The following is a 56,465-nucleotide window of genomic DNA, read 5'->3' on the forward strand; positions in this document are numbered from 1 at the left end:
CATCCTTCCAGCGAGAACAAAATTCTCACACGGTAGGAGTCAACTAAACCGTCAGCAGTCCCAAGTGACACCCTGGGGTAGTCACTGAGTGACACCCTGAGGTGGTCAGAAAGTGACACCCTGACCGCGCCTCTCGGTCAGGTCCACGACCGGGTTGAGCCGCCGCTTCATGGTGAGTGGTCGGCTGCTGTCGAGGAGCAGTTCGAACTCTGCCCGCTGACCGCTGCGCCCCGACCGCACGCGCCGTATAGCACCTTTGCCGAGGAGTTCACGGATGGTGCGGTTGACGACCTGGAAGGCACGATCGGAGCCGTTCTCGGGTGCGAGGAACCCGAGCGCGATGGCGGACATTTCCCGCCCGCCGAAGTACCGCCGAGGCGATGTGCCGGCGGGGTTGTCGTGGTCGTCCCAGCATTCCAGTGCCATGTGCAGCAGCAGCCGTGCGGCATTCGACCCGAGCTCGAGTTGTGCGGCGACGAGCACGGCATTCTTCGCCGCGTACAACCCCACCGTCTCAGTAGGCACGCGACCGAGTACCGGTCCGGATCTGAGCGGAGGACTCGATCCACTCCAGCGCTTCAGACATCTTGTAGAGCACCGTCTTCGGTGTCGGTTTGTAGAACCTCGGGCCAAGTCCCCGGTAGCGGAGTTGCGCGAGGCCGGGGACGCTGACGCCGCAGAGTTGGCTGAGGGTGGCGGGGTTGATGTATTCGTCGTCCATGATGGTTTGTCCTTTCGGAGGTTGTGATCAACTTGTGTTGTTGGATTCACAATACGATCACCGATTTGGTTTGACAAGCATAGAATTGCTAGGCTGTCGAAATGGCAGACTTTAGGACTGAGTTGGGTATCGGCAAACGCATCGCCGCCGCCCGGAAACAACGCGGCATGACCACCGCACGCGACCTCGCCGACGCCATCCCGGTCGAGACGCTCAGTGAAGCGGTGATCCAGAACATCGAAGCCGGCCGCAAAGTCGAACTCTCCGTCAGCCAACTCCTCAACATCGCACACGCCCTCCGCGTCCCACCCCTATTCCTGCTCGCGCCGGCCGGCCTGCCGCTGCACGGACCCGACGTGCCAAACCTCGGCCCGGACCTTCAGGGCATGTCGACGATCGAGTTCGACGCATGGCTCACCGGAGCTACAGACGGCGCATACCGGTGGAAAACCAAAGACGAACGATCCGAACGGGCAGAACTCCAGGCCATGCGAGAACTGCACCAGCAACTCCAAGAACGAAGACGCCTACACGCCATCTTGGAAATCGAAAAAGAAGACAACCTCACAGAGGACCAAATGAACCAACAAACCTGGGAGTCCACACCCGAACGCATCGCGAACGTGCAACGCCGCATCGACCAACTCGAGTCCTACCTCACCTCCGCGGGATGGGACCTCGACGGATGGGCAGCATAGAGGACGGTTCAGATCGCGCTTCGAGCGGCTAAGCGGTTAGGAAGGAGCAAGACTTGGGAACCATCGAGTCCTACGAATCAGCGTCGGGGAAGAAATACCGCGTTCGATTTCGAAAGCCTGATCACACACAAACGCGAAAGAACGGTTTCATCACGAAGAGGGAAGCCGAGCGCTTTCTGCGCGAGGTCGAAACTGCGAAAGACACGGGCACCTACATTGATGCAGGTGAGGCACGGGCGTCCATCGGCGAACTCGGAGCAACGTGGATGACGCACCAGACTCATCTCAAACCGTCGTCGTTTCGCGCCGTCGAGGTGGCTTGGAGACTGCACGTGGAGCCCTCGTGGGGTCCGATTTCCGTCGGCGATATACGTCACAGTGAAGTACAAGCATGGGTATCCAAGCTGAGCGGCGATCGAAGTGCAACAACAGTTCTGCGCGCATACGGGATCCTCGCCGCCATTCTCGATGTTGCCGTCAAGGACCGCCGAGTCATGTCGAATCCGGCTCGCGGTGTGAACCTGCCACGCAAGACTCCGAAGCCTCGTGTGTATTTATCGCACGGCCAGGTTCAGCTTGTGGCCGATCAGGCCGGCGACCAGGGCGATCTGGTGCTCTTTCTCGCATACACCGGCCTCAGGTGGGGCGAAGCGACGGCGCTGCGAGTCCGGAGTCTCGACGCACTGCGCCGTCGCGTGAGCGTCACAGAGAATGCCGTTCAGGTCGGTGGTCCAATCGTCATCGGAACACCGAAGAACCATTCGAGCCGAAGCGTTCCATATCCGCCATTCCTTTCGGAGGCGCTAGCCGCTCGATGCGTTGGCAAGTCGAAAGATGAACTCCTCTTCTCTGGCCCAAGCGGCCACATTCGTCTTCCCGACTCGAGAAGAGGATGGTTCGCGTCCGCCGTGAGAGCCGCGCAGAAGGTCGATCCCGATCTTCAGCGGGTCACCGTGCACGATCTTCGTCACACGGCGGCGAGTCTCGCGATCAGCTCAGGAGCAAACGTCAAAGCCGTGCAGCGGATGCTCGGACACGCCTCGGCTGCCATGACGCTTGACACCTACGCAGACCTCTTCGACGATGACCTTGATGCGGTTGCTTTGGCTCTCGGTGAGGCCAAGGCAAAATCAAGTGTGTCCAAAATGTGTCCAAACGAGGTCCAGAGCATAAGAAAAACCCCCTGACTTCCTTGTAAATAAAGGGAAGCAGGCGGTTTGAGAGTGGCGGTACCGGTGGGATTTGAACCCACGGTGCTCTTTCAAGCACACAACTTTTCGAGAGTTGCACCTTCGGCCGCTCGGACACGGTACCGGGGGATACTTTACGGCACGGCCGCACGGCGCGCCAATCGGCGGGTCGGCAACACCCAGCTGACGCTGGAACGACCGACGGAGCGCGGCCGAGCAAGCCCCTCCGAGCATCCGGAGTCGTGACTACATTGGAACCGTGACCTACATTGCTGCAGAAGACCGTTATGAAAAGCTCCCCTACCGTCGCTCGGGCCGAAGCGGGCTGAAACTGCCCGCCGTCTCGCTGGGGCTGTGGCAGAACTTCGGCGACACCACGACCACCGACACGCAGCGGGCGATTCTGCGCCGGGCGTTCGACCTGGGCGTGACGCACATCGATCTCGCCAACAACTACGGCCCGCCGTACGGCAGCGCTGAGACGAACTTCGGCCGCATCTTCGCCGAAGACTTCAGGCCCTACCGTGACGAGATGATCATCTCGTCGAAGGCCGGCTGGGACATGTGGCCGGGCCCCTACGGCGACCTCGGTTCGCGCAAATACCTGCTCGCGAGCCTCGACCAGTCGCTGGACCGGCTCGGGCTCGACTACGTCGACATCTTCTACTCGCACCGGCCCGACCCCGAGACACCACTCGAAGAGACGATGGGCGCGCTGCACACGGCCGTCACCAGCGGTCGCGCGCTCTACGCGGGCATCTCGAGCTATTCGCCCGAGCGCACTGTCGAGGCTGCGCGCATTCTGGGCGAGATGGGTACGCCGCTGCTCATCCACCAGCCGTCGTACTCGATGTTCAATCGCTGGATCGAGGGCGGTCTGCTCGACACCCTCGGCGAGCTCGGGGTGGGCTGCATCGCCTTCTCGCCGCTCGCCCAGGGCCTGCTGACCGACCGGTACCTCGACGGCATCCCCGCCGACTCGCGGGCGGCTCAGAACGGGTCGATGCAGAAAGGCTTCATCAACGACGAGACCATCGCGCGGGTGAAGAGCCTCAACGAGATCGCTGCCGGCCGCGGCCAGTCGCTGGCGCAGCTCGCCCTGTCGTGGGCGCTTCGGGATGACCGGGTCACCTCAGTGCTCATCGGCGCGTCGAGCGTGCAGCAGCTCGAAGACAACCTCGCGGCGACGCACAATCTCTCGTTCGACGACGGCGAGCTCGGCGTGATCGACGAGTACGCGACCGAGGCGGGCATCAACCTCTGGGCGGAGCAGAGCGCGATCTGACGCGCCGCCCGTCGGCGCCCTGGCGGCGCGCGGTGTCGCGCGGCCCTTCGGCGCCGTGGCGGCGCGCGGTGTCGCGGGGCTCGCCGCGGGCGGGCAGACGGGTCGGTGCGCCGCGCACTGGCGGTTCGCCGCGGGCGGGTCGGCGCGCCGCGGGCGGACGGGCGGTTTGCCTCGCGCCACTGGTCGGCGTGCTGGCGAGCGCTAGGCTCGAAGGGCAATGCTTTCGATCTCGGTGGTGATACCGGCGCGGAACGACGCCGACATGCTCGAAGCATGCCTCGCTGCGCTCGCTCGGCAGACCCGCCGCCCCGACGAGATCGTCGTCGTCGACAACGGCAGCTCTGACACCACGGCAGAGGTGGCTCGCCGGGCCGGGGCGAGCGTGGTCTTCGAGCCGGTCGCGGGCATCCCGCACGCCACGGTGGCCGGCTTCGACTACGTCTCAGGTGCCAGCCCGCCGGCCGACATCATGGCGCGCATCGACGCCGACTCGCTGCCGAGGGCCGACTGGGTGGCGCAGATCGAGCGGGCTTTCACAGAAGACCCCGGGCTCACCGGCGTCACGGGGCCGGGCGAATACTACGGCGGCACGGCCCTAGTGCGCTGGGCCGGCGAGACCTTCTACCTGGGCGGCTACTTCGTGGCGGTGCGGGCGCTGATGGGGCACGTTCCGCTGTTCGGGTCGAACTTCGCCCTGCGGTCGAGCGCGTGGCGCGGCATCCGGGCGGGGCTGCACCTCGACAATCCGCGCATGCACGACGACTTCGACATCTCGATGAGGCTGACTCCGGCGATGCGGGTACGGTTCGTGGAGGCGATGCGGATGCCCATCTCGGCGCGCCCGTTCGACACGCTCAGCGGCTTCAGCCGGCGGCTCGACTGGGCGTTCGCGACGCTCGCCGTGAACTGGGCAGAGGAGCGGCCGTGGCACCGGGTGGCCGCGCGTGGCGGGGCCGCGTGGCGGATGTCGTCGGTGGAGCGGCCCGCGCGCCGCGTCGTGGCGGCCAGCCGGGTTGCGTCGGGGCGGCGCGTCGCGGTGCGCAGCCGGGTCGCGTCAGGGCGGCGCGCCGTGGCGGGCAGCCGGGTCGCGTCAGGGCGCCGCGTCGTGGCGGGCAGCCGGGTCTCCTCAGAGCGCCGGGCGGGCGCGCTCGAAGAGGTCGAGCAGGTCGAAGCTGAGCTCGAAGGGGGCGTCTTCGCAGGGGCTGTGTCCGGTGCGGTAGACGTGCAGGCGGCCTCCGAGCGCCTCGGCGTTGGCCGCGTGAAGCGCCGTTGGCCACAGGTCGTGCTCTCCGACCGCCACGTCGATGGGCATGCCCGACGCCTGAAGATCGGCACGAACATCCGGAACCCGTTTCATCAACCCCATGATGTCGGCGTGCGAAGACCGCCGCGTGTAGGTGAAACGCGACCGCACGAAGGCCAGCCGTCCGGGGCGCACGTGCAGGACGTTGGTGGTGACCCCCCAGCGCATCAGGGCGGCGGCCACTCGGTCGGGAGCGTGGCCGCTGAACGGCCCGAGGCGCTTGATACCCCGGAATGACTGGCCCGGCGTCGGAGGCGAGCCGAGCAGGGTGAGGCTGGCGACGAGGTCTGGATGGTCGGCCGCCACGAGCTCGGCGACGATTCCGGCGAACGAGTAGCCGAGCAGGTGCACGGGCGCCTCGCCCGAGCGGATGAACGCCAACAAATCGCCGGTGAACAGGTCGTAGTCGTAGTGCCGCCTCGGCGGTGACAGGTTCTCGGGGCCGGCGCGGTGTGATTCGTACTGCCCCGCCAGGTCGTAGCTCTGCACGTGAAAGCCGTGGGCGACCAGTTCGCCGAACACGTAGAAGAAGTCCTCCTTCGATCCGGTCACTCCGGCGAGCAGAACGACCCGCGGATGCCCGGCCTCTCCCGCCTCCCAGACCGCCAGCGGCCCGCTCGGCGCCTCGAACGTCGAAGCCGTGACGCCCGCCGGTGGGGTCGCCCAGTCTGTGTCGCCCAGTGCCTCGTCACGGCGCTGCTGCTGCTCTCGAGGCGTGGTCATAGCGCCAAAATACCGCATCGGTAGGGTGGAGCAATGGTCTTCGACGAGCTGACACGCCCCGACACCGACGTGGGCCGTTATGGCGGCACTCTCGACGCGGCGGTCGTGCTGCTGCACGCCCACCCCGACGACGAGACGCTGTCGACCGGCGGCCTGATGGCGCGACTCGCGGCCGACGGGGTGCGGGTGGTACTCATCACCGGTACCCGCGGCGAGCGCGGCGAGGTCGTGCCGGGGCCGCTGAAACGCCTCGAGGGCTCGCCTGGACTCGCCGAGACGCGGGTCGCCGAACTCGACGCCGCGATGGTGGAGCTGGGGGTGGGCGATCACCGGTTTCTGGGTGCTGCCGGCGCGCGGGCCGCCGGGCTGCCGCCGCGGAGGTATTCCGATTCGGGAATGCAGTGGGAGTCCGACGGGGTGGCGATCGCCGCCGAGGATGCCCCGGCCGACGCCCTCTCGAGGGCCCAGCTCGACGAGATCATCGCCGATGTGCTGTCGGTGACAGACGAGGTGCATCCGCAGGTGCTGGTGAGTTATGACGCGAACGGTGGGTACGGGCATCCCGACCACGTGCGCATGCACGACGCGGCTGTGGCCGTCGCCGCACGCATCGGCGTACCTGTCTATACGATCGTGCCGCGGGCCGTCGACGCGGAGATCGGCGACCACGTCGTGCCGCTCGGTGAGTTCAGGCCGGCGAAGCGGCGAGCGCTGGCGGCGCACCGCACGCAGCTGACCGTCGACGGTGACGAGATCGTACTCTCTGGCGGCCAGCGCAGCGCCCTGAACGACAGTGAGGTGTTCAGGCGCTGGGTGCCGTAACGCTCTGGGTCGGCCCTGACCCTGCGTGTTAGGCTCGCCTTAGTAGACCATGTTTAAACGCGCGTGGTCTGTTTTCGAAAGGGCATGTTCACCCACATGAGCTACATCAGATCTGCTGCGTTCGCAGACACGGGTTATGTCGTACTCGATTCGTACGACCAGGCCGCCGATCCGAAAGAGTGGCTCGACCTCGAGTACGTCGACTGGAAGTCGTCGGGCGACACCCGGTTCGCGCCGCTCGCCAGCGCGTTCGGCGAGATGGAGTGCAACGGGTTCTGGAACCACACTCCCCCGCGCACCGACAAAGACGGCGTGTGGGTGCAGGAGAACGTCGAGAAGGCGCCGATTCTGAAGGCCCGCGCCGAAGAGCCGGGCGCGAACATCGGCCGCTGCCGGGTCATCGAGCTGCAGCCCAACGACTACACCAGCGCGATCTACAACCTGCACCAGGACGACAACAACCGGCTGAACCCCGACGGCACCGGGTGGATCGTGCGCGGTTTCTTCAACCTGTCAGACGACCCCGAGTCGATGCTCATCCTGCGCGAAGACCGCTTCGACCCCGAGACCGAGGTGCGCATTCCGCTGCCGGCCGGCTCGCAGATCATCGTCGACACGCAGCGCTTCTGGCACGCCGTGTGGCAGGCCGGACCCGAGCCGCGCTACTGCCTGATCACCTCCTGGACCTCGGGGCCCGAGCTCGACGCCTACATTGAGAAGTACCACGGGGCGCCGCAGAAGGTGAACGCCCCTCTCGACCCCGCGGTCATCGAAGAGACCCAGAACGAGGTCAAGCGCCGGCTGGCCGAGCGCGCGGCCACGCTCGCCGCCCAGGGCAAGCGCCTGGGCGCGCCGAAGGATCCTGAGGCGTAGGTCGGAGGATCCTGAGGCGTAGATCGCCGAGTTTCTCGGTTTCTCCTCTCCCGTGAGAGCGCTTGCAGCGCTAGTGTCGTGGGCAGGGGCGGCGCTCGGTTCGCCCTCTGGAACGCAGGTTTTCGAACCATCGCCCGTCATGAGGAGAACCGATGCCAGACCTGACCGATCACGAACTCGCCGACATCTCCGCCGCCAACGAATCCGGGCTCACGCCCGTCGTCTTCGTGCACGGCCTCTGGCTGCTCTCGAGCAGCTGGGATCGGTGGCGCGCCCTGTTCCAGGAGGCCGGCTACGCCACCATCGCGCCCGCATGGCCCGACGATCCCGAAGACGTGCAGGCGGCGCGGGCGGAACCCGATGTCTTCGCCAAGAAGATGATCAAGGGGGTGACCGACCACTACCTCGCGGCGATCGACCGGCTCACCGTCAAACCGGCCGTGGTCGGGCACTCCTTCGGAGGGTTGATCGCCCAGCGACTGGCCGGCTCGGGGGTCTCGCGCGCCACCGTCGCGATCGACCCGGCCCCGTTCCGCGGAGTTCTGCCGCTTCCCCTGTCGTCGCTCAAGTCGTCGTCTGCGGTTCTCGGCAATCCGGCCAACTACGGCAAGGCGGTCACGCTGACCTTCGAGCAGTTCACCTACGGCTGGGCCAACGCGCTGCCCGAAGACGAGGCGAGGGAGCTCTACGATACGTACCACGTCGCCGCTCCCGCCGTGCCTCTCTTCGAGGCCGCGTCGGCGAACGTCAACCCGTGGACCCAGGCCAAGGTCGACACGAAGAACCCCGACCGTGGGCCGCTGCTGATCGTTGCCGGAACAGCCGACAACACCGTTCCCCTGGCCATCACGCATGCCATGTACAAGCTGCAGGCGAAGAAGAATCCGGGGCTCACCGAGATCGCCGAAATCGAGGGTCGGGGGCACTCACTGGTGATCGACCACGGCTGGAAAGACGTGGCCGACGTCTCGCTCGCGTTCATTCAGAAGAACGGATGAGCGGTTGTCTGCAGAACGGGTGATCGGTTCTGCAGAACGGATGAGCGGTTGTCTGCAGAACGGATGATCGGCCTCCCGACGCCCGGATGATCGGTTTCTCCACAGGCACGAACCGCGGTTCTCTCTCCCCCATGCCGGGGCGTCAGAGCGGCCGTGTCGGTGGGGCGGCCTATCGTTGGCACATGCCGACTAAGCCGATCAGCAACTTCAAGTGCACCGAGTGCGGGTGGACCACGCCGCGCTGGGCCGGCCGGTGCGGCGAATGCCAGTCGTGGGGAACAGTGGTGTCGGCCCTCGAGTCGGCCGCCATGGCCGGGCAGGTGAAGGCAATCAAGGTCGACGAGGGCAGCATCGCGCGGCCCATCACCGAGATCGACACCGACGCCACCACCCACTGGGCCACCGGAATCGGCGAGTTCGACCGGGTGCTCGGCGGTGGGCTGGTGCCCGGTGCGACCATCCTGCTCTCGGGCGAGCCCGGCGTGGGCAAGTCGACGCTGCTGCTCGAGCTGGCGGCCCGGGCGGCCTCCGAGCACCTGCGGGTGCTGTACGTCAGCGCCGAAGAGTCGGTGGGCCAGATCAAGATGCGGGCCGAACGTACGCAGTCACTGTCGCCGACACTCATGCTCGCTGCCGAGACCGATCTGGCGACCATCCTGGGCCAGATCGACGCGGTGATGCCGCACCTCGTCATCGTCGACTCGGTGCAGACCGTGTCGAACTCTGCCATCGACAGCGGCGCCGGCAGCCCCGCTCAGGTGCGGGCGGTCGCGTCGGCGCTGATCAGAGTGGCGAAAGAGCGGTCGTTGCCGATTCTGCTCGTCGGCCACGTCACGAAAGACGGCTCGATCGCCGGCCCGCGGGTGCTGGAACACCTGGTCGATGTGGTGTGCCAGTTCGAAGGCGACCGGCAGACCGCCCTGCGCTTCGTGCGCACTCTCAAGAACCGGTTCGGGCCCACCGACGAGGTCGGGTGTTTCGAGATGACGGGGCAGGGCATCCGCGAGGTCAGCGATCCCAGCGGGCTCTTTCTGAGCAACGCCGTCGAGCAGGCCACGGGCACCTGCGTCACGATCGCGCTCGAGGGCCGCCGGGCCCTGCCGGTCGAGGTGCAGGCGCTGGTCATCGCGTCGAACGCCCCCAACCCTCGCCGCGTCACGAACGGGGTCGACGCCTCGCGCGTCTCGATGCTGCTCGCGGTGCTCGAGCGACGCCTCAAGATGCGCCTGAGCGACAAAGACGTGTACGTGTCGACCGTTGGCGGCGTGAAACTCACCGAACCCGCGGCCGACCTCGCCATCGCCCTGGCCATCGCGTCGGCCTCGAGCGACAGCCCGATGCCCCAGAGCTTCGTCGCCTTCGGCGAGATCAGCCTCGCGGGTGAGGTGCGGCAGGTGACCTCCGCCGCCCTGCGCTCGACCGAGGCGCGCCGGCTCGGCTTCGCCACCGTGCTCGGCCCGGGCGAGCACCAGATCAGACCCGCGTTCCACCGCGCCTTCGGCACAGGCGGCGCGGCCGCCGCCGCGGGTGCGGCACCTGCCGCTGGCGCGGGTGCGGCACCTGCTGCTGGCGCGGCTACGCCACCTGCTGCTGGCGCGGCTACGGCGAACAGCCCCGAGACCCCCACCGCCTAGGAGCAACCGGGAGCGCCCACCCACGAGCACCCAACAGCGTCAGAGGGTGACGACGAGTTTGCGGGCCGAAACGCCACGGCGCAGGGCGGCGAGGGCTGGCTGCACCTGGTCGAGGCCTAAGCCGACGACGTGGGGGGCGGGGGCGGCGAGATAGCGTCCGTCGGCGAGGGCCGCAGGAAGGAACCGTTGCCACAGCATCGGGCCGACCTCGTTGGTCATGAGGCTGCTGCCCCACACGAAGCGGGCGCGGATGCCCCGCCGCCGACACCTCACCTGCAGCGCAACGTTGCCCCCGATCATCCCGACGCCCACCCTGAGCAGCGCACGACTCGGCCCACGACGCTGCGGCAGCCCGCCCAGCGAGACAGACGGGCTGGCCAGGCTCACCCGCGTGGCGCCGGTCGCGATGGCGACGGCGACGGCCGGTTCGGCTGAGCCGGTTCCGGCAGCGAACACGCCGGCCACCGTGACCCCGGCGAGCACGGCCGCGATGTCGCGCACCGCCGTCGGGCTTGCGTAGTCGAAGACGTGGCTCGCGCCGAGCCGGCGTACGACGTCGTGGTTGTGCGGCGAGGCCGTCGTGACGACCTCGTACCCAGCGGCCCGGGCGAGCTGGATGGCGTTGCTCCCGACGCTCGTCGAGCCGCCCCAGACCACCACGGCTTCGCGCCCGCCGGCCGGCGCCGCCTCGGCCGGCGGCACGGGCACCGGATGCCGCAGGCCGAGCTGATCAGACTGGAACAGCGCCGACGCCGCCGTCGACACCGCCAGCGGCAGCACGGCCGCCTGCTCGAAGCTGAGGCTCTCGGGCAGGGGCGCCGCGAGCATCGCACGGGCGACCGAGTAGAGCTGGAATCCGCCCTCCGGCTGGTGATTGCGGCCCTTCTCCATGCCCACGACGTAGGCGAGCACCCGGTCGCCGACACTGAAGCGCGTCACCGCGCTGCCCACCTCGACGACTTCGCCCGCAACGTCTTCGCCGAGCACGCTGGGGTAGGGCAGCCAGCGGTACATCAGGTTGCCCGTCGCCTGCTTGATCTCGTCGAGCGGATTCACCGCGATGGCCCGGTTGCGGATGACGATCTCGTCTGGGTCAGGAGCTGTGTACGGCGCCGGGCGCACGGTGAGGGCTGCGAAAGGGCCATCCAGCCAGGCCGCCTGGTTGCGGGGGCGGCTGCCCGGCTCGCCCGCCGCCGCGGGCCCGTTCGCGTGGTGACTGGTGGGCTGGGTCATGAGAGGTCCTTCGCGGGGGTGGTTTTGACAGTGGGGGTTGTTTCCACAGTGGGGGTTGTTTCGACGACGGTGAATGTGCCGCCGAGCGATTCGGCGAGTTCGGTACCGAACAGTGCCCCGGGAGTGTGGGCGCCCGGGCGACCCTCCCCCCTCAGCAGGCGGTGCGCGACCTCGGCCATGACGTCGGCGGTGAACACCCCGGCGTCGCCGACCTGCAGCCAGCACTCGACGGTCGTGCGGCCCGACGCAGCCGTTTCGCCGGACGCAGCAGTCTGAGCGCCGCGGTCGACGGCGGGCGCCGCATCCCACTCGCCACGCGCCCGGGCCCACGACGAACGGCGTGCCATCCGGGCGGCCGTCAGCCGGATTCGCGCAATACGCCCGCGCAGCAGACCGGCGACCCCGGGCATCCGCACCACCACCTGCAGCACCGGCAGCACCACCCTGCGCACGACCGGGTTGCGGGGTGCCGCGGTCGACGTGGCCACGACCTCGTCTGCGTCGGTGGCGCGCCACGCCGCCAGCAGTTCGCCGTTCGCCCCGCCGGCCGTGAAGAGGGTGTCGCCGTCGGGGGTGACGACGGTCTGCGGATGCTCGGCGGTGGCCGACCGCACCAGCCGCCCCTGGCGTACCTCGCGCCCGCCGAACTCGATCACTTCGACGATGCTGCCCGCGAGGGCTGCTCCGAGCAGGCCGCCGTCGAGGGCGAGCGAGGGCAGGGCGTCCACTCGCAGCCGCGACGGACGCCCGCGCCCCTGCACGAGCCGGAGGGCGGCGCTCTCGGTGGCGAGCACGCCGAACCCCGCGCCCGTGACGAACACCTGGCCGGCGGCTGCGGCCTGGCGGTCGAAGCGCAGAAGGTCGTCGACCGACGAGAACTCGTTCGAGATGTCGACGTAGTGGGTGCCGGGCGGGCAGGCACGGGCGACCTGCAGGGCGGTGGCCGCGAACGGGCCGACGGTGTTCACGACCACAGCCGGGGCATCCTCTGCCAGGTGCCCGAGCATCGACTCGAGCGAGCCCACCATCACGCGGTGCCCGCCGCCGAGCTCGGCCGCGAGGCGCGTGAGGCTGTCGCGCGAACGCCCGCAGAGCACGAGGTGCACGCCTGCCGAATGCAGCCGGGTGGCGACGTCGCGACCGGTTCGGCCGGTCGCGCCCAGAATGTAGATCTCGTTCGTCATGCTGCTGCTCCTGTCGCTGGTGTCGTCTGATGACATGCCGTGCCATCACCGTACATCATGACGACACGACGTGTCATCACCTAGAATGGTTTCATGAGCAGATGGCAGCCGAACGCAGGTGAACGCCTCGAGAGCGCTGCGCTGGAGCTGTTCGCTGAGCAGGGCTTCGCCGAGACGACGGTTCCGCAGATCACGGCGCGCGCCGGGCTGACGACCCGAACGTTCTTTCGCCACTTCGCAGACAAGCGCGAGGTTCTGTTCGCGAGCGACCAGGATGTCGCGGCTCTGGCCCGTCAGATGATCGCGGAGGCTCCCCCTTCGCTGAGCCCGATGCAGATCATCGCGGGCGGCCTCGATCGGGTGGCGGCGGCCCAGTTCTCGGGCGGAGTCGACCTGTTCAAGCGCCGCAAGGCCGTCATCGAGTCAGACGACGGCCTACGCGAGCGTGAGATGCACAAGATGTCGGCGCTGTCTGAGGCGCTGCGCTCGGGCTTCGAGGCGCGCGGAACCGACACGCTCGAGGCGGCGCTCATCGCGCAGGTGACGGTGACGGTGTTCGGGGTGTCGATCGGCCGGTGGCTGGCCAGCGACGGGGCTACGCCGCTGCCCGACCTGCTGCGCGAGACCCTGGCGGCGCTGCGCGGGCTGATGGCCGACCCGCGGTGGGAGCCCGCGCCGGGTGGCGGTGTTGGCCCGCAGGGCGCGGGGCCGGGTGGCACGGCTCGCCCGCAGGGCGCGGGGCCGGGTGGCACGGTTCGCCCGCAGGAGGCGGGGCCGGGTGGTGGGGCCGGCCAGGGCTAGACGTGCGGCACGAACGCCTGCCAGGCGAGGCGACGGGATGCCCGGGGGTCTGATTCGACGCGGTCGACCGTGTCGAGAATGAGCGTCTCGCGGGTCTGCTCGTCGTAGCGCGGCCACGGGCGCGGTACGAGCCGGCTGGCGGAGCGGGCATCCCGAACCGGGGCCGCCGCCGCACCGCCCGCGGTCGCGTGACCCGTGTTTTCGGTGCCGCCGACCGAGTCGGGGCCGGAGCCGGCACCCGTGGGCTCGCTGCCGACATCCGAGGGCTCGCCACCCGCAGCCGCACCGCCCGCGGTCGCACCACACACAGCAGCGCCGTTCGGGTCGCCCGTGTACGCGAACGCACCCCAGTACCGCCGCATCCGGGCTCCGACGCGCAGGAACGCCCGCCGCCCGCCGAGCAGCGTCATCGTTCGGCCGAACGCCCCGTTCATGCGGTCGAACACCGCGAACAGCTCCAGCCCGTGCGTGGCGTCGTAGCCGGCGAGCCGCACCAGCCGGGGCGCGATGTCGAAGCGGTAGAAGAACACCGGGGCGTACCGCGAGTGCCGCTCGGCGACCTTCACGGTCGGGTACCAGAACGCGTAGTCGCCGCCGAAGTCGTTGGCCGGCCGCTTCGCCGGCAGCCCGGGGTATTCGGCCTTGATGGCCTTGCGCGCCTTCTTCTTCGTCTTCGCGAAGATCGCCCGGATGCGTTTCGGCGTGGTGGCCAGAATGTCGAGCCGTCCGTCGAACAGCGATCCCTCACGATCGTTCGTGCCGATGATCAGGGGAATCGGATGCGCGCGGCCGGCCTTGAACGCGTCGAGTGGGCGTTCGGGCAGAAAGTCGCCGTCGATGACGGGGCACAGGGCGATGGTTCCCGGATCGTCGTCGGGCGCACGCATGGTCAGAGCATCCGTCGCCCTGATCAGGTCGCGCCAGTCGGCCGTCACGAGCATCTCGCCGGCGTCTTCGGGGCTGGTGTTCTCCACGCTGTCGTTCGACACGCGCTCGCTCAGAAGCTCGACGAACTGCTCGGCCCACACCCGGGTGAGGTCGGGCGGATAGACCGCGTTCGTGGGCGAGCTCTGGGCGATCGCCTGGTGGAACAGGCCGGATGCCCGGGGTACCGTCATGAGCGTCGTGACGGCGTTGGCTCCCGCCGACTCGCCGAACAGAGTCACGCGGTCGGGGTCTCCGCCGAACGCGCGGATGTTCGCCCGCACCCATTCGAGCGCCGCCACGCAGTCTCTCAGCCCGAGGTTGTTCTCGATCGGCCGCTCGTCGGTGGCGTACGCCGTGAAGTCGAGAAAGCCGAGGGCGCCGAGCCGGTAGTTCATACTCACATAGACGACGTCCGCGTCGCGGGCCAGCGTCTCTCCGTTGCGCGGAACCTCGGCCGACGAGCCGACGCTGTACGCGCCGCCGTGGATGAAGACCATGACCGGCAGCAGGGCCGCGCCGGCCGCCGGCCGCGAGGTAGCACCAACCGCCGCCCGCGAGGTAGCACCATCGAACGGTCGGGGGTCAGCACCACCCGTCGGCGACGGGGCCCCGCCACCTGCCCGCGAGGCCCCGCCGCCTGCCCGCGAGGCCCCGCCGTCTGCCCGCGGGGCCCCGCCACGCGCCGGGCGCACGACGTTCAGCGTCAGGCAGTCTTCGCTCATCGGCGCGTTCTTCGCCGCCCCGATGAAGTTGCCCTCACGCGACTGCGGCGCCACCGCCCCGAACTGCCGGGCGTCGCGAACGCCCTGCCATTCCACCGGCGCAAGTGGCGCCCGAAACCGCAGGGCCCCGACGGGTGCCGCTGCGTACGGGATGCCCCGCCACGTCTCGATGCCCCGCTCGCGCACGCCGCGCACGACACCCTCGGCGGTGACGATGTCGAGCGGATGCTCTGCAGACGTTCGCGCGAGGGTCGACATGTCTCGATGCTATCCGCGGCGCCGCACGCTCTGGTTACCGGGGCATGAACGGCGGCACGGTCGACCACTCAGGCGTGGCCGGGCTGGGCGGGCATCCGGAGCCGACCCTGGCGCCCCCTCGATTCGTCAGTCGAGCCCGCCCCGCGACTCGGAACTCGACACTCGACACTGCCACCGCGACTCGACACTCGACACCCGACAGTCGACAGTCGAGCCTGCGCTGCGACTTGCGACTCGACACTGCCCCCCACAACTCGACACTCGAGACTGTGCGGCCGCTACTCGAGGATGAACTGGGCCGTCTGCGCCGCCTGGATTCCGTCGACGGAGACCGACAGGTGGTACGACGCTCCGCCGGCCGGAGCCGACACGGGCGACGCCGAGTCGCACGTCGACGGCGACGAGCGGGTGCGGTTCCAGGCGAACGGAGTCGACGTGACGAGCTGGCCCGGGGCGAGCATGGCCATCGTGTCGGTCGCGCCCGTCTGGCAATCGGTCGAGAGCCAGTAGACCTCGGTTCCGCTGGTGATCGTGTAGACCTGCTTCGAGGTGCCGGCGTTGATGGTGCACGGCTGCGAGCCGGTGTTGACGATGCTGAATGAGAGCATCGGCTGGTTGCCGCTGGAGTAGTCGTTCGAATCGGTGATCGCCGTCACCGTGATGTTGCCGGCGGCGCAGGCCTGCGAGCCGTCGGCGCCGGCGGCGGGTGCGGCGGAGGCGGGTGCGGCGGAGGCGGGTGCGGCTGTCGCGGCCGGGTCGGCGGCGGCATCCGTCGGGGCGGCGGCGCCTGTCGCGCCACCGGTTGCGGCCCCGGCGGGGTCGGCGGCCGCTCCCGTCGCGGCGGGGTCGGTGGCCGAGCCTGTGACGCCGGGGGTCGCACCCAGCCCGCCCGCAGCGCCGCCGTTCGTCGCGGCCGCCGTGGGCAGCACGGCGGCGGTCTCGGCCTTGCCCGACCCGGGCTTCAGGATGACCAGCAGCACCACCACGACGACGACCACGAGCCCCAACAGCACCACGAGGCGGCGCCGGCGGTACACCTTCGGCGAGACCCGGCGTCGCGGCGGCTGGGTGGCAGACATACCCTCAGGCTACGGTCTGCGCCCCTGCTCCCCTGGTATTGACGTGGCGCGGATGCCCGCTCCCCGGTCGACTCTGGGTGCCCTCCCAGCTTCCGGCCCTCCGAGCTCCTGCGCCCGCCCACCCCCGCGTGTCGGTGCCGTCCACCTTGCGCAGATGCACCTTCTGGCGCTCGTTAGCGTGCTTCTGCGCAAAATGGGGGGGGTGGGGGGGGTGGGGTGGGTGGGGTGGGGTGGGGTTGCCGCCCCAGGTGCGGAAAGCGGGACGGCGTCGGCCGGCCGACCGCGTTCCCGAGGTCGCGGCGGCGGGGTCAGCCGACCGCGTTCGCGGCGGCCAGGCGCGTGACGGCGTCGCGGGCGGCGGCCGCCGAGGTCTGGGTGACGGCGGTGCGCGCCAGCTCCTGCGCCTCGGCGAGGGAGTGGCGCGCGAGTTCGGCGCGAACATCCGCCAGTGCCGCCGGGGTCATCGAGAGAGTGGTCACACCGAGACCGACGAGCACGACCGCGAGCATGGGGTCGGCCGCCGCCTCACCGCACACGCCCACGGGTTTGGCGGCGTCACGGCCGGCGCGGCCGATCATGCCCACGAGCCGCAGAACGGCCGGATGCCACGGGTCTTGCAGATTCGCCACCGAACCGAGCAGGCGGTCGGCGGCGAGGGTGTACTGGGTGAGGTCGTTCGTTCCGATGCTCACGAAGTCGGCCACCTCGAACACCTGGTCGGCGACCACCGCGAGCGACGGCACCTCGGCCATCACACCGGCGACGCGCACGCCGAGCTCCCGCGCCAGCGACACGAAGTACGAGGTGTCGTCGTAGTCGGCCACCATCGGCGCCATGACCCACACCTCGACCTGGTCGCTGGGCGATGTGGGCTGCCCGAGCTCGCCCACGGTGCCGGCACGGCCGCCGTCGCCCTGGTTGTCGGACTGGCTGCCCCGGCCGGGCTGTCCGAAGCTCCGCGTGGACTCCGCCGCATCCACCTCCTCGTCGCCGAACTCGAGGCTGCCGAGGTCACGGGCGTGCCGCGGATGCTCGTCGGCGGCATGCCGGTTCACCCGCGCCTCGGCGATCGCCAGCGCGGTCAGCTGGTCGCGCAGAATCTGTTCGCTCGCCCGCAGGGCCCGGATGCCCCGCAATCCCAGCGCCGGATTCTCCTCCTTCTCGTCGTTCAGAAAGCTCAGCGGCTTGTCTGCCCCCGCATCGAGCACCCGAACGACGACCTTGTGGCCGACGAAGGCGCGCAGCATGCGCTCGTACTCGGCCACCTGCGTCTCGACCGACGGAGCCTCGGTCGCGTCGAGAAACAGGAACTCCGTTCGGAACAGCCCCACGCCCTCGGCGCCGAGCGCGACCGCCTCGTCGGCGCCGTCGGCCGACCCGAGGTTGGCGAGCAGCGGAATAGCGGTGCCGTCGGCCAGCGTTCCCGGCGTGAGCGGTGCCTCGGCCGCCTCCGCACGCTCGGCGATGCGCACCCGCGCCTCGGCGAGCGCGTCGTCGCTCGGCTCGGTGTCGACCGTTCCGGCGGCCGCGTCGAGAACCACGAGGGTGCCGTCGACCAGGCCTTCCGCGCCCTGCACCCCCACGATCGCCGCAATCGACTTCGACCGCGCCAGAATGGCCGTGTGCGAGGTGGGCCCGCCCTCGCGGGTGATCAGCCCGACCACCTTTGCGAGGTCGAGCAGGGCGGTGTCGGCGGGTGCGAGGTCGTGGGCGACGAGGATGAACGGGGTCGCCGACTCGGGTACGCCCGGCGCCGGCACGCCCCGCAGCCGCGCAATGATGCGCTGCGAGACGTCGTCGAGGTCGGTGGCCCGTTCTGCCATGTAGCCGCCCATCTGCAGCAGCAGGTCGCGAAAGCCCGCGAAAGCCTCGAAGACGGCACGATCGGCCGTCTTACCGTCGCCGAGCCGGGCCTGGATGTCGTCGGCGATCGTCGGGTCCTGCGCCATGAGCGCCTGCGCGTTCAGTACGTCTCGGGCCTCTCCGCCGGCCGCGGCGCCGCGCGCCTCGAGGTCGGCCGCCACGTGGGCGAGTGCAGCCTCGATGCGCGCGAACTCGTCGGCGGGCGGGGCCACGCTCGGCTCGTCGGCCGGCTCGGCGAGGGGTTCGGGCATCCGGAGCGTCGGTGCAACTGCTGACCCGCGACCGACTCCGACACCGTGCAAGATCATTGTGCAGCTCCTTGTGCGCCTCGCGGTCTGGCGTGCCCCGCGGCTCTCCTTAGAATAGTGCGCTGCGCCGCCGGGCGAACCTGCCGATCGGCTGCACATCGACGCGATGTCGTAGGGCGCTGATATTCTCTCAGAACTACCAGAAGGAGCGTCGAATGGCTGCTGTCGAGCCCGCGAGGGGCGTTCGGGATGCCCGGCTCGGCTCGGGCGCGCCGGGCGGCCGGGCATCCGGCGACCGCGTGGCCCGCGGTGTGCGCCAGGCCGCGCTGCGCGTCGCGACCGCCCTCGTGACGGCCGTGTACGGGGTGTATCGGCTGCACCCGGTGCTGTGGCGGTTCACGGCGCGGCACTATCACCCGTCGTTCGAGCGTTTCGCCCGGCTGAACGCGTGGATGATCTGCCAGCAGGCCTACCTCGACGTGCCCGCCTACCGCCGGTACCTCGACGAGAACGGCTTCCGGTTTCGGTGGTGGCGGCTCGAGGCGTACCGGCCCACCTCGAAGAAGGAGTACGTCGACCGCTACAGCGAAGACGACCGCTGCTGGGGCGGCCAGATCGTGACGGTGGGAACCGTGGTCGACGAGTCGAGCGGGTCGAGCGGCACGCCCTACAACTGGATGCGCTCGAAAGACGAACTGCGCACCGTGCACGCCAATGTGGCTGGGTACATCACCCTGCTCTTCGGGTCGCGGCGGCTGTTCTGCATCAATGCGTTCTCGATGGGTGCGTGGGCGACAGGCACGAACACCGGGCTCGCCATGTCGAAGGTCGCGATGGTGAAGAACACGGGGCCCGACATCGACAAGATCGTCGACACCCTGCGGCACTTCGGGCCGCGCTACACGTACCTGATCAGCGCGTACCCGCCCTTTCTGAAGCACCTGCGCGACCGGCTCGACGCCGAGGGTTTCGACTGGGATGCCCACGAGCTCAACGGTTTCGTCGGCGGCGAGGCACTCACCGAGGGCCTGCGCGACTACATCGAACAGCGCTTCGTGCGCGTCTACTCGGGCTACGGAGCCTCAGACCTCACCATCGGAATGGCCGGTGAGAGCGACCTCTCGGTGTGGCTGCGGCGCAGCCTGGTCGCCAACTCCGACCTGCGAGCGCTGGTGCTCGGGGCAGACGAAGACCGCACGCCCATGATCTTCCAGTACAACCCGCTCGAGACCTACCTCGAGACCACCGCCGACGACGAACTGCTCGTCACGCTGAACTCCACCGCGATCATGAGTCCCAAGGTGCGCTACAACATCGGCGACGAGGCGCGCATCGTGTCGTTCCCGCAGATGCAGGCCTGGGTGTCGCAGTTTCCGCGGCTCGCGCTGGCGTTCGAACGGGCGTTCGCCTCGCAACGCATGAAACTGCCGTTCGTGCTGCTGTTCGGGCGCAAAGACTCGACGATCTCGTACATGGGTGCCAACATCTATCCGCTCGACGTCGAGAACGGGCTCTACCTCGACAATCCGCACGCGGCATCGATCGAGTCGTTCAAGCTCAGCCTGCTCGACATCGGCGGGCTCGAGCACCGGCCGGTCATCCATCTTCAGCTGCGACCGGATGCCGCACTCACGCCCCCGCAACGCGACGAGTTGCGCGCCCGCTCGGCCGCCGGGGTACTGCGGCACCTGGCCACCGTCTCGCGCGACATCGCCCAGTCGCTCGACGAAGACCCCACAGCCTCCGACGTGCGCGTCGAGCTGCACGAGCATGGCACGGGTGTCTTCGCGGGCGGCTCCTCCAAGATCAAGAACGTCTACCTCGTGACGAGCGGCGAGGCGGCGGCGGGTGGCGGCCCTACGGCGGGCGGGCAGGCGTAGTGCGCACCAGCGATTTCTCGAAGGCGCCGAAGCAGGGGCGCGCCGCGGCCGTCGTGATCGTCGAGTTCGGGTCATCCGCGGGCCCCGGCGGCGAGCGCCGGGGGCCCGTGGGGCTGCCGGTCGACGCGACCGGCCTGGCGCAGGTGCGAACCGTGCCGTCGAAGGTGTCGGCGGCGCCCGGATACGTGTGGCACAAGACGTTCAGGCGTCGTGGGGTGCCGGGCGTGCTCGTGTTCTTCGCCTCCGTCGCGAGCGCCGAGGCGTTCGTCGCCCGAACGTCCGCCGCCGCCGGCAGCGTGCAGCTGCTGCACGCCGAGCCGACGGGCTACAGCAACGGAGTCTGGCGAGCCGAGGGCAACGTCATGGCCCACATCGAGCACTTCACCCCCACCTCGTCCGAGGCATCCCGACGCCGCACCCCGCCCCTCGTCGCGTCTGGCACCGCCACGCGACCCCCCGCACAACCGCACGTCTCGGCTCCGCTGATCACCGGGCGCGGCGGCAGGGCCGTCACCGAGGCGCAGGCCATGTTCGTGGGCGCCACGAAGTACCGCGGGCCGGCGGCGCTGGTCACGCTGTCGCGCACCTGGTACCCGATGATCGCCCGCATGCGCCGCCTGCCCGGGTACGTCTGGCACACCGTCTACTGGGAGCCGCCCTTCACCCTCGGCACTCTCGCCTTCTTCGCCACGCGCGACGATCTGCTCGGCTTCGCCCGGATGCCCGCCCACCGCCACCTCATGCAGTGGATCACCGACGGCACGAAGCACGGCACCGGCGGCTACATCCGGCTGCACTCGGCCCCGGCCGCCGCCACCGCAGGCGTGGTCACCACGCGCGCCGCCGCTGCCGGGGGCATGGCCGCCGGGCGAGACAACAACGGCCAGACCGGGCGCGCCGATCACGGCCGCGCGGCGCGATTCGACGGCGACCACGCCGCACCCGACACCACCGAGGGCGGGCAGGCCGGATGACGATACGGGTCGAGCGAGTCGGCGACGAGCGGGCGCTGCGGGAGTTCATCGCGCTACCGTTGCGGCTGTGGCCGAGCCCGTTGTACGTGCCGCTGCTGGAGTCGAGCATCCGGTCGTGGTTCACCGGGCGCAGCCCGCATCCCGAGCCGATCGAGTTCGTCGTGGCCCGCGACGACAGCGGCACGGTCGTCGGCCGCAGCACGGTGCACACCGACGCCCGCCTCGATGCCAAGCTCGGCGAGCGACTGCTGCTCTTCGGAGCAACCGAGTTCGCCGACCCGCCCGCCGCCGACGCCCTCTTCGCCCACCTCGAGCAGCGTGCCCACGAGACGGGCGCCGAGGCGCTGTTCGGCCCCGTGTCGCTGCTGCCGAACCAGTCGGGCGGTGTCATCACGTCGGGGTTCGACGAGCGGGGGTTCGTCGACTCGGGCTGGAACCCGGCCTGGGTGCCCGCGGCCTACGAACGGGCCGGCTTCGAGGGCTGGGGCATCGCCGACACGTGGATCGTCACCCCCTCGCCCGACGCGACCGCGCCGACCGAGGCCGAATACAGCGCCGCGGGCGTGCGCCTCGAATACGGCAGCCGGCGCCGCATGGCGTCACTCGTGCCGGAGCTCCTGCGGCTGCTCAACGCCTCGTTCGACCAGCTGCCCTACTACACCGCCATCACCCCGGCCGAGATGGCGGCCGCCACCGACGGCCTCGCCTTCCTGCTCGACGAGCGCCTGCTGTTGCTGGCTCGGGATGCCCGCTCCGGTCAGGCCCTGGCGTTCATCCTCGTCATCCCTGACATCACCGAATTCGTGCAGAGGGTCGGCGGCCGTCTCAACCTCGCCGCCCAGCTGCGCCTCCTGGCGACGCGCTCGCGGTACCGGCGGGATGCCGTGCTGGTGATTCAGGGCACCGATCCGTCGCGGCAGGGGCAGGGCATCCTGAGCCTGCTGAGCAGACAGCTGCAGGTGAACCTGCGCGAGGGCGGCTACCGGTCGCTGCGCAGCACCTACATCGCCCGCGACAACCCTGCATCGACCGCCCAGTTCGCGCGTTTCGGCGGCCACCCGCTTCAGGGTTACACGTTCTACCGCCGGCCCGTGCCGGCTCCCCACACTCTGGAGGCTGACGGATGACCGGCACCACCCCACCCGCAAACGCCACATCGAACGGCGGTACCACCCCACGCGCAAACGCCACGTCAGACGGCGGTACCGCCCCACCCACAAACGCCACATCGAGTGGCGGCCCCAACTCACGCCGCGACCCTGTGGCGAATACCGACTCGGCAGCCAGCCCCGCCGCGAGCCCCGCCGCGGCCGTCACCCGCTCGCTGCTCGACGAGCTGGTGCTGCTCGCCAGCCGGTCGCCGTCGCCGCACAACACGCAGCCCTGGTCGCCGCGCGTGGTGAGCCGGGCGCCGCATCCCGCAGCCGAGGCGGAGGCGCTGGGCGAGGGCACCGACCCGACTCGCGACGAGGGCGAGGGCACCAACCCGACTCGCGACGAGGGCGGGGGCACCAGCCCGACTCGCGACGCCGACGATGCGCTGTGCGTCGAGGTCGCCATCGTGCCGAGCCGAACGCTGCCAGCCGGCGACCCCAGTTTTCGCGACGTGGTGCTGTCGATCGGCGCCTGGGTCGAAAGCTTCAGCATCGGAGCGGCGGCGGCCGGGTTCGGGGTGGAGGTCGAGACGCTCGAGCCGTTGCTTCGGCTGCAGGAGTTGCCCGTCACCGGCCCGGCCGATCCCGACGCGCCGGTCGTGCGCCTGCGGCTGGTCGAACAGACCCCGAACACCGCCAGCTCTGCCTTCACCCCCGACGATGTGCGCCGGCGCGCCGTCTACCGGGGGCGGCTCGCCGGGCATCCGGAGACCTGGAACAACCTCGGCGATGTCGACCTGCCCCCGTGGCTCTCGCTGCGCCGCCTCGACGACCGGGCCATGGCGTACCTCAGCCGCCTCGGCATCGCCTTCACCGGATCGCGCCGCAGCATTGCGCGCGAGCTGCTGCAGTGGCTGCGACTCGACCCGGCGCACCCGCGGTACACCCTCGACGGCATGACCGATGTGATGCTGGGCATCCCGCGCCCCCTCGCCCGGCTGGCCGCGCCCGCCACGCGGTATGCGCGACTGCGCGATCCGGTGCTGGCGGCGGCGGGCATGGTCGGCCGGGCGTCGGAGTCGCTCGAGCGGGCGCGCAGCCTGCGCCCGCTCGAGTTGTCGCTCGCCGAGAGCTCACCCGACTCCCCCACCCACCTCGTTCTCGTTGCCAACGCACGCCTCGCCGCGGCCGACGACACCACGCGCATCACAGCGGCCATGGACAGCCGCATCGGCGTCAGCGAACCGGATGCCCTGCAGGCCGGCCGCGCCCTACAACGCCTGTGGCTGCACGCCCACGCCCGCGGTCTGGCGGTGTCGCCGCACTCCGAGCTGATCGACTCGCCCCTGGCCCACGGCCTGCTTCGCAAGCGCCTCTCGCTCGGCCGCAGCGACGTCGCCCTCTCGGTGTTCAGCGCCGGGCTGCCTCAGGGCGCGGTGCCGCGATCGCCGCGCCTGACCGACCCGCAGTGGTCGCCGTGACGGGCGGGGCACCGGCAGCACCCACAACGATGCCGCTGCGGGTGCGGGCGTGGGGGTGGTTCATGAACCGGTTCCGGTCGATGCACATCGCCACGATGAGCCCGGGTGACATCACGCACAACCAGACGATGCAGCACGTTCCGGCACCCGTTCGTCGCCTGCTGTTCGGTGCGCGCGACCCCCGCGTGACGACGGATGATCGAACCATCCCGCCCGCGCCCGGCAGTTCGACGGGCATCCCGATTCGCATCTACCGCCCCCGCACTGCCGAGCCGGCCCACTTGCCCACCGCCGGCGCGCCACCCCTACCGATCGCGATGTACCTGCACGGCGGCGGCTGGACGCTCTTCGGCGCCCTCGACATGTGCGACTGGCTGCCGTCGCGCGTGGCGGCGCAGCTCGGCGCCGTCGTCGTCGCGGTCGACTACCGGCTGGCGCCCGAGCACCCGTTTCCGGCGGCCGTCGACGACAGCCTCGCGGCCCTGGCGTGGGTCGCCGACCATGCGGCCGAACTGGGTGCCGACCCGGCCCGGCTCTCCGTCTTCGGCGACAGCGCGGGCGGCAACCTCGCGGCGGTGCTCTCGATTCTGGCTCGCGACGCGAACAGGGCGAGCACCGCGCCATCCCACGGCGGCGACACGGCACCCGCACCGCCATCAGCCCACGGCGACTCGCCCGACTCCGGCGGCCCCGCGCGATCACTACCGCGCATCGCGGCGCAGGCGCTAATCTATCCCGTCACCGACACGGTGCTCGACGACGCATCGATGCGCTCGAATGCTCGCAGCCCCGTGCTGCACCAGGCCGACATGGTCGCGTTTCTCGACTACTATCTCGGAGCCGAACGCGACGCGCCGGCGCGAACGGATGCCCGGGCCGCACCCCTGCGCGCCGCAACGCTCGCGAACCTTCCACCGGCCCTCGTGCAGCTGGGTGGGCACGATGTGCTGCACGACCAGGGCCTGGCGTACGCGCGGCGCCTGGCCGGCGACGGAACCGACGTGACGCTCATCGACTACCCGGAGGCGCCCCACGGCTGGGTCACCTACCCCACGATCATCCGCGTGGCCACCCGGGCCGCCGATGACCTCGTCTCGTTTCTGCGGCTGAACCTCGGTTGACGCCGTCAGGCGAGCGGCAGGCTCGACTCCGCCACCGTCTGGTTGTCGGCCGCGAAGGTGAACCAGGCGTGCACCCCGTCGCCCGCGAGAACGGCCGGCAGCCAGTACTTCGCATCGTCCCACATCTCATCGAAGGGCACCGCGTCGACCGAGAACCAGGTCGGCTGCAGTTCGTCAGACGCGACGGGTTCGCCCTGCCACTGCTCCCCGACGAACACGGTCGAGTTCTGGCTCCACCCCTCGCGGAACGGAAACCCGTACTCCAGCCGCCCGACCTGCCGCAGGGCATCCGCAGCCACGTGGATGCCCGTCTCCTCCCTCACCTCGCGAACGATCGCCTCGATGGGGCTCTCGCCGGGCTCCACCTTGCCGCCCGGGCCGACGATCTTGCCGAGGCCGAGCCCGGTGCGCTTGCGGCCCAGCAGAACCTCGCGCCGCCCGTCTGGCCGAACGCGGGTCAGGTAGCAGACGCACACCTCGTAGCCGGCCACCTGCAGCAGTCAGAGGTGCTTGAGCATGCGCGTGTTGCCGAGGGTATTCGGTTTCACGCGGGCGAGGTCGAGAAACTCGGCGACACCCTCGTCGGGCGAGCGCACGAGTTCGGCGTACACCTCGGGGTCGACGAGCGCGAGCGGCGACGCCACGAACCCGTTGCGTTCAAAGAAGGCGACCTCGAACGTGAGGCAGAACAGGCGCGAGAGACCGAGTTCGCGGGCATCCACCTCGATCGCGTCGAGCAACGCGTGGCCGACGCCACGGCCGAGCCAGGCGGGGTCGACCGCGAGGGTGCGCACCTCACCGAGGTCTTCCCAGAACACGTGCAACGCACCGCAGCCGATGGGCGTGCCGGCGTCGTCGACGGCGATGCGGAACTCCTGCACCGCCTCGTAGAACACCACCGAGTCTTTGCCGAGCAGGATGCGCTCCTGCACGAGCGGCTCGACGAGTCGCTGAATCCACGGCACATCCGACGTGCGCGCGCGCCTGACCGTGATCGACCCGGCTGGGGGGCGAACAGCGGACAGGTCTGCACTCGTCATCCCCCCATCCTCCCAGCCCATCCCCCGAAACCGAAAACGGTGACGCCAGGGCCTCGCAGCAGCTCAGCCCGCGACGGCCTCGGCCCGCGTCAGCACCAGAATGTCCATGCGCCCCGACTGCACCGCCACTCCGTTCTGGTTGCGCACCGTCACCAGTCGCTCCACCACACCGGTTCGCCCGCTGCTCGTCAGCCGGGTCGAGAGAATGTCGACCGTGCACGTCACAGTGTCGTTGATGAACACCGGATGCTCGAACCGCCACCCGTCGACGTTCAGCAGCGCGACGGCGCTGCCCTCGAACACCCCCGTGCGGGCGATCAGCCCGATCGCGAGCGACGCCACGAACATCCCCTGCACCAGGCGTTGCCCGAAGCGGGTGTTCTTCGCGAACTCGACGTCGGTGTGCACCTGGTTGTTGTCGTTCGTCAGGGCCGAGAACATCACCACCTCGGCCTCGGTGATGGTCTTTCCGGGCGTCACGAACGTCTGGCCCGCCTGCAGGTCTTCGAGGTAATGCGGCATGTCAGAAGTATCGCAAACGACGGCCCGCGGGCGCGAAAAAGGGCCGGCCACCGAAGTGACCGGCCCTTTCGAGCGGCGGTGGGTCGGGCATCCCGAGGCCATCAGGCCACCGGATGCCCGGCCCCGCTACTCCGCGACGATGGCCTCTGCGCCGGCACCCTCGGCGGTGATGGCCGCCAGGGGTTCGGGCGACGTGGTCAGGAAGGTGAACTCCCCGTCGACGAAGTCGGTGTAGATGTGGTCACCGGCGTTGAGCTCACCCATGAGGATGCGCTCGGAGAGCCGGTCTTCGACCTCGTTCTGCATCGCGCGACGCAGCGGGCGGGCACCGAGCGACGGGTCGAACCCGACCTCGATGAGGCGCTCTTTCGCGGCGAGCGACAGCTCGATCGTGAGGTCACGGTCGAGCAGACGGTCACGCAGGCGGCCGATGAACAGGTCGACGATCTGCAGCAGCTCTTCTTTCGACAGCTGCGGGAAGACGATCGTGTCGTCGACGCGGTTCAGGAACTCGGGCTTGAAGTGCTTCTTCAGCTCTTCGTTGACCTTGCCCTTCATGCGGTCGTACGACGTCGAGACGTTGGTCTGCGACTGGAAGCCGATCGGCGAACCCGTGATGTCTTTCGTACCGAGGTTGGTCGTCATGATGATCACGGTGTTCTTGAAGTCGACCACGCGGCCCTGGCCATCGGTCAACCGGCCCTCCTCCAGAATCTGGAGGAGCGAGTTGAAGATGTCGGGGTGAGCCTTCTCGATCTCGTCGAACAGCACCACGCTGAACGGCTTGCGGCGCACCTTCTCGGTGAGCTGGCCGCCCTCTTCGAAGCCGACGAACCCGGGAGGGGCACCGAACAGCCGCGAGACGGTGTGCTTCTCGCCGTACTCGCTCATGTCGAGCGAGATCAGGGCGTTCTCATCGTCGAAGAGGAACTCGGCGAGCGCCTTGGCGAGCTCGGTCTTGCCGACGCCCGTGGGGCCGGCGAAGATGAACGAGCCCGAGGGGCGCTTCGGGTCTTTCAGGCCCGACCGCGTGCGGCGGATCGTGCGCGAGAGGGCCGCGATGGCCTCCTCCTGCCCGATGACACGCTCGTGCAGCGCCTTCTCCATGAACATGAGGCGCGAAGACTCTTCTTCAGTGAGCTTGAACACCGGGATGCCCGTGGCCTGGGCCAGAACCTCGGCGATCAGCCCCTCATCGACGATGCCCGACGCCTTCACGTCGCCCGACTTCCACTTCTTCTCGAGGCGCAGACGCTCGCCGAGCAGGTTCTTCTCCTCGTCGCGCAGCGATGCTGCCTTCTCGAAGTCCTGCTCCTCGATCGCGGCCTCCTTGCGGCCACGAACCAGCGCAATGCGCTCGTCGAACTCGCGCAGCTCGGGCGGGGCCGAGAGGATCGACAGGCGCAGGCGCGCGCCGGCCTCGTCGATCAGGTCGATGGCCTTGTCGGGCAGGAAGCGGTCGGAGACGTACCGGTCGGCCAGGTTCGCCGCGGCGACGATGGCGCCGTCGGTGATCGAGACCTTGTGGAACGCCTCGTACTTGTCGCGCAGCCCCTTCAGGATGTTGATGGCGTGGGGCAACGACGGCTCGGCGACCTGAATCGGCTGGAACCGGCGCTCGAGCGCGGCATCCTTCTCGAAGTGCTTGCGGTACTCGTCGAGCGTGGTCGCACCGATGGTCTGCAGTTCACCGCGGGCGAGCAGAGGCTTCAGGATGCTCGCGGCATCGATCGCGCCTTCGGCGGCACCCGCACCCACCAGCGTGTGGATCTCGTCGATGAACGTGATGATGTCGCCGCGCGTGCGGATCTCTTTGGTGACCTTCTTCAGACGCTCTTCGAAGTCGCCCCGGTAGCGCGAGCCGGCGATGAGCGAGCCGAGGTCGAGCGTGTAGAGCTGCTTGTCTTTCAGCGTCTCTGGCACGTCGCCGCGAACGATCGCCTGGGCGAGACCCTCGACGACGGCGGTCTTGCCGACGCCGGGCTCACCGATCAGCACGGGGTTGTTCTTCGACCGGCGCGAGAGAATCTGCATCACTCGCTCGATCTCCTTCTCGCGCCCGATGACCGGGTCGAGCTTGTTGTCGCGAGCGGCCTGCGTCAGGTTGCGGCCGAACTGGTCGAGAATCTGCGACCCCTTGTCGGGAGCCTGGTCGTTGCCTCCCACAGCAACAGCCTCCTTGCCTTGGTAACCCGAGAGAAGCTGGATGACCTGCTGGCGCACGCGGTTGAGGTCGGCGCCGAGCTTCACGAGAACCTGGGCGGCGACGCCCTCGCCCTCGCGGATGAGACCGAGCAGGATGTGCTCGGTACCGATGTAGTTGTGGCCGAGCTGCAGGGCCTCGCGAAGCGAGAGCTCGAGCACCTTCTTGGCCCGCGGCGTGAACGGGATGTGACCCGTCGGCTGCTGCTGGCCCTGGCCGATGATGTCTTGCACCTGCTCGCGCACGGCGTCGAGCGAGATACCGAGCGATTCGAGCGCCTTGGCGGCGACACCCTCGCCCTCGTGGATGAGGCCGAGCAGAATGTGCTCGGTACCGATGTAGTTGTGGTTCAGCATCTTGGCTTCTTCTTGGGCCAAAACGACGACGCGACGGGCTCGGTCGGTGAATCTCTCAAACATGCGCACTCCTTGGGTACCGGGGCAGAGACGGTATCCGGTACATAAAGGTTAACGACCACCGGCCCCCGAGGTGGCTCTGTTCGCCCTGAGCAGATTGGTGTGCCGCCGTATTTCATTGGGCGGGCGGACTTGACATCTCTGAGCATTCGTCGACTATGGTGAGATGGCGTGAATGGAGGCGTGAGAGCGCCGCAGACGCCTTCCCGACGGATGCCCGAATGCTGATGTCACCCGACGAACCCGGCCTCGGGCTGCGCTCGCTGCTCGGCAACACGCACAGCTTCCTGCTCGTGACCCGCGCCCTCGCCGACGTCATCGCCCGGCACTGCGCCGGGGCGCCGATGGAGTTCTTCGACTTCACCCTGGTCGACCACCAGAACAGCCCCGTCAGCGACGACTATGTGTTCGTCAACCCGTTGGGCGCCCTCGACTGCCTGAACCATGACGAGAGCGTCGTCGACTACTGGCACGGGCGCCGAGACCGCGTGCTCGGAGTCGACCGGTTCGTGCTCGATCCGGCGAAGCTCCGCGGCGCTCCCGCCCTGTTCCGCATCGAGCAGTGGCCACGGGCCTACGTCGTCGACAAGGCGCTGGCCTCCGACCTGCTCGCCCACGGCTTCACGAACCTGGTGCTCGACGAGATCGAGGTGATCGCCTGACCGTCGACGAGACGTGGGGTCAGGCGATCACCTCGCGGCTCCGCTACTGCTCTCTGCCGTCTACTGCTCCGAGAAGCGGTACTGCGAACGGATGAAGTACTCGTCGCTGCTGGTGAAGGCCGAGCGCAGGCCCGAGTCGCCGATCTGCAGGGCGACGTTGACCCAGTTCGTGAGACCCGCCGCGTCGGGGGTGCGGCCGAGGTACAGGTTGTACATCGCCGAGACGCGTTCGCTGATGGTCTCGGTGGAGTCCCAGTACTGTGCGATGACCCAGGCCCGCCCGTGCTGCTGTACCAGGTTCGCCCAGAACGTGTAGTCCGAGTCGGTGCCGTCGCGGTGCAGGAGGGTCTGGTACAGCGAGGTCACGAACCCCTTGTCGGTGTTGCCGTGCTGCAGGTAGTACTCCTGCGACGCGTACAGCGACGTCTCGATGTCATCCGTGGTGATGCCGCCCGACTTCATCGCCGACAGCCAGTTCAGCCGCCCGGCCTGTTCGGCGGGCCGGCCCAGGATGCTCTGATAGGCCGCGTCGATACGGATCAGCCGGTACTCGTCACTGCCGACGAAGCCGTCGGAGACGATGCTCGGGTTGGCGCCCTGCTGGATCTGGCCGCCCCACCACGCCACATCCGAGCTGTTCGGCAGCCGCGTGAGGAAGTCGTAGTAGAGGGCGTTCACATCGGAGTTGACCGCCGCGTCGATGCCGCTGACCGAATCGATGTGCAGAGCCTCGATGACGTCGTTCGTCGTCACGGCGTTGGCAGTGATGGCGTACTGCGTGCTGTACGACCACTGGCTGAACTTCAGCGGGGTGGCGCCGGTGTACTTCACGAACGTGACATAGTTGCCGTCGGTCCAGATGGAGTCGGAGGTGAAGCTCCCGTCTGCGCCGGGCGCGCCGTGGTCGACGAAGGTGTAGTTGTACGGGTCAGTCGGCGTGGGGTCGGAGATGCCGATGTAGACCGTGGTGGTCGCCGGGTCGGGCGCAGAGGTGCAGGTGGTGCAGGTGACGTGTCCGGTGACATTGCCGGTGGCGACGAGGGCCCAGTCGGCCAGCTCCTGGTCTCCGGCGTCGACGATGAACTTCGTGCCGCCCTGCTGGGTGCGGGTAGCCCCGTACCACTGGTACGACGGCTGCTGCGAGTCGCGCGAATCGATGTACTCGATGTAGTACGTGCCGACCGGAAGACTCACAATCGAAAAGTGGCCGGAGGCGTCGGTCGTGGCCGTGCCTTCGACCGTTCCGTGGTTGGCAGCGTCGACGCTGACCGAGACCACCTCGACACCCGACACCGGCTGCGCAGAACTGCGGTCGGTGACGGTGCCGACAAAGCTGGCCGTGTCGGCAGCCGAATGCTCGTCTTGCGGAGCGAGCCGCTCTGCACTGCTTCCGGGCGGGGGCGTCTGGTCAGACGGCACGACGATCTGGTCGTGCGGCGGCGTGACGATCTCGGGCGGCGTGAGCGGCTGCACCGGAGTCAGATCGGTCGCCGCAGACGATGACGTCGCGAACGCTGCCGAGGTGGCGGCGGCGTGTGACGGCCCTGCCGCGGCGAACGCCGGCGAGGCGGCGACGACCGAGCCCACGACGACCGCCACGGCGGCCGCCCCTGCGGCGACCCGCGCGCGCGAAAAGGCCAGTTTGAATGGTGCGTTCACATTTCCCCCGTCGAACCCGCGGCCCTCGTCGGCCGCTGCTGTCTGCACAACTTAGCAGACGCAAACCACCGTTCAGAAAAGCGGCGTGCCTTCGAACTGCGCTCGGCCGAAACCCAGAACCGGAAAGCCGATGAACGGAAACAGCCACAACCCGAAGATGCCGAACAACGTGCCCCGCCCGAAGGCGGCGGCGAGGTCGAGCACGATCACGATGTAGAGCACGATGTTCACCAGCGGAACCAGGAAGAGCAGCAGCCACCATCCCGACCGCCCGGTGATCGTGATCATCGTGTAGAGGTTGTAGACGGGCACGATCGCCGCCCAGCCGTGCCTGCCGGCTTTACGAAAGGTCAGCCACATACCGACGATCGTCAGCACCGTGAGCGCCAGCGCGATGATCTGGCTGGTCGTCTGGCCTGCTGCCTGTGCCGCCGACTGCTGCGCCAGAACCGTTGCTGCGATGCTCACTTGCTCTCCTGCCGACCGTGCACAGCATACCGAGGGTTAGATTTGCTTGGTGAGCAACCTCGAACGCGACCCCGCTGAAGTGACCGAGTGCTCGAATGGCCAGGCCACCGCCACAGCCGGGCTCGCCGAGCTCGTCGAGATCATCGAGCCGCGCGAGGTGCCCCTCGGCGGCCCTCGTGCCATGACGGTTCGCCGCACATTGCCGAGCAAGGCACGCACCATGATCGGCGCGTGGTGTTTTCTCGACCACTACGGCCCCGAACGGGTCGCCGCCACGGGTGGAATGCACGTTCCGCCCCACCCGCACACCGGGCTGCAGACCGTGTCGTGGCTGTTCGAGGGCGAGATCGAGCATCGCGACAGCGTCGGCAGCCACGCCCTCGTTCGGCCGGGCGAGCTCAACCTCATGACGGCGGGCCGCGGAATCAGCCACTCCGAGGTCTCGACGCCCGGCACCGATGTGCTGCACGGTGCCCAGCTCTGGGTCGCCCTGCCCGACGACGCCCGGCACCGGCTGCCGTCGTTCGAGAGCCACGTGTCGAAGAGGGTGCGGCTGGGTGACGCCGACGTGCAGCTCTTCCTGGGGCGACTGGGCGCGATCGAGGCCGAGGCGCTGACGTTCAGCGCGCTGGTGGCCGCGCAGATCGATCTGCCGCCTCATGCCTCGGTCGAGCTGCCCGTCGAGGCGACGCACGAGCACGGCGTTCTGGTCGATGCGGGCACGGTGAGCATCCTGAACCGCGAGGTGCGGCCGCACGAACTGGCGTACGTGGCCCCCGGATGCACGACCCTCACCGTCACGGCCGGCGACGCCCCGGCGCGGGTGCTGCTCATCGGCGGCGAACCTCTCGGCGAACAGATTCTGATGTGGTGGAACTTCGTCGGCCGCAGCCACGACGAGGTCGTGGCCTACCGTGCCGCCTGGCAGGCGGAGGCGATCGGCGACGGCGCGCCGCCCGCAGCACTCGACGACCTCTTCGTCGCGACCCTGCCGGGCACGACCCACGACCACGAGGGCGGCCCCTTGCCGGCCCCCGCCCTGCCCACCGTGCGCCTCAAGCCCCGCCCGTGACCCGGTGGGCCGGAAGGGCGTCGTCGCCATCCGCGCATGTCGCACGTCGGGCCCACACGATGCCCCACGCGCAGAGTGTGCGCTACTGCAGCCCGGAGGTGAGGCGCGCGAGGTTGTCGAGAATCGTCGAGCGCAGCGGCTGCCGGTTCCACTCCTCGAGGGTGAGCTCGCGGCTCTGGGCGCGGTAGCCGTCTTCGACGACCCGCAGGTCGCGCACGAACGAGGCGCCGCGCACCATCATCGACACCTCCATGTTGAGGCTGAACGAGCGGATGTCCATGTTGCTCGAGCCGATCACGGCCACGTCATCGTCGATCGTGAAGTGCTTGGCGTGCAGAATGTACGGGGCCTGGTACATCCAGATCTGCACCCCGGCCTTCAGCAGCGCCTCGTAGTACGAGCGCTGCGCGTGGTACACGAGGGCCTGGTCGCCGATCTCCGACACGAACAGCTGCACCTCGACCCCGCGCTGCGTCGCCGTGGTGATCGCGTAGAGCATCGAGTCGTCGGGCACGAAGTACGGCGACGTGATGATGATGCGCTTCTGCGCGTAGTAGAGCAGCGCCAGAAACAGCCGCAGGTTGTTCTCGCCGTCGAACCCCGGTCCGCTCGGCACCACCTGACAGTCGAGCGCGTCGTCGGTGTCGAAGACGACGCCCGGGGTGATCGCCTCGGTCTCGCGCACGAGCAGTTCGTTGGTCTCGCTGTACCAGTCGGTGATGAAGATGGCGTTCAGCCCGTTGACGATCGGGCCCTGCACCCGGGTCATGATGTCTTTCCACTGCAGCCCGCGCCGCCTGTTCACGCGCTTGTTGTAGCTGCGGTCGATCATGTTCTGCGAACCCATGTAGCCGATGCGCCCGTCGATCACGAGCACCTTGCGGTGGTTGCGCAGGTCGGGCCGCTGCCATTTGCCCTTCAGCGGCTGCACCGGAATCATGAAGTTCCAGCTCACACCCATCTTTTTGAGCTGCCGGATGGTCTTGCGGTGCCCGGGCGACCGAATGGATGCCACGTGGTCGAGCAGCACCCGAACCGTCACGCCGCGCTTCACCGCGTTCTCCAGCGCGTCGAAGAAGTGCGCGGTCACGGAGTCGTACGACATGATGTAGAACTCGCAGTGCACAAAGCGGGTCGCGGTGTTCACATCGGCCGTCATCTCGGCGATCGATTGGGCGTAGTCGCCGATCAGCCGCGCCTTGTTACCCCCGACGAGCGGCATCGCCCCGAGGTGGCGGTTGAGCTCGACCACCGATCGCAGCCACGCGGGCCACGGATGATCGTTCGAGACCTGGTCGATACCCTCGGTGGTCTCGATGATGAAGTCGTTGATCGCCTGCTGTTTGTCGCGTCGCTTCTTGGGCAGCTTGTAGCTGCCGATGAGGAGGAAGACGATCAGCCCGAGATACGGAATCAGGAAGATGGCGAGCAGCCAGGCCATTGCCGAACTCGGCCGACGGTTGCGGGGTACCACGATGATGGCGGTGATTCGAACGCCGAGGTCGAACAGAAACAGCAGAACGATGACGATGGCGATCATCTCTGAGCCGTCGATGGCTGCACCTTCCCTGACGCGTGGGCGAACTACCCTTTACCGTATCGCGTCACGGGAACCTGACTCGTCACAGGCCGGGCGGGGACCGGCCCCACACAGTCACAGGCCGCGCTTGGCCCGCTCTTCGGCCTCGTACTTCGCCAGCATCTTGCGTTCGGTCTTGTCACTGCGGATGAGCGCGCGCATGATGAACCAGAACAGCAGCCCGACGGCGACCATCGGGAACAGTGCGGAGAAGTCGGCCCAGAAGTCCATGATGCTTCAACCTTACGCCGTGCCGCGGCGAGCCGGGCTCAGTTCGTCTTGGTGATGAACTCGACGAACCCCACGATGAGGAAGGTCAGCCCCACGCCCGCCACAATGAGCCGCGCCGCGACCAGCCGCTGGCGCTTCTGCTTCTCGTCGGCCGCCAGCTCCTCCGGGGTCTTCTCGGGTGCGTCGGGGTCGTCGGGGCCAGAACCGAGGCCGAAGAATCCGCTCATCACTTCACCAGCGGAAAGAGGATCGTCTCACGGATGCCGAGACCCGTCAGGGCCATCAGCAGCCGGTCGATTCCCATTCCGAGACCACCCGAGGGGGGCATCCCGAACTCGAGTGCACGCAGGAACTCTTCGTCGAGGCGCATGGCTTCGTCGTCGCCGGCCGCGCCGAGGCGGGCCTGCTCGATGAAGCGTTCGCGCTGGATGACCGGGTCGACCAGCTCGGAGTACGCCGTCGCGAGCTCGAACCCGCGAATGTAGAGATCCCACTTCTCGACCACGCCGGCGGTCGACCGGTGCGAACGGGTGAGGGGGCTCGTCTCGAGCGGAAAGTCCATGACGAACGTCGGCCGCACGAGGTCGCCTTTGACGAAGTGCTCCCACAGCTCCTCGACGTACTTGCCGTGGTTCGGCACGTGCACCTCGACGCCCTCGGCGTCGGCGAGTGCGCGCAGTTCCCCGGTCGAGGTCTCGGGGGTGATGTGGATGCCCGAAGCCCCGTACTTCGCAGCAACGGCGTCGTTCAGCGAGCCGTACATGCTGATGCGGTCCCAGTCGCCGCCGAGGTCGTACTCGGTGCCGTCGGCCCACGTGACGGTCGTGCCGCCGGCGACCGCGATCGCCGCGTTCTGCACCAGGGTCTGCGTCAGTTCGGCCATCGTGTTGTAGTCGCCGTACGCCTCGTAGGCCTCGAGCATCGCGAACTCCGGCGAATGCGTCGAGTCGGCGCCCTCGTTGCGAAAGTTGCGGTTGATCTCGAACACCCGGTCGATGCCGCCCACTACGGCGCGCTTCAAGAACAGCTCCGGCGCGATGCGCAGGTACAGCTCGGTGTCGAACGCGTTGCTGTGCGTCGAGAACGGCCGCGCGGCCGCTCCCCCGTGCATCGTCTGCAGCATCGGCGTCTCGACCTCGACGAAGGCGCGGTCGGCGAATGTCTTGCGCAGGCTGGCCACGGCGGCGGCTCGGGTGCGCACCATGGTTCGCGCCTCATCGCGCACGATCAGGTCGAGGTACCGGGCGCGCATCCGTGTCTCTTCGCTCAGCTCGGAGTGCAGGTTCGGCAGCGGAAGCAGCGCCTTCGAGGCGATCTGCCACTCGGTCACCATCACGCTGAGCTCACCCCGGCGCGACGAGATGACCTCGCCGCTGACGAACAGATGGTCACCCAGGTCGACCAGGTCTTTGAAGGCGGCGAGCGACTCGTCGCCCACCGCGGCGAGCGACACCATGGCCTGGATGCGCGTTCCGTCGCCCGACTGCAGCGACACGAAACACAGCTTTCCGGTGTTGCGCAGGTGCACGATGCGCCCCGCCAGCCCGACGGTCTCGCCCGAGACCTCGTCGGCGGCGAGGTGGCCCCACTTCTCCCGCACGGCGGGAATGGTGGTGGTCACGGGCACACCGACGGGGTACGCCTCGAGGCCCTGCTCGAGCATCCGTTCGCGCTTGGTCATGCGGATGACCTGCTGCTCGCTGGCTGCGGCCGCCTCGGCCGCCTCTTCTGCCGCGCGCTCTTCAGCTGCGGCATCGTTCGCGATCGAATCGGCCAGGGCGGCGTCGCCGGTCAGTTCGGCGTTCGCCGGCGGTTGGGCGAACGGATGCCCGTGGGAGCCCGCTGCGTCGTCGAGTGGATGTTCGGGGTTGCTGGTCATGCGTCGGGCACTCCTTGAAGTCGCCCCAAGTTTACGCGAGCCGCGCGACCCCCCGACGCCCGCCCCAGAACCCCTCGCGGCGGGCCGTTCTGCGCAAACGCACGGAATGCGACGTCATAGCGTGCCTCTGCGCAAAACCGACCGTCTCGGGGGGGGGGGGGGTCAGCCGCCGAGGTAGATCTGCTCGTTGTCGATGAGGCGGGTGGCGCCGACCCGGGCGGCGACGAGAACCGTCGCCTTGCCGTGGTAGCCGTCGTCGACGGGCAGGAAGGTCTTCGGATTCACCACCGCGAGGTACTCGAGATCGACCATCGGCTCGCCCATGCTCGCGCTCTGGGCGGCGGCGATGACCGCGTCGATTCCGCTGTCGGCGGCCGACTCGGCGGCTTCGAGGGTGTGCGAGAGCACGCGCGCGGCGAGGCGCTCGCGCTCGTCGAGAAACCGGTTGCGGCTCGACAGAGCGAGCCCGTCGGGCTCGCGCACGGTCTCGACGACCTCGACCGTGACCGGAATGTTCAGGTCGCTCACCATGCGGCTCACCACGAACACCTGCTGGGCATCCTTCTGGCCGAAGAGCACCACGTCGGGCTGCACGATGTTGAGCAGCTTGTTGACCACGACGAGCACGCCGTCGAAGTGCCCGGCGCGGCTGCGGCCCTCGAGCAGCGTGCCGACGGTGCCCGCCGAGACCTTGGTCTGGGTCTTGCCGTCGGGGTACATCTCGTGGGCGCTGGGCGCGAAGACGATGGTGTCGGCACCGGCGGCGGCCGCGTCGATGGTGGCGAGGTCGGCGTCGACGTCGCGGGGGTAGCGTTCGAGGTCTTCGCTCTCGTTGAACTGCAGGGGGTTCACGAAGATCGAGACGACCACGATGTCGGCGATCTGGCGGGCGCGGGCGATGAGCGCGAGGTGCCCGGCGTGCAGCGCGCCCATCGTGGGCACGAGGGCGACGGTCGCGGGGCGGCCCCCGGCGTCGGGCGCGGCGGCGTTCGCCGAGGCTGCGGCGGGCGCGGCGGCGGGCGCGGCGGCGTTCGAACCGGCACCGGGCGCGTCGGCGGCGTTCGCCGAGGCGGCGGCACGGGCATCCTGGCGGGCGGCGGCGATTTGGGCGCGCACGTCAGCGATCGTGACAGCGAGTGTCGGCACGGGTACTCCTTCTCTGCACGAGGCTGTCGTCGCCTCGTGGGCTGCACGTCAGCCGCACGGTGAGATCGTACGAGTCGCGGCCGACCGGCGCACCACACGATGTTACCCGCTGCATCGCACCGCCTCGCCCGTCGGCGCCGACGGCGGGCTACAGGCCGGCCGCGGTGAACGGGTCGATGGGACCGACGGCGCGCTGCAGGGCGTTCTCGACCGACGAGCGCACCAGCGGCGCGAGCATGCGGCCGGGCGAGGGCACGCCGATCGAGCTCAGGATGCCCGTGGCCTGGTCGACGATGGCGCTCGAGAACGTGGTGGCCGTCTCGATGGCCTCGGCATACGCCGCGCGGTCGGCCTCGGCCACCACGACCGGCTCACCGCCCATCTCGACCACCAGTGCCTGCCCGATCGGCAGCACCGGCGAGGGCGCGGTGACGGCGAAGTAGGTTCCGGCGAGGCGCGAGATGTCGATGCTCGAACCGGTGAACGACATGGCCGGGTGGACGGCGAGCGGGATCGCCCCGGCAGCCAGGGCCGGCGCGAGCACCCCGATGCCGAAGCCGGGCGCAGTGTGGATGACGAGCTGCCCGGGCTGCCACGCCCCGGTGGCGGCGAGCCCGTCGACGAGGGCGGCGAGTTCGGTCGAGGGCACCGCGAGCAGCACGAGCTCGCTGCGCTCGATGAGCAACGGAATGTCGAGAATCGGCGCGCCGGGCAGCATCACGTCGGCACGCTCACGGCTCGCCTCCGAGACGGCCGCGACGCCTACGATCGCGTGTCCGGCGCCCGCGAGTGCGGCGCCCAGCACGGGCCCGACCCGCCCGGCGCCGATGATGCCGATGCCCAGCCGGCCCGATCGTTGCTGTGGTTGCGGCGTCATGCGATCCGTCCGATCGGGGGGTGTTCTGCAATCGTGAGGGGCTCGGGAGGCGTGGGATGCTCGAGAGCCCCGGCGTCCTCGGCAGGCGAGGGACGCTCGGCGTGCTCGGCAGGCGTGGGAGGTTCGGGATGCTCGGCCCAGCGGTGAGACGAGTCCGATGCCGCGGCGGCCACCGCCGCCGCCGAGAGCGACTCGAAGGCCGAGAGCGCGAGGCCGCGATCGATCACGCCGAGACTGGCCCGCACGGGCCCGGCAATGGTGTTGAAGTGCAGCTCGGCGAGGTCGAGCATCCGTCGCACCGGCCCCTGGGCCACGTGCAGGCTCTGCAGCCGGGCCAACGGAACCACCCGCAGCCGGCGCCAGAAGAACCCCGAGCGCAGCAGCACGGCGTCGCTGGTGGTCGCGTAGCCGGTGCGCCGCCACGAGAACGGCCGCAGCACCATCGCGCGCCGGGGCGTCGCGGTGAACCCTGCTCCGCGCGCGGCCGAGAGCCCGCCCACGACGAGATGCCGGGTCTCGGCGCCGGTCAGGCCGGGCAGCACGAGGCCGAGCACCTTGTCGACGTCTGACGCCCGGCCCACGGGCAGCAGCAGGGTGTGGTGCTGGCCGGCCGAGCCGTGCGACGAGGCGTGGCCGGCACGGTTGATGCGGATCATCCACCACCCGAACGGCCGCCACAGCAGTGGCTGCGTCACCTCGATGGCGTGGATGCGCCCCGGCGGCAGCGTGTCGTTGCTCGTGGTGAGCAGGCCGAACCCGACGCGCACCCCGTCGGGCGTCGCGGCGATCGAGTAGCGAACCGACTTCGTGAAACGTCGCACGTAGAAGCCCAGCGAGCCGAGCAGGCTGGGCAGCAGCAGAACGAGCACGAGCCCGTGGTGCACCCAGGTCGCCGACAGAATCAGCGCCGCGACCACCACCAGCAGGAACACTGTGAACTCGCTCAGCACCAGCGACCCGACCAACCGCAGTGGGGCGATTCTCACCACCGACTCGGCCGGGGCCGAGCTCGGGTCGAGCTCGGGCGCGAGCAGTTCGTGCAGGCGCCGGTTCACGAGGCCCTGCTCGGCACCGGCCGCGACCGTCTCGGCCTCCTGCTGCTGAACTCCGGATGCCCGCCGCAAGATCTCGCGCCGAAGCTCGTCGACCTGCCCCGAGCCGAGGTACGCCAGGTCGACCTTCGCGTCTTGGCCGGCCACGCTCAGCTCGATCTTCGCGGCTCCGAACAGCCGCGCGAAGAACGGCCGGGTGATGTGGATGCCCTGGATGCGGTCGAGCCGGGCCTGCCGGTTGTGCCGGAACAGGATGCCGCTGCGCACCTCGACCGCGTCAGCGCTGATGCGGAAGGTGTGCATGCGCCAGGCCACCGAGAACGCGACGATCGACAGAAGCAGCACGCCGGCGATGATGAGCAGCGCGACACCCGTCTGGCCGTGGTCGTAGACCAGCGCGACGATGTCGCCGTTGTCGCCCGGGCCGGGGCCGTCGCCCGGGCCCGGTCCGGGCGTTATGAAGAAGTCGACCAGCCGCTCTCTCAGGTTGGCCAGGATGAACCCCAGGATGGCGACGAGGGCGAATCCGCCCTTCAGCAACGGGGAGGCCCAGTAGAGCCGGTGCCACTGGCCGTCGGCGAGCCGCGTCGCGAACCCCGCCGTCGGCGCCGGCTGGTCGCTCACAGCCCCGTTCTCCGGGTCTCGGCCAGCGCCACCAGCTGGTCGCGCAGCGCATCGGCCTCCTCCTCGGGCAACCCAGGGATCGACACCGCGGTCGTCGCCGCCGCTGTGACGAACTTGAGGTCGCTGAGCCCCAGCGCCCGGCCGAGCGGCCCGCGGTTCACGTCGATCAGCTGCATGCGGCCGTAGGGCACCGCCACGATTCTGAAGAACATGATGCCGCGGCGCATGAGCAGGTCGTCGTCGCGCAGTCGGTAGCCGATCGCGCGGGCCCGCCGGGGCGCCACCACGAGCAGCACGATCGTGACGATGAGCGAGGCCCCGAGCATCCACCAGCCCAGCCACCAGCCCGCGACGACGATGAAGAACACGCTGATGGCCGACATGATCAGCCCGGCGAGCACCGATGCGGCGAACTCGACGGCGACGTACTTCGGACTGACCCGCTGCCAGTCGTCATCCGGGCCCGCAAGACCTGCGAGGCCGGCCGAGAGCGGCCCGGAATCAGAGGATTCGCTCACTCGATCAGCTTAACCGGCGGTCGGGCAGCGGCTGCCGGTGGTCGGGATCTTTGTCTTCGGGGGGCAGCGTGCAGAGCTTCTCGGCGACCAGCCCGCAGGCGAGCAGGATGGCGCCGGCGATGGTCGCGGCGATGGCCAACCAGAGCGAGGCGACCGCGGGCACGACCGCCCGCGACAGCAGGTAGATCACCACGCCGAGGCCGACACCGGCGATGAGGGCGCCGACCATGCTCGACGCCTTCGCCAGCACGGCGATGCGCATCGCCCGGAAGGGATTGATCGGGTTCGGGTTGGTGCCGCGGATGGCGCGGGCGATCGGCACGGCGAGCACCACAACGATGGCGCCGGCGGCGACCAGCGTGATCGACAGCGAGATGGGCAGCGAGATGATGGGCTGGCCCGACGAGGCGAGGGCGATCTCGACGAAGAAGCCGACGACGCCGCCCACGATGCCGAGCAGCACCAGAGTCAGCGGGCGCGTGCGCTTCATCGCTGCCACCGGGCGTAGAGGCGAGGGCTCTCGTAGGTCTGGGCGAGCAGCGCGGCGATCGGCCCGTGGCCGGGCAGTTCGGCGTTCGGCTCGATCTCGTGCCAGGGCGCGAGCACGAAGGCACGCTCGAAGGCTCGCGGATGCGGCAGGGTCAGTGCATCGTCGTGGTGCTCCATGCCGGCGAACGTGATGATGTCGAGGTCGAGGGTGCGGTCGCCCCAACGCTCGGCCCGCACCCGGTCGTGGTTCTCCTCGACGGTGTTCAGGGCGGCGAGCAGCTCGTGCGGCTGTAGGGCCGACCGCACGGCCATGACCGCATTCAGGTAGGCGGGCGCGCTCAGGTCGACGCCCTCGGGCTTCAGCGCGTCGGTCTCGTAGAGGCTCGACACAGCGTCGACGATGATGCCGTCGACGGCTCTGAGTTCGGCGACCGCGTCGCGCAGGGTCTGCTCGCGGTCGCCCAGGTTGCTGCCCAGGGCGATGACGGCGGGCAGCGTCACGCGCAGCTTCTCCTGCCTCATGCCCTGCTCCTCGTGATGGTGATCGACACGTCGCCGAACGGCACGGTGATGGGGGCTTCCGGCTTGTGCACGGTGACTCGAACGGTCGACGCCACCCGGTGCGCCAGCACCACGCGAGCGACCCGCTCGGCGAGGGTCTCGATGAGGTCGACCGGCTCGCCGGCCACCGCCTGGGCGACCTCCTCGGCGAGCTCGCCGTAGTGCAGGGTCTGGGCGAGATCGTCACCAGCCGCCGCCGCCGAGGTGTCGAGCCACACCGTCAGGTCGATGACGAACGGCTGGCCGTCGCGGCGTTCGAAGTCGAACACCCCGTGGTGCGCCTGCACGGTCAGTGCGGTGAGGGTGAGGGTGTCGGGTTCGGCCGCAATCAGGGTGAGTGTCGGTTCAGAGGGCACGATCGGCAGACTAGCGGATGCCCGGCCGAGGTCGCTCATCGAGCCCCCTCCTTCCACTTCCCGGCCACGGCGAGCGCGGCTTTCGTGGTCTCGACGTCGTGCACCCGCACGGCCCAGGCACCGTGCTGCGCCGCCAGCGCCGCGGTGACGGCCGACACGAAGTCACGGTCTTCCATCGGCGCACCCTCGGCGACGAGCTCGCCGAGGAACCGTTTGCGCGAGGCGCCGACGATCACGGGCAGCCCGATGCGGGTGAACCGGTCGAGGTGGCCGAGGATCGCCCAGTTGTGCGCCGAGTTCTTCGAGAATCCGAGGCCGGGGTCGACGAGCATCCGGTCGGGGTTCATTCCGCGCACCACGAGTTCGGCGACCCGGTACTCGAGCTCGGCGCCGGCCTCGGCGACCACGTTCCCGTAGGTCGCCCTGCTGTTCATGGTGTCGCTGGGGCCGCGCCAGTGCGACACGATGAACGGCGCGTCGAGACGGATGATCGTCTCGGCCATCTGCGCGTCGCTGAGGCCGCCCGACACGTCGTTCACGAGCACGGCGCCGGCCCCGATCGCAGCCTCGGCGGTCGAGGCGTTCATCGTGTCGACGCTCACCGCGAGGCCTCGGCGGGCCAGCTCCTGGATGACCGGAACGACCCTGCTCTGCTCTTCGGCGACCGCGATGCGCCGAGCGCCGGGCCGCGTCGACTCGCCGCCCACGTCGATGATGTCGGCGCCGGCCGCGGCGAGTTCGAGGCCGTGCGCGATGGCGGCTTCGGCGCGCAACCAGCGGCCGCCGTCGCTGAACGAGTCGGTGGTGACGTTGAGCACGCCCATGATGAGCGTGCGCCCGTGGGGCAGTGACTCGTAGGTGACCCGCACGTCGTCGGCGCTGTCGTCGGGGCGGCGGCGCCGGGAGAAGGCGGCGCCGACGTCGGTCACGAGGGGTCTCCGCCGGGCGTGTGGGCCGCAGCCGCTGGGGAAGCAGGGGCGGGCGCGCCGGCGTGGGCGGGCGCGTCGGGCCGGCCGATCAGGGCCATCAGCTCGGCGCGCGCGGCCGGTTCGGCGAGCGATCCGCGACTCGCCACCGTCACCGTGGTGCTGTCGATCTGGCGCGGGCCCCGCGTCGTGACGCAGCCGTGGCTGGCCTCGAGCACCACGAGAACACCCCGGGCATCCAGACCCTCGGCGAGCGTCTCGGCGATCTGCTCGCCGAGACGCTCCTGCAACTGGGGCCGCGAGGCGAGCACGTCGACCACCGCGGGCAGCCTGCCCAGACCGATCAGCCGGTCGCTCGGCACGTAGGCGATGTGGGCGGTTCCGACGAACGGCAGCAGATGGTGCTCGCAGATCGAGCGGAAGTGGATGCCGCGAACCAGCACGGGCTCGGGCGTCGCACCGGCCTGCTCGAGCGGAAACAGCTCGCCGAGCACACTCAGCGGGTCGACCCCGACGCCCGAGAAGAACTCGGCGTACGCCCCGGCCACTCGGCGGGGGGTCTCGGCGAGCTCGGCGCGGCGCGGGTCTTCGCCCACGGCTTCGAGCAGCTCGAACACCGCGGCTTCTATTCGCGCCATATCCACTGTCGCCAGGCCATATCCGTCGGTAGGTTGAGCCGGAACCGCCGCCGAAGCGCGGGTCAGGCTGTTGCGGGTCGTGGCGTGCTCTGCGGCGCGCGTTTCGGCTTGGCCTCGGGCTCCGGCTCGCTCGTGATGCCGCCGTCGGTCGAACCGAGGTCGATCGGCAGCTTGGCCTTCACGAACTCCACCGGCGGAATCGACGAGACGGGGCGCTTCTCGCTCGACAGCCATTGCGGACGGGGCGGCAGGTGCCGCACGTCTTTGAAGATCTCTGCCAGCTCGTGCTGGTCGAGGGTCTCTTTCTCGAGCAACTCGGTGGCGAGGCGGTCGAGGATGTCGCGGTTGTCGTTGAGCACCTGCCAGGCCTCGTCGTGCGCGGCCTCGATGAGTTCGCGCACCTCGGCGTCGACCTGTTCGGCCAGGCTGTCGGAGTAGTCGCGCTCGTGGCCCATGTTGCGGCCGAGGAACATCTCACCCGACGAGCTGCCGAGCTTCACCGCACCGACGTGCGAGCTCATGCCGTAGTCGGTCACCATCTTGCGGGCCGTCGACGTGGCCTTCTCGATGTCGTTCGACGCACCCGTGGTCGGGTCGTGGAAGACGACCTCTTCGGCGACACGGCCGCCCATGGCGTAGGCGAGCTGGTCGAGCAGTTCGTTGCGCGACACCGAGTAGCGGTCTTCGAGCGGCAGCACCATCGTGTAGCCGAGGGCACGGCCTCGCGGCAGGATCGTGATCTTCGTCACCGGGTCGGTGTAGTTCATGGCGGTCGCCACCAGGGCGTGGCCGCCCTCGTGGTAGGCCGTGACCAGCTTCTCCTTGTCGCGCATGATGCGCGTGCGGCGCTGCGGGCCGGCCATGACGCGGTCGACGGCCTCGTCGAGGGCGCGGTTGTCGATCAGCTGCGCATTCGAGCGGGCGGTGAGCAGCGCGGCCTCGTTCAGCACGTTCGCCAGGTCGGCGCCGGTGAACCCGGGCGTCTTGCGGGCGAGCACCTCGAGGTCGACGCCGGCAGCCAGGGGCTTGCCGCGGCCGTGCACCTCGAGGATCTGCTGGCGGCCCTTGAGGTCGGGGGCGTCGACGCCGATTTGGCGGTCGAAGCGGCCCGGGCGCAGCAGGGCGGGGTCGAGAATGTCGGGGCGGTTCGTCGCCGCGATGAGGATGACGTTGGTCTTGACGTCGAAGCCGTCCATCTCGACCAGCAACTGGTTGAGGGTCTGCTCGCGCTCGTCGTGGCCGCCGCCCATACCGGCACCGCGGTGACGGCCCACGGCGTCGATCTCGTCGATGAAGATGATGGCGGGCGAGTTCTGCTTCGCCTGTTCGAACAGGTCGCGCACACGGCTCGCGCCGACACCGACGAACATCTCGACGAAGTCAGAACCCGAGATCGAGTAGAACGGAACGCCCGCCTCCCCCGCGACGGCGCGGGCGAGCAGCGTCTTGCCGGTACCGGGGGCGCCGTAGAGCAGCACGCCCTTGGGGATGCGTGCTCCGACCGCCAGGAACTTCGACGGGTCTTTCAAGAAGTCTTTGATCTCTTCGAGCTCTTCGATGGCCTCGTCGTTGCCCGCGACATCCTGGAACGTCACCTTGGGGGTGTCTTTCGACACGAGTTTCGCCTTCGACTTGCCGAACTGCATGACCTTGTTGCCGCCGCCCTGCATGCCCGAGAGCATGAGCCAGAAGAAGGCGCCGATGAGGATGACCGGAAGCAGGATTCCGAGCAGTGATACGAACCAGTTCGTCTGCGGAACCTGGTCGTTGAACCCATCGGCGGGCGCAGCCGCGGTGACGGCGTCGATGACCTCGGTGCCACGGGGGGCCACGTAGTAGAACTGCACCTTCGAGCCGTACTTGGCGTCGGGCGAGGTGAGGGTCAGGTCGACGCGCTGCTCGCCGTCGACGATGAGGGCCTCAGAGACCTTGCCGTCTTTCAGGTACTGCAGCCCCTGCTGGGTGGAGATCTGCTGGAAGCCAGAGCCCGTGATCAGGCCGAAACCGATCCACAGCGCGATCGCGCCCAGGATGATATACGGAATCGGAGACCGGAAAATGCGTCTGAGGCTCATGTCTTTCTTCGGTTCTTGAGGCAAAACCGGCACCTTTCTGGTCACCACGTACTGGCTAAGGTTACCCGGGCGCGACTGGGCGTGCCCTGCGTGTTCCCCGTGGGCTTAACCGACGCTCCTTATGCGAGTCGCCGGCCGATCCGGCCGGGCCGGGAATGAACGGCGGCCAGGGCCGGTTGCGTCCAGAGCTGAGTATCAAGTCGGCTCCGGCCGTATGTTTCCGTCGGGTAAATTCAGGAACTGTTCATTTCCGAAACTCGACAGTACCGTATAGAGTTGCGGTTATGTCTCAACCATCTCCCGCAGCATCCGTCGCTTCTTCTCGCCGGTGGTGGACGCTCAGCGTCGTCGCCCTGGCCCAGCTGATGGTCGTTCTCGACTCCACTGTCGTCAACATCGCCCTCCCCGCCGCCCAGGCCGACCTCGGCTTCTCCAACGCCGACCGCCAATGGGTCATCACCGCCTACTCCCTCGCCTTCGGCAGCCTGCTGCTGCTCGGCGGCCGCCTTTCCGACCTTATGGGTCGCAAGCGCACCTTCATCATCGGTCTGATCGGGTTCGCCGTCGCCTCCGCCCTCGGTGGCGCCGCCGACAGCTTCGGCACCCTGGTCGCCGCCCGCGCCCTGCAGGGAGCGTTCGGAGCCCTGCTCGCCCCCACCGCCCTCGCCGTGCTGACCACGACCTTCACCATTCCGAAGGAGCGTGCGCGGGCCTTCGGTGTGTTCGGAGCGATCGCCGGTGCCGGTGGCGCCGTGGGTCTGCTGCTCGGCGGTGTGCTCACCGAGAACTTCAACTGGCGCTGGAACCTCTACATCAACGTCTTCATCGCCATCATCGCGGTGATCGGCGCGGTGATCTTCCTCACCACCGTCGCACGCACCGGGCCGCGCCCGAAGCTCGACATCCCCGGCACCATCCTCGTGTCGGCCGGCCTGTTCTCGCTGGTGTTCGGCTTCTCGAATGCCGAGACCGACGGCTGGGGCTCGTTCTCGAGCTGGGGCTTCCTCGTGGCCAGCGGTGTGCTGCTGATCGCGTTCGTGCTCTGGCAGCGTGTGGCGAAGCATCCACTGCTCCCCCTCGCCGTCGTTCTCGACCGCAACCGCGGCGCTTCGTTCCTCTCGGTGCTCATCGCCGGTGCGGGCATGTTCGGCATCTTCCTCTTCGTGACGTACTACCTCGAGGTCTCGCTGCACTACTCGCCCATTCAGACCGGCACCGCGTTCCTGCCGATGATCATCATGCTCGTCATCTCGGCGCAGCTGTCGACCAACATCTTTGTGCCGCGGTTCGGCCCGAAGCTCATGGTTCCGATCGGCATGGTGATCGGCGTGGTCGGGATGCTGTTGCTGACCAGGCTCGATGTGAACAGCTCCTACGTGGGCAACATCCTGCCGGCGCTGCTGGTGCTCGGATTCGCGATGGGCTCGATCATGCCTGCCGCAATGCAGACCGCCACCCTCGGCGTGAACCGCCAGTTCGCCGGAGTCGCCTCCGCCAGCGTGAACACCAGCCAGCAGGTCGGTGGCTCGATCGGCACCGCGCTGCTCAACACGCTCGCTGCAACGGCGGCGACGAGCTACGTCACGTCGCACCTCCCGGCCTCGGCCGAGGTCGTCTCGAACGCAGCGATCGCGAGCTACAACACGGCGTACACCTACGGCGCCCTGTTCTTCGCCGTCGGAGCGGTCATCGCCGCTCTGCTCTACACGCGCCGCTCGACGGTCACGGCGACGGCACACGCCGCCCACGCGACGGCGCAGGCCGAAGACGCCAGTGACGACCTGCCTCTGGTGGCCGCGCACTAGGCGTAACCAGGCAAACCGAAAGCCGCCCCGCGATTGCATTCGCGGGACGGCTTTCGTCGTTCGTGCGGCCCGTCAGGCCTTCGGGTCGATGCCGAGTGCCGGCAGAATCACCCCGTCGATGATCGAGATGAGAAAGTCGCGGTCGACCTGCTTCTTGGTGATGAGCGTGCGATACGACGCCATCGACGGCGAGATCAGGGCGAGCAGCTCGATGGGGGCATCGGCCGAGATCTCGCCACGCTCGACGGCGCGCTTCATGAACAGACGGTTGACGGATGCCCGTGGCTCGACGATCGCGGCGTTCACCACGTCGGCCAGACCGGGGTCGCGCGACAGCATCGACATCACACCGGCCATGATCTGCAGCTTGCGTTCGCCGTCTTCGATCGAGTGCGGCTTGATCATCGCCACCAGATCGCCACGCAGGGTGCCCTTGTCGGGCAGTGACTCCTCTTCGTAGGCGCTCTGCTTCATGCAGGCGACCGCGTCGAGCACGAGGTGGGCCTTGGATGGCCAGCGGCGGTACAGCGTCGCCTTGCCGGCCTTGGCGCGGGCGGCGACCATGTCGATGGTCATGCCGTCGTAGCCCGTCTCGGCGAGCACGTCGAGTGCGGCATCCAGAATCTCGGGGTCACGGGTGTGGTCGCGCTTGCGACCGAGCTTGGGAGCAGTGTCGGAGGTGTCTGCGAGAGTGAGCTCGGCGGCGTCGATCTGCGTCATTACAGCGGCTGCCTTTCTGTGTGGAACGTCTGCGAAAAACTCCTCCACTTTCAGAAACTTCTAAGATCCGAAACTGGTGAGTACCGTATATGCTATCAAACATGTCGGAGAAAACGGCGGCTGAGACCGCATCGTCACGTCGCTGGTTCACCCTGGCCACCGTTGCCCTCGCACAACTCATGGTGGTGCTCGACGCGACCGTCGTCAACATCGCGTTGCCCGCGGCACAGGCCGACCTCGGCTTCTCGAACGGCGACCGGCAGTGGGTGGTGACCGCCTACTCGCTGGCGTTCGGCAGCCTGCTGCTGCTCGGCGGGCGCGTGTCAGACCTCATCGGCCGCAAGCGCGCCTTCATCATCGGCCTCATCGGGTTCGCCGCGGCCTCGGCGCTGGGCGGCGCGGCCGACAGCTTCGGCACGCTCGTCGCGGCCCGTGCTTTGCAGGGCGTCTTCGGAGCTTTGCTCGCGCCGACCGCGCTGGCCGTGCTGACCACGACCTTCACCATTCCGAAGGAGCGGGCCCGCGCGTTCGGTGTCTTCGGCGCCATCGCCGGTGCCGGCGGCGCCGTCGGCCTGCTGCTCGGCGGGTACCTCACCCAAGACTTCAGCTGGCGCTGGAACCTCTACATCAACGTCTTCTTCGCCATCATCGCCGTCATCGGCGCCATCATCTTCGTGCCGGCGCTCGGCAAGCGGGTCGGTGAGCGCCCGAAGCTCGACGTTCCCGGCACCCTGCTCGTATCCGGCGCGCTGTTCGCGCTCGTCTACGGGTTCTCGAACGCCGAGACCAACGGCTGGGGCGACTTCTGGACCTGGAGCATGCTGGTCGCCAGCGGCATCCTCTTCATCGCCTTCGTGCTCTGGCAGCAGCGCGCGAAGCACCCCCTGCTGCCCCTCACCATCGTGCTGAACCGCAACCGCGGTGCGTCATACCTGTCGGTGTTCGTCGCCGGGTCGGGCATGTTCGCCGTCTTCCTCTTTCTGACCTACTACCTGCAGACCTCACTGGGGTTCTCGCCCATCACCACGGGCCTGTCGTTCCTGCCGATGATCGCCTGCCTCGTGCTGGCCGCTCAGCTCGGCACGAACATCTTCGTTCCGCGGTTCGGGCCGAAGGTGCTGGTGCCGATCGGCATGGTGATGGCCTCGGCTGCGCTGGCGTGGATGACACAACTCGACCTGTCGAGCACGTACGCCGCGAACATCCTGCCGCCCCTCATGCTCATGGGGCTCGCCATGGGAACGATCATGCCGGCGTCGATCCAGACGGCGACGCTCGGCGTCGACCGCCAGTACGCCGGTGTGGCATCGGCCATGGTGAACACCAGCCAGCAGGTCGGCGGCTCGATCAGCACCGCGCTGCTGAACACGCTGGTCGCCACCGCCGTTACCGGCTACATCACCTCGAACATCGCCGGGGCGACCACGCCGGCGGCCCAGGCGGCGGTCGCCGCACAGGCTGCGGTGAACGGGTACCACGTGGCGTACTGGTGCGCATCGGCGTTCTTCCTCGCCGGCGCCATCATGGCGGCGCTGCTGTTCAAGCGCAAGGCCTCGGTTCAGGCCACGCTGCACGCTGCGCACGCTTCGGCCGAGCAGCACCGCGAGAACGACCGCCAGGCCGACGCGGCGACGGCCGCCGCCTGACCCGCGTGGCCTGACCCGTCCGTCCCGCCGCCGCGACCGCCGTTTGAGCAGCCCGCCGCCGGTCGACTAGCGCGCCGCCGGTTGAGTAGCGCGGCGCAGCCGCGCGTATCGAAACCCCCACGCCCGAACCCGGGTTCCCATACGGCCCCCCCGCGCGCCCACCCAACCAGCGAACACGGTCAGGAGTACATGTGGGGCGAGAGCACCCCGATGTCTTTCAGGTTGCGGTACTTCTCGGCGTAGTCGAGGCCGTAGCCGACCACGAACTCGTTCGGAATGTCGAAGCCCACGTATCGCACGTCGAGCTCGATCTTCACTGCGTCAGGCTTGCGCAGCAGCGCGCACACCTCGACCGACGCCGGGCCGCGTGAGCGCAGATTGGCCAGCAGCCACGACAGCGTCAGCCCCGAGTCGATGATGTCTTCGACGATCAGCACCGTGCGACCGTCGAGCTCGCTGTCGAGGTCTTTCAGAATGCGCACCACACCGCTCGACTGCGTGCTGTTGCCGTACGAACTCACGGCCATCCAGTCCATGCTCACGGGCAGGTGCAGTTCGCGCGCCAGGTCGGCCATGACCATCACCGCGCCTTTGAGCACACCGACCAGCAGCAGGTCGCGGCCGGCGTAGTCGGCCTCGATGCGTCGGGCGAGCTCGGCGATCTTCGCGTGAATCTCGTCTTCGGTGATCAGAATGTTCGACAGGTCGGCCTCGACGTCACGTGAATCCATGCCGCCAGCCTAGCGAACCCCGCCGGGCGCCTCAGCGTGCGATGGTCAGCATGAGATACGCAGCACGGGGTCGTATCCCGGCGCGGGCGGCGCCTCCTCATGTCGAGTGGCGCGTTCATGCTGAACGGCGCGCAAACACCAGCTGCGCGCCGACACGGGTGACCCGGATGCCCGGCAGGTCGACCCCGGCCTGCCCCCGCCAGTCGGTCACGAGCCGCAGGGCCGCGAGGGTCTGGGCGCGCGACAGGGTGGTGCCGAACTCTGCGGCGACCACGTATCGGATGATCCTCTGCGCGAGCGCCGGCGGGTTCGACGCCAGCCCGTGCACGTCGATCGCGATGCCGGCCTCGGCGTGCTCGACGATCTCGGTCGCCCATTCGGCGGCCAGGGCATCCAGCGCCTCGTCGTCTTCGCGCAGCAGCTCGGCCGTTCGCGCCAGTGCCTCGGCGACCCCGGGGCCCAGTTCGCTCTCGAGCAGCGGCAGCACCGTCTGGCGCACACGCACCCGGGTGAAGGCCGGCTCGTCGTTCTGCGGGTCGTGCCAGGCCTCGAGGCCCTGGTCGTCGAGCGACTGGTGCAGCGTGCGCCTCGGGATGCCCAGCAGCGGCCGCAGGTACGGCCCGTTGACCGGGCTCATGCCGCTCAGGCTGCTCGGCCCCGACCCGCGCGCCAGCCCCAGCAGCACCGTCTCGGCCTGGTCGTCGAGCGAGTGGGCGAGCAGCACGTGACTCGCCCCGGTCGACGCCTGCACACGCTCGAAGGCGGCGTACCGAGCGGCACGGGCTGCCGCCTCGGGGCCGCCCGTGGCGCCTCCCCCGGACTCGTGCCCGCCGCCGGATGCACCAGCGCCTGCCGCGCCCCGACCAGTCGACACGGTGACGGTCTCGATGATCACCGGGTCGAGACCCAGCTGCCGGGCCTGCTCGGCCGCGTGCTCCGCGACCCCGGCCGATGCCGCCTGCAGCCCGTGGTCGACGACGACGGCGCCGGCGGTGAGGCCCGCGCGCGGCGCCTCGAAGGCGAGGGCGGCTGCCAGGGCGAGGGAATCGGGGCCACCACTCAGGCCGACGAGCACGAGCCGGGCATCCGGAGCCTGCGCGTCGTCGAGCGGCAACGCCGCGGCAAGCAGCTCACGCACAGCGCGGCGCACATCGGCCATCGCCGGGGTGAGCCGCGATCGGCGGGCGTCGGGGTGCATCCAGTAACGTTATTGCAGTTCGAGCACACACTCACACGAGCACACAGTCATAAGGAGCACGTTCGTCATGGCCAGTTACGACGCCGTCATCGAGATTCCCAAGGGAAGCCGCAACAAGTACGAAGTCGACCACGAAACCGGGCGGGTGTACCTCGACCGCGTGCTCTTCACCTCGTTCGTCTACCCCACCGACTACGGCTTCTTCGAGAACACCCTCGGCCTCGACGGCGACCCCGTCGACGTGCTGGTGCTGCTCGAGTACCCCGTCTACCCGGGTGTCGGCGTGAAGGTTCGCCCCGTGGGCGTGTTCAACATGAGCGACGAGGCGGGCATCGACTCGAAGGTCATCGCCGTGCCGGCGAAAGACCCGCGCTGGGCCTCGATTCAGGATGTCTCCGACATTCCCGAGCAGCTGCGCAGCGAGATCGAGCACTTCTTCGAGCACTACAAAGACCTCGAGCCCGGCAAATGGGTCAAGACCGAGGGCTGGGGTTCGGCCGACGACGCCGAGCAGATCATCCAGAACGGCATCACCAAGCTCGCCGACGAGGGCGCTCACTAGCTCGCGGGCCCGCCCGCCCGCGCAGGGTCGGCAGATCCGCGCCAGTTTGGCAGATCCGCGCCAGTTCGAAGTGGCGCGGATATGCCGAACTAGCGCGCAAACGCGCGCGACCGCTCAGAAGCCGGAGCCGTATTGCGCCAGCACGTCGCGCGGGTTCTGCGCCACCCCGTTAAGGCGGGTCTCGAAGTGCACGTGGCATCCGGTCGATGCACCGGTCGTGCCGGCCTTGGCGATGAGCTGGCCTTCGACCACGCTCCAGCCCGAGCGCACCACGAGCGTGGTGTTGTGGCCGTACACCGTGGTGCGGCCGCCGCCGTGGCTGATGGTCACGGCGTTGCCGAGGCCGCCGTTCGAGCCGGCGAAGGTGACCGTGCCCGCCGCTGCCGCGTAGACGTTGGCGCCGCACGTTCCGCCCGGGCTGACCAGGTCGATACCCGCGTGCAGCCGCCACACCCGGTCGATCGGGTGCAGCCTGTTGCCGTACTCGTCGGCGACGCGGGCGTTCGGCAGCGGGCTGCTCCAGCCCTGGCCGCCTGAGCCCGAGAAGTACACCTCGCTGCCGCCGCCTCCTCCCCCGCCGGCCCGGGCTGCCGCCTCGCGCGCCTCCCGTTCGGCGCGTGCGGCCTCGTCGGCGATGCGCTTGCGTTCGAGCACACCGGCCTGGTAGTCGGCCTCGGTGGCCGCGCGGTTCTGCGTCAGAACGTCGAGCTGGGCCGCCAGTTCGACCCGCCGGCCCAGCTCCTCGGCCAGCGAGGCCTCCACCTCGCGCTGGGCCTCGGATGCCCGTGCCAGCGCCTCCTCGGCCTCGGCCCGCAACACGGCGAGCGCCGCCTCCGCCACGTCCGCCTGGGCTGAGAGCGTCGCCGCGGCGTTGCGGCTCTGCTCGGCCAACTCGTAGAACTGCGAGGTCGTCTCGGTGAGCTTGCTGAGCGCGCCGAGCCGGTAGAGCAGGTCGTCGGCGTTCGCCCTGTCACCCGTCAGCGCAGAAGACAGGTTCGAGCCGGCGCTGCGGGAGAGTTGTGCGGCGATGGCTCCGGCGCGCTCACGGTTCTGTGCGGCATCCGTCGCCGCGGCCGCGGCCTTCTGCTCGAGCAGCTGGCTCTGCGCGGCACCGGCGTCGAACGCGATCTGGGCGAGCTCGTACTCGGCGCCACGCTGCTCGGCTACCGCGCGCGCGGCCATCGTCTCGGCCTCGAGGCCCGCGATCAGGCCCTGGATGCGCGTGACCTCGCCCTGCTTCGTCGCCTCGCTCGAGCGGGCGCTGAGCACGTCGTCCCAGCTCGGGTATTCCGCCGCCGAGGCCTCGCCGCCGGTCAGCGCGTCACCCAGAACGAGGGCGACGCTGACGGCGGCCGCGCGCAGGGTGAGCCTCAGCCGTGGCGCCCGGGGTGAGGGGCGGCGAGGCACCCCGTGGGGTGCGCGGCGGCGCGCTGTCGGCGGGGCGGAGGGGTTGGTCACAGCGGCATTTCCTGTCGATCGGTGGGAACGGGCATCCGTCGGCCCCAGTCGTGTGAGCAACCCTAATTCGAGGTGGCTGCGGATTCGACGTTCGCCACCCGGATGTGGCATACTCGTTGAGTTGTCAAAACGGCCCCATCGTTTAGCGGCCTAGGACGCTGCCCTTTCACGGCAGTAGCACGGGTTCGAATCCCGTTGGGGTCACGATCCACGTAGGGTAGGCTCTTCTGGGGCCGCACTCCCGGGTTCGACAACAACACAACTTCACACGCATGGCCCTGTAGCGCAGTTGGTTAGCGCGCCGCCCTGTCACGGCGGAGGTCGCCGGTTCAAGTCCGGTCAGGGTCGCACAGGTTCGATGCCCTTCCCTCGGGAAGGGTTTTTCGGCCTCTGGAGGGGTTCGCCCCTTCGGCTCTGTAGCTCAGTTGGTAGAGCGTTCGACTGAAAATCGAAAGGTCACCGGATCGATGCCGGTCGGAGCCACTGCCCTACTTCGAGGCTTCTACTTGGAGTAGGGCTTTTTCGTGCCCGCTGCGCCGGTTCGCATACGCCGGGGGGTCATTGCGTGACCACGCTCGTTCAGATGACCATGACGACGCGGTCAGTGAGGCCACGACGCGCTTCGAGCTCAACGCGGTGGCGCAGACCCTTTGTCCACTGCGGCTCCCGCAGTTCGACGAACCCCAGCCGTCGATAGTACGGAGCGTTCCATGGCACGTGCGCGAATGTCGTGAGGCTGAGGCCATCCAGACCCTCGATGACAGCCCACTCGGCGGCGTGCCGGATCAGCGCCGCGCCGATGCCTCTTCGAGCACAGTCGGGATGAACGGTGACCTGCTCGATATGAGCACGACGATCCAGCCGCTCCGCCAACAGGTACGCCGTGACGCGGCCGTCGTCGGCGTGCACCCAGGCGGCGCCGGCGGCGACAGACGCTGCGACATACTCGACGGTCGGGAACGGGTCATCAGAGACATCCGCCATGCCGATGCTCCGAAACATCTCGTTCGCGGCATCCTCGATCTCGATCATCGTGTCGATGTCTGCCACGCGCGCTTGCCGGATCACCGCACCAGTCAACCAGCCTGAGCAACACGGCCGGCGTGCGCCACGCCCCCTGACTCCCCGTTGCTCCCTCTGCGAGCTCGTCTTATTGGGCGCGGATCTCGTCGGCGTCGCTGCCGCGAAGGGAGATGTAGAACGCATTCTGGCCGTGTTCGAACGGTTTGGCGGTCTGCAACGTCGTAGGCCAGCCGGCCGGTGCGTCGGGCGAATATCAGTGGCGGCGATTCAAGCCGTCGACGAGGAGACGGAGACCCTCCTCGAACGCTTTGTCGTGATCGATGGCGGGTGCGTCGTCCGGCACCTCGGCTCCCGGATGCGACTGCTCCTCGAGGGTGCTGCCGATGGTGAATCGGCTTGCGGTGAGCATCGCCAGGCGAGCATCCTGCTCTGGCAGACCGGATTCGGCGAGGAAGGCGAATTTGCGCGACAAGCGGTCGAAGCCCTCGGCATTCGGGAACGTTCCGGCGTGAAGTCGTGCCCCATCGCGGTGCTGAAGCAGGATTCGGCGAAAGCTGCGGTAGTTCTCGATGAACCACTGCTGCCAGTCGTCGCCGGGCGACGGCAGCGCGATGGCGCCGAGGGGCTCCAGGGCGGCTTCGGCCATCGCAGTCAGAAGGTCCTCCTTGCGCTTGAAGTGCCAGTAGAGGGTCGGCTGCTCCACGCCGAGGCGTTGCGCGAGGCGCCTGGTGCTGAAGCCGTCGAGGCCCACTTCGTCGAGCAGGGCCAGTGCTTCGTCGACCACCTGCTGTTTGTTCACCTTCGTCATCTTGCAAACTCTATCGGTGATAAGTTCGCTGGAGAAATAATCAATCGGCGATAGATTCTGGAGACGACATGATGTTCGACACTTCCTCTGCCCCGGGCCAGGCCCAGCCGCACATCGACTTTCAGGTGGGTGTCGTCGGCGCCGGGCCGACGGGCCTCCTTGTCGCGGCCGAACTGGCTCGCGCCGGAGTCAGCGTGGTCGTACTCGACCGTCACGCGGCGCCAGACACAACGATCAAGGCGGGCTCCATCAACGTCGCAACCGCCGAGATACTGGATCGGCGTGGCCCGCGGCCGGCTGCGCGGGCCGCCCAGCAGCGGTTCGTCGAAGAACTCACGGCGTTCGCCGTTGCGAACGGAACGCCCCTGCCCCCGATGGGTGGCCGCTCGACCGTCGGCGCTCGTGCGTC

At 68.9% G+C, this 56,465-nt stretch carries 53 protein-coding genes, 4 tRNA genes and 1 pseudogene (1 of these 58 running past the window's edge); 23 read left to right on the top strand and 35 right to left on the bottom strand.

Going from position 1 to position 56,465, the window contains the following annotated elements:
* Positions 1-105: 105 nt before the first annotated feature.
* Both V3W46_RS07420 and V3W46_RS07425 read right to left on the bottom strand, forming a co-directional pair.
* Positions 106-504: a hypothetical protein gene (locus V3W46_RS07420; RefSeq protein ID WP_331782456.1), complete on the bottom strand. Its 399-nt coding sequence runs from the start codon at positions 502-504 to the stop codon at positions 106-108.
* A 10-nt stretch (positions 505-514) separates the two neighbouring features.
* Positions 515-721 carry a helix-turn-helix transcriptional regulator gene (locus V3W46_RS07425; RefSeq protein ID WP_331782457.1) on the bottom strand — a complete coding sequence of 69 codons (207 nt, stop codon included), beginning with the start codon at positions 719-721 and terminating at the stop codon, positions 515-517.
* Between the two features lie 101 nt (positions 722-822).
* Between V3W46_RS07425 and V3W46_RS07430 the strand changes: the two genes are divergently transcribed.
* Positions 823-1,419, top strand: a complete 597-nt coding sequence (locus V3W46_RS07430) for a helix-turn-helix domain-containing protein (protein WP_331782458.1) — start codon at positions 823-825, stop codon at positions 1,417-1,419.
* Positions 1,420-1,472: 53 nt separating this feature from the next.
* Positions 1,473-2,606, top strand: coding sequence for a tyrosine-type recombinase/integrase (locus V3W46_RS07435; protein WP_331782459.1), 1,134 nt, complete (start codon positions 1,473-1,475; stop codon positions 2,604-2,606).
* A gap of 37 nt (positions 2,607-2,643) precedes the next feature.
* Here V3W46_RS07435 and V3W46_RS07440 read toward each other — a convergent pair.
* A tRNA-Ser gene (locus tag V3W46_RS07440) sits at positions 2,644-2,733 on the bottom strand.
* Positions 2,734-2,868: 135 nt separating this feature from the next.
* Here V3W46_RS07440 and mgrA point away from each other — a divergent pair.
* Entirely contained in the window at positions 2,869-3,894 is a 1,026-nt protein-coding gene (mgrA, locus tag V3W46_RS07445) for an L-glyceraldehyde 3-phosphate reductase (protein ID WP_331782460.1), read from the top strand.
* 262 nt (positions 3,895-4,156) lie between these two features.
* Positions 4,157-4,762, top strand: a pseudogene (locus V3W46_RS07450) (glycosyltransferase family 2 protein); the annotation flags it as partial.
* A 258-nt stretch (positions 4,763-5,020) separates the two neighbouring features.
* Here V3W46_RS07450 and V3W46_RS07455 read toward each other — a convergent pair.
* Positions 5,021-5,920 (bottom strand): alpha/beta fold hydrolase, encoded by a 900-nt coding sequence (locus V3W46_RS07455; protein ID WP_331782461.1) that lies wholly within the window; start codon positions 5,918-5,920, stop codon positions 5,021-5,023.
* Positions 5,921-5,953: 33 nt separating this feature from the next.
* Here V3W46_RS07455 and V3W46_RS07460 point away from each other — a divergent pair, with 33 nt between their 5' ends.
* From V3W46_RS07460 to radA, 4 genes are all read left to right on the top strand, one after another.
* The gene (locus V3W46_RS07460) at positions 5,954-6,742 is read left to right on the top strand and encodes a PIG-L family deacetylase (protein ID WP_331782462.1); all 789 of its coding nucleotides are present in this window, start codon (positions 5,954-5,956) and stop codon (positions 6,740-6,742) included.
* Between the two features lie 96 nt (positions 6,743-6,838).
* Positions 6,839-7,615 (top strand): hypothetical protein, encoded by a 777-nt coding sequence (locus V3W46_RS07465; RefSeq protein WP_331782463.1) that lies wholly within the window; start codon positions 6,839-6,841, stop codon positions 7,613-7,615.
* A gap of 152 nt (positions 7,616-7,767) precedes the next feature.
* Entirely contained in the window at positions 7,768-8,613 is an 846-nt protein-coding gene (locus tag V3W46_RS07470; protein WP_331782464.1) for an alpha/beta hydrolase, read from the top strand.
* Between the two features lie 182 nt (positions 8,614-8,795).
* Positions 8,796-10,247, top strand: coding sequence for a DNA repair protein RadA (gene radA, locus V3W46_RS07475; protein ID WP_331782465.1), 1,452 nt, complete (start codon positions 8,796-8,798; stop codon positions 10,245-10,247).
* A gap of 39 nt (positions 10,248-10,286) precedes the next feature.
* Here radA and V3W46_RS07480 read toward each other — a convergent pair whose 3' ends face one another.
* Together V3W46_RS07480 and V3W46_RS07485 are read right to left on the bottom strand one after the other, a co-directional pair.
* The gene (locus V3W46_RS07480) at positions 10,287-11,480 is read right to left on the bottom strand and encodes a zinc-binding alcohol dehydrogenase family protein (protein WP_331782466.1); all 1,194 of its coding nucleotides are present in this window, start codon (positions 11,478-11,480) and stop codon (positions 10,287-10,289) included.
* On the bottom strand, positions 11,477-12,664 hold the full coding sequence (locus tag V3W46_RS07485; RefSeq protein ID WP_331782467.1) for a hypothetical protein: 1,188 nt from the start codon (positions 12,662-12,664) through the stop codon (positions 11,477-11,479). Before V3W46_RS07485 ends, V3W46_RS07480 begins: the two co-directional genes overlap by 4 nt.
* Positions 12,665-12,757: 93 nt before the next feature.
* On the opposite strand from V3W46_RS07485, the gene V3W46_RS07490 reads away from it, so the two are divergent.
* A complete protein-coding gene (locus tag V3W46_RS07490; protein ID WP_331782468.1) occupies positions 12,758-13,465 on the top strand; it encodes a TetR/AcrR family transcriptional regulator in 708 nt (235 codons plus the stop codon).
* On the opposite strand, the gene V3W46_RS07495 is transcribed toward V3W46_RS07490, so the two are convergent.
* The 3 genes from V3W46_RS07495 to V3W46_RS07505 form a co-directional block, all read right to left on the bottom strand.
* Positions 13,462-15,372: a carboxylesterase/lipase family protein gene (locus V3W46_RS07495; RefSeq protein ID WP_331782469.1), complete on the bottom strand. Its 1,911-nt coding sequence runs from the start codon at positions 15,370-15,372 to the stop codon at positions 13,462-13,464. The genes V3W46_RS07490 and V3W46_RS07495 overlap by 4 nt on opposite strands.
* A gap of 278 nt (positions 15,373-15,650) precedes the next feature.
* Positions 15,651-16,451 carry a hypothetical protein gene (locus tag V3W46_RS07500; RefSeq protein ID WP_331782470.1) on the bottom strand — a complete coding sequence of 267 codons (801 nt, stop codon included), beginning with the start codon at positions 16,449-16,451 and terminating at the stop codon, positions 15,651-15,653.
* Positions 16,452-16,759: 308 nt separating this feature from the next.
* Positions 16,760-18,622, bottom strand: coding sequence for a phosphoenolpyruvate--protein phosphotransferase (locus V3W46_RS07505; protein ID WP_331782471.1), 1,863 nt, complete (start codon positions 18,620-18,622; stop codon positions 16,760-16,762).
* Between the two features lie 155 nt (positions 18,623-18,777).
* Between V3W46_RS07505 and V3W46_RS07510 the strand changes: the two genes are divergently transcribed.
* Genes V3W46_RS07510 through V3W46_RS07530 form a run of 5 tightly spaced genes read left to right on the top strand, consistent with a single transcriptional unit; the run spans position 18,778 to position 25,112 of the window.
* Positions 18,778-20,442 (top strand): phenylacetate--CoA ligase family protein, encoded by a 1,665-nt coding sequence (locus V3W46_RS07510; RefSeq protein ID WP_331782472.1) that lies wholly within the window; start codon positions 18,778-18,780, stop codon positions 20,440-20,442.
* Complete coding sequence (locus tag V3W46_RS07515; protein WP_331782473.1) at positions 20,442-21,416, top strand: hypothetical protein; 975 nt, start codon at positions 20,442-20,444, stop codon at positions 21,414-21,416. Before V3W46_RS07510 ends, V3W46_RS07515 begins: the two co-directional genes overlap by 1 nt.
* A complete protein-coding gene (locus V3W46_RS07520) occupies positions 21,413-22,543 on the top strand; it encodes a hypothetical protein (RefSeq protein WP_331782474.1) in 1,131 nt (376 codons plus the stop codon). Before V3W46_RS07515 ends, V3W46_RS07520 begins: the two co-directional genes overlap by 4 nt.
* Positions 22,540-23,991, top strand: coding sequence for a nitroreductase family protein (locus V3W46_RS07525; RefSeq protein ID WP_331782475.1), 1,452 nt, complete (start codon positions 22,540-22,542; stop codon positions 23,989-23,991). The genes V3W46_RS07520 and V3W46_RS07525 overlap by 4 nt, the downstream gene beginning before the upstream one ends.
* A complete protein-coding gene (locus V3W46_RS07530; RefSeq protein WP_331782476.1) occupies positions 23,979-25,112 on the top strand; it encodes an alpha/beta hydrolase in 1,134 nt (377 codons plus the stop codon). The genes V3W46_RS07525 and V3W46_RS07530 overlap by 13 nt, the downstream gene beginning before the upstream one ends.
* Before the next feature lie 5 nt (positions 25,113-25,117).
* Here V3W46_RS07530 and V3W46_RS07535 read toward each other — a convergent pair whose 3' ends face one another.
* The 4 genes from V3W46_RS07535 to V3W46_RS07550 all read right to left on the bottom strand — a co-directional run bounded on the left by V3W46_RS07535 (position 25,118) and on the right by V3W46_RS07550 (position 29,296).
* Positions 25,118-25,603: an 8-oxo-dGTP diphosphatase gene (locus V3W46_RS07535; protein WP_331782477.1), complete on the bottom strand. Its 486-nt coding sequence runs from the start codon at positions 25,601-25,603 to the stop codon at positions 25,118-25,120.
* 9 nt (positions 25,604-25,612) lie between these two features.
* On the bottom strand, positions 25,613-26,152 hold the full coding sequence (locus V3W46_RS07540; RefSeq protein ID WP_331782478.1) for an amino-acid N-acetyltransferase: 540 nt from the start codon (positions 26,150-26,152) through the stop codon (positions 25,613-25,615).
* Positions 26,153-26,215: 63 nt separating this feature from the next.
* Entirely contained in the window at positions 26,216-26,674 is a 459-nt protein-coding gene (locus V3W46_RS07545) for a MaoC/PaaZ C-terminal domain-containing protein (RefSeq protein WP_331782479.1), read from the bottom strand.
* Between the two features lie 126 nt (positions 26,675-26,800).
* Positions 26,801-29,296 (bottom strand): ATP-dependent Clp protease ATP-binding subunit, encoded by a 2,496-nt coding sequence (locus V3W46_RS07550; protein ID WP_331782480.1) that lies wholly within the window; start codon positions 29,294-29,296, stop codon positions 26,801-26,803.
* A gap of 155 nt (positions 29,297-29,451) precedes the next feature.
* Between V3W46_RS07550 and V3W46_RS07555 the strand changes: the two genes are divergently transcribed.
* On the top strand, positions 29,452-29,955 hold the full coding sequence (locus V3W46_RS07555; RefSeq protein WP_331782481.1) for an imm11 family protein: 504 nt from the start codon (positions 29,452-29,454) through the stop codon (positions 29,953-29,955).
* Positions 29,956-30,015: 60 nt separating this feature from the next.
* On the opposite strand, the gene V3W46_RS07560 is transcribed toward V3W46_RS07555, so the two are convergent.
* A complete protein-coding gene (locus V3W46_RS07560) occupies positions 30,016-31,662 on the bottom strand; it encodes a DUF4214 domain-containing protein (protein WP_331782482.1) in 1,647 nt (548 codons plus the stop codon).
* Positions 31,663-31,686: 24 nt separating this feature from the next.
* Positions 31,687-32,082: a DUF5684 domain-containing protein gene (locus V3W46_RS07565; protein WP_331782483.1), complete on the bottom strand. Its 396-nt coding sequence runs from the start codon at positions 32,080-32,082 to the stop codon at positions 31,687-31,689.
* Positions 32,083-32,131: 49 nt separating this feature from the next.
* Between V3W46_RS07565 and V3W46_RS07570 the strand changes: the two genes are divergently transcribed.
* Positions 32,132-33,154 carry a pirin family protein gene (locus V3W46_RS07570; protein WP_331782484.1) on the top strand — a complete coding sequence of 341 codons (1,023 nt, stop codon included), beginning with the start codon at positions 32,132-32,134 and terminating at the stop codon, positions 33,152-33,154.
* 82 nt (positions 33,155-33,236) lie between these two features.
* Here the strand turns inward: V3W46_RS07570 and cls are convergent, their stop codons facing one another.
* The 14 genes from cls to ftsH form a co-directional block, all read right to left on the bottom strand.
* Positions 33,237-34,694, bottom strand: coding sequence for a cardiolipin synthase (cls, locus tag V3W46_RS07575; protein ID WP_331782485.1), 1,458 nt, complete (start codon positions 34,692-34,694; stop codon positions 33,237-33,239).
* A 114-nt stretch (positions 34,695-34,808) separates the two neighbouring features.
* Positions 34,809-34,964: a hypothetical protein gene (locus V3W46_RS07580; protein WP_331782486.1), complete on the bottom strand. Its 156-nt coding sequence runs from the start codon at positions 34,962-34,964 to the stop codon at positions 34,809-34,811.
* 38 nt (positions 34,965-35,002) lie between these two features.
* Positions 35,003-35,191, bottom strand: a complete 189-nt coding sequence (locus V3W46_RS07585; protein ID WP_331782487.1) for a hypothetical protein — start codon at positions 35,189-35,191, stop codon at positions 35,003-35,005.
* The gene (gene lysS / locus V3W46_RS07590) at positions 35,191-36,843 is read right to left on the bottom strand and encodes a lysine--tRNA ligase (RefSeq protein WP_331782488.1); all 1,653 of its coding nucleotides are present in this window, start codon (positions 36,841-36,843) and stop codon (positions 35,191-35,193) included. The genes V3W46_RS07585 and lysS overlap by 1 nt, the downstream gene beginning before the upstream one ends.
* A 162-nt stretch (positions 36,844-37,005) precedes the next feature.
* Positions 37,006-37,989: a pantoate--beta-alanine ligase gene (gene panC / locus V3W46_RS07595; RefSeq protein WP_331782489.1), complete on the bottom strand. Its 984-nt coding sequence runs from the start codon at positions 37,987-37,989 to the stop codon at positions 37,006-37,008.
* Positions 37,990-38,137: 148 nt separating this feature from the next.
* Entirely contained in the window at positions 38,138-38,866 is a 729-nt protein-coding gene (locus V3W46_RS07600; RefSeq protein WP_331782490.1) for a Rossmann-like and DUF2520 domain-containing protein, read from the bottom strand.
* Positions 38,863-40,542 (bottom strand): PH domain-containing protein, encoded by a 1,680-nt coding sequence (locus V3W46_RS07605; RefSeq protein WP_331782491.1) that lies wholly within the window; start codon positions 40,540-40,542, stop codon positions 38,863-38,865. Before V3W46_RS07605 ends, V3W46_RS07600 begins: the two co-directional genes overlap by 4 nt.
* On the bottom strand, positions 40,539-41,060 hold the full coding sequence (locus tag V3W46_RS07610) for a PH domain-containing protein (protein ID WP_331782492.1): 522 nt from the start codon (positions 41,058-41,060) through the stop codon (positions 40,539-40,541). Before V3W46_RS07610 ends, V3W46_RS07605 begins: the two co-directional genes overlap by 4 nt.
* Positions 41,061-41,064: 4 nt before the next feature.
* The gene (locus tag V3W46_RS07615; RefSeq protein ID WP_331782493.1) at positions 41,065-41,550 is read right to left on the bottom strand and encodes a DUF3180 domain-containing protein; all 486 of its coding nucleotides are present in this window, start codon (positions 41,548-41,550) and stop codon (positions 41,065-41,067) included.
* Positions 41,547-42,071 carry a 2-amino-4-hydroxy-6-hydroxymethyldihydropteridine diphosphokinase gene (gene folK, locus V3W46_RS07620; RefSeq protein WP_331782494.1) on the bottom strand — a complete coding sequence of 175 codons (525 nt, stop codon included), beginning with the start codon at positions 42,069-42,071 and terminating at the stop codon, positions 41,547-41,549. The genes V3W46_RS07615 and folK overlap by 4 nt, the downstream gene beginning before the upstream one ends.
* Complete coding sequence (gene folB, locus V3W46_RS07625) at positions 42,068-42,505, bottom strand: dihydroneopterin aldolase (RefSeq protein WP_331782495.1); 438 nt, start codon at positions 42,503-42,505, stop codon at positions 42,068-42,070. Before folB ends, folK begins: the two co-directional genes overlap by 4 nt.
* Entirely contained in the window at positions 42,502-43,395 is an 894-nt protein-coding gene (folP, locus tag V3W46_RS07630) for a dihydropteroate synthase (protein ID WP_331782496.1), read from the bottom strand. Before folP ends, folB begins: the two co-directional genes overlap by 4 nt.
* On the bottom strand, positions 43,392-44,030 hold the full coding sequence (folE, locus tag V3W46_RS07635; protein WP_331782497.1) for a GTP cyclohydrolase I: 639 nt from the start codon (positions 44,028-44,030) through the stop codon (positions 43,392-43,394). Before folE ends, folP begins: the two co-directional genes overlap by 4 nt.
* Positions 44,031-44,092: 62 nt before the next feature.
* Entirely contained in the window at positions 44,093-46,105 is a 2,013-nt protein-coding gene (ftsH, locus tag V3W46_RS07640) for an ATP-dependent zinc metalloprotease FtsH (protein WP_331782498.1), read from the bottom strand.
* A gap of 284 nt (positions 46,106-46,389) precedes the next feature.
* Between ftsH and V3W46_RS07645 the strand changes: the two genes are divergently transcribed.
* The gene (locus tag V3W46_RS07645; protein ID WP_331782499.1) at positions 46,390-47,910 is read left to right on the top strand and encodes an MFS transporter; all 1,521 of its coding nucleotides are present in this window, start codon (positions 46,390-46,392) and stop codon (positions 47,908-47,910) included.
* A gap of 72 nt (positions 47,911-47,982) precedes the next feature.
* Here V3W46_RS07645 and V3W46_RS07650 read toward each other — a convergent pair whose 3' ends face one another.
* Positions 47,983-48,630, bottom strand: coding sequence for a TetR/AcrR family transcriptional regulator (locus tag V3W46_RS07650; RefSeq protein ID WP_331782500.1), 648 nt, complete (start codon positions 48,628-48,630; stop codon positions 47,983-47,985).
* 101 nt (positions 48,631-48,731) lie between these two features.
* On the opposite strand from V3W46_RS07650, the gene V3W46_RS07655 reads away from it, so the two are divergent.
* Entirely contained in the window at positions 48,732-50,276 is a 1,545-nt protein-coding gene (locus V3W46_RS07655) for an MFS transporter (RefSeq protein WP_331782501.1), read from the top strand.
* Positions 50,277-50,455: 179 nt separating this feature from the next.
* On the opposite strand, the gene hpt is transcribed toward V3W46_RS07655, so the two are convergent.
* Both hpt and tilS read right to left on the bottom strand, forming a co-directional pair.
* Positions 50,456-51,007, bottom strand: coding sequence for a hypoxanthine phosphoribosyltransferase (gene hpt, locus V3W46_RS07660; RefSeq protein WP_331782502.1), 552 nt, complete (start codon positions 51,005-51,007; stop codon positions 50,456-50,458).
* Between the two features lie 115 nt (positions 51,008-51,122).
* Positions 51,123-52,205 (bottom strand): tRNA lysidine(34) synthetase TilS, encoded by a 1,083-nt coding sequence (gene tilS, locus V3W46_RS07665; RefSeq protein WP_331782503.1) that lies wholly within the window; start codon positions 52,203-52,205, stop codon positions 51,123-51,125.
* A gap of 67 nt (positions 52,206-52,272) precedes the next feature.
* Here tilS and V3W46_RS07670 point away from each other — a divergent pair, with 67 nt between their 5' ends.
* Positions 52,273-52,767, top strand: coding sequence for an inorganic diphosphatase (locus V3W46_RS07670; RefSeq protein WP_331782504.1), 495 nt, complete (start codon positions 52,273-52,275; stop codon positions 52,765-52,767).
* Positions 52,768-52,881: 114 nt separating this feature from the next.
* Here V3W46_RS07670 and V3W46_RS07675 read toward each other — a convergent pair whose 3' ends face one another.
* Positions 52,882-54,225: a M23 family metallopeptidase gene (locus V3W46_RS07675; RefSeq protein ID WP_331782505.1), complete on the bottom strand. Its 1,344-nt coding sequence runs from the start codon at positions 54,223-54,225 to the stop codon at positions 52,882-52,884.
* 131 nt (positions 54,226-54,356) lie between these two features.
* Between V3W46_RS07675 and V3W46_RS07680 the strand changes: the two genes are divergently transcribed.
* The 3 genes from V3W46_RS07680 to V3W46_RS07690 all read left to right on the top strand — a co-directional run bounded on the left by V3W46_RS07680 (position 54,357) and on the right by V3W46_RS07690 (position 54,708).
* Positions 54,357-54,429, top strand: a tRNA-Glu gene (locus tag V3W46_RS07680).
* A gap of 70 nt (positions 54,430-54,499) precedes the next feature.
* Positions 54,500-54,573, top strand: a tRNA-Asp gene (locus V3W46_RS07685).
* A 62-nt stretch (positions 54,574-54,635) separates the two neighbouring features.
* Positions 54,636-54,708, top strand: a tRNA-Phe gene (locus tag V3W46_RS07690).
* 96 nt (positions 54,709-54,804) lie between these two features.
* On the opposite strand, the gene V3W46_RS07695 is transcribed toward V3W46_RS07690, so the two are convergent.
* Together V3W46_RS07695 and V3W46_RS07700 are read right to left on the bottom strand one after the other, a co-directional pair.
* Positions 54,805-55,293 (bottom strand): GNAT family N-acetyltransferase, encoded by a 489-nt coding sequence (locus V3W46_RS07695; protein ID WP_331782506.1) that lies wholly within the window; start codon positions 55,291-55,293, stop codon positions 54,805-54,807.
* 208 nt (positions 55,294-55,501) lie between these two features.
* The gene (locus tag V3W46_RS07700) at positions 55,502-56,056 is read right to left on the bottom strand and encodes a TetR/AcrR family transcriptional regulator C-terminal domain-containing protein (RefSeq protein ID WP_331782507.1); all 555 of its coding nucleotides are present in this window, start codon (positions 56,054-56,056) and stop codon (positions 55,502-55,504) included.
* 68 nt (positions 56,057-56,124) lie between these two features.
* Here V3W46_RS07700 and V3W46_RS07705 point away from each other — a divergent pair, with 68 nt between their 5' ends.
* Positions 56,125-56,465 carry the start of an FAD-dependent monooxygenase gene (locus tag V3W46_RS07705; RefSeq protein WP_331782508.1) on the top strand. It continues 1,411 nt past the right edge of the window, so the window shows 341 of its 1,752 coding nt (coding positions 1-341); its start codon is at positions 56,125-56,127; its stop codon lies beyond the right edge, outside the window.

Origin of the sequence: Subtercola sp. YIM 133946 (genome assembly GCF_036553535.1) — a bacterium.
Taxonomy (GTDB): domain Bacteria; phylum Actinomycetota; class Actinomycetes; order Actinomycetales; family Microbacteriaceae; genus Subtercola.

Bases quoted from the DNA above. Each gene is read 5' to 3' on its own strand.
- folE (WP_331782497.1), bottom strand. From the start codon at position 44,030: ATGGCGCGAATAGAAGCCGCGGTGTTCGAGCTGCTCGAAGCCGTGGGC.
- V3W46_RS07470 (WP_331782464.1), top strand. From the start codon at position 7,768: ATGCCAGACCTGACCGATCACGAACTCGCCGACATCTCCGCCGCCAAC.
- V3W46_RS07500 (WP_331782470.1), bottom strand. From the start codon at position 16,451: ATGTCTGCCACCCAGCCGCCGCGACGCCGGGTCTCGCCGAAGGTGTAC.
- folB (WP_331782495.1), bottom strand. From the start codon at position 42,505: ATGAGCGACCTCGGCCGGGCATCCGCTAGTCTGCCGATCGTGCCCTCT.
- V3W46_RS07550 (WP_331782480.1), bottom strand. From the start codon at position 29,296: ATGTTTGAGAGATTCACCGACCGAGCCCGTCGCGTCGTCGTTTTGGCC.
- radA (WP_331782465.1), top strand. From the start codon at position 8,796: ATGCCGACTAAGCCGATCAGCAACTTCAAGTGCACCGAGTGCGGGTGG.
- V3W46_RS07485 (WP_331782467.1), bottom strand. From the start codon at position 12,664: ATGACGAACGAGATCTACATTCTGGGCGCGACCGGCCGAACCGGTCGC.
- V3W46_RS07540 (WP_331782478.1), bottom strand. From the start codon at position 26,152: ATGACGAGTGCAGACCTGTCCGCTGTTCGCCCCCCAGCCGGGTCGATC.
- V3W46_RS07650 (WP_331782500.1), bottom strand. From the start codon at position 48,630: ATGACGCAGATCGACGCCGCCGAGCTCACTCTCGCAGACACCTCCGAC.
- cls (WP_331782485.1), bottom strand. From the start codon at position 34,694: ATGATCGCCATCGTCATCGTTCTGCTGTTTCTGTTCGACCTCGGCGTT.
- folK (WP_331782494.1), bottom strand. From the start codon at position 42,071: ATGAGGCAGGAGAAGCTGCGCGTGACGCTGCCCGCCGTCATCGCCCTG.
- V3W46_RS07700 (WP_331782507.1), bottom strand. From the start codon at position 56,056: ATGACGAAGGTGAACAAACAGCAGGTGGTCGACGAAGCACTGGCCCTG.
- V3W46_RS07490 (WP_331782468.1), top strand. From the start codon at position 12,758: ATGAGCAGATGGCAGCCGAACGCAGGTGAACGCCTCGAGAGCGCTGCG.
- tilS (WP_331782503.1), bottom strand. From the start codon at position 52,205: ATGCACCCCGACGCCCGCCGATCGCGGCTCACCCCGGCGATGGCCGAT.
- V3W46_RS07430 (WP_331782458.1), top strand. From the start codon at position 823: ATGGCAGACTTTAGGACTGAGTTGGGTATCGGCAAACGCATCGCCGCC.
- lysS (WP_331782488.1), bottom strand. From the start codon at position 36,843: ATGACCAGCAACCCCGAACATCCACTCGACGACGCAGCGGGCTCCCAC.
- V3W46_RS07495 (WP_331782469.1), bottom strand. From the start codon at position 15,372: ATGTCGACCCTCGCGCGAACGTCTGCAGAGCATCCGCTCGACATCGTC.
- V3W46_RS07465 (WP_331782463.1), top strand. From the start codon at position 6,839: ATGAGCTACATCAGATCTGCTGCGTTCGCAGACACGGGTTATGTCGTA.
- V3W46_RS07480 (WP_331782466.1), bottom strand. From the start codon at position 11,480: ATGACCCAGCCCACCAGTCACCACGCGAACGGGCCCGCGGCGGCGGGC.
- V3W46_RS07655 (WP_331782501.1), top strand. From the start codon at position 48,732: ATGTCGGAGAAAACGGCGGCTGAGACCGCATCGTCACGTCGCTGGTTC.
- V3W46_RS07615 (WP_331782493.1), bottom strand. From the start codon at position 41,550: ATGAAGCGCACGCGCCCGCTGACTCTGGTGCTGCTCGGCATCGTGGGC.
- V3W46_RS07505 (WP_331782471.1), bottom strand. From the start codon at position 18,622: ATGATCTTGCACGGTGTCGGAGTCGGTCGCGGGTCAGCAGTTGCACCG.
- V3W46_RS07525 (WP_331782475.1), top strand. From the start codon at position 22,540: ATGACCGGCACCACCCCACCCGCAAACGCCACATCGAACGGCGGTACC.
- V3W46_RS07645 (WP_331782499.1), top strand. From the start codon at position 46,390: ATGTCTCAACCATCTCCCGCAGCATCCGTCGCTTCTTCTCGCCGGTGG.
- V3W46_RS07600 (WP_331782490.1), bottom strand. From the start codon at position 38,866: ATGACGCCGCAACCACAGCAACGATCGGGCCGGCTGGGCATCGGCATC.
- V3W46_RS07510 (WP_331782472.1), top strand. From the start codon at position 18,778: ATGGCTGCTGTCGAGCCCGCGAGGGGCGTTCGGGATGCCCGGCTCGGC.
- hpt (WP_331782502.1), bottom strand. From the start codon at position 51,007: ATGGATTCACGTGACGTCGAGGCCGACCTGTCGAACATTCTGATCACC.
- ftsH (WP_331782498.1), bottom strand. From the start codon at position 46,105: ATGAGCCTCAGACGCATTTTCCGGTCTCCGATTCCGTATATCATCCTG.
- V3W46_RS07425 (WP_331782457.1), bottom strand. From the start codon at position 721: ATGGACGACGAATACATCAACCCCGCCACCCTCAGCCAACTCTGCGGC.
- V3W46_RS07585 (WP_331782487.1), bottom strand. From the start codon at position 35,191: ATGAGCGGATTCTTCGGCCTCGGTTCTGGCCCCGACGACCCCGACGCA.
- V3W46_RS07460 (WP_331782462.1), top strand. From the start codon at position 5,954: ATGGTCTTCGACGAGCTGACACGCCCCGACACCGACGTGGGCCGTTAT.
- V3W46_RS07580 (WP_331782486.1), bottom strand. From the start codon at position 34,964: ATGGACTTCTGGGCCGACTTCTCCGCACTGTTCCCGATGGTCGCCGTC.
- V3W46_RS07455 (WP_331782461.1), bottom strand. From the start codon at position 5,920: ATGACCACGCCTCGAGAGCAGCAGCAGCGCCGTGACGAGGCACTGGGC.
- V3W46_RS07545 (WP_331782479.1), bottom strand. From the start codon at position 26,674: ATGCCGCATTACCTCGAAGACCTGCAGGCGGGCCAGACGTTCGTGACG.
- V3W46_RS07555 (WP_331782481.1), top strand. From the start codon at position 29,452: ATGGTGAGATGGCGTGAATGGAGGCGTGAGAGCGCCGCAGACGCCTTC.
- V3W46_RS07520 (WP_331782474.1), top strand. From the start codon at position 21,413: ATGACGATACGGGTCGAGCGAGTCGGCGACGAGCGGGCGCTGCGGGAG.
- V3W46_RS07670 (WP_331782504.1), top strand. From the start codon at position 52,273: ATGGCCAGTTACGACGCCGTCATCGAGATTCCCAAGGGAAGCCGCAAC.